General features: G+C 71.6%; 55 protein-coding genes, 2 rRNA genes, 1 pseudogene and 1 riboswitch (1 of these 59 cut by a window edge). Of the genes and pseudogenes, 35 read left to right on the forward strand and 23 right to left on the reverse strand.

The annotated features are described in order from the left end of the window. From ACGF2Y_RS10080 to ACGF2Y_RS10135, 12 genes are all read left to right on the forward strand, one after another. A 23S ribosomal RNA gene (locus ACGF2Y_RS10080) occupies nucleotides 1-72 on the forward strand; the annotation flags it as partial. A 79-nt stretch (nucleotides 73-151) separates the two neighbouring features. Then, nucleotides 152-268: ribosomal RNA gene (rrf, locus tag ACGF2Y_RS10085) — 5S ribosomal RNA — on the forward strand. A 158-nt stretch (nucleotides 269-426) separates the two neighbouring features. Next, nucleotides 427-1,035, forward strand: coding sequence for a CDP-alcohol phosphatidyltransferase family protein (locus ACGF2Y_RS10090; protein ID WP_392944773.1), 609 nt, complete (start codon nucleotides 427-429; stop codon nucleotides 1,033-1,035). A gap of 112 nt (nucleotides 1,036-1,147) precedes the next feature. Further along, nucleotides 1,148-3,643, forward strand: a complete 2,496-nt coding sequence (locus ACGF2Y_RS10095) for a sugar phosphate nucleotidyltransferase (RefSeq protein ID WP_392944775.1) — start codon at nucleotides 1,148-1,150, stop codon at nucleotides 3,641-3,643. A 95-nt stretch (nucleotides 3,644-3,738) separates the two neighbouring features. Then, complete coding sequence (locus tag ACGF2Y_RS10100; protein ID WP_392944777.1) at nucleotides 3,739-4,653, forward strand: DUF881 domain-containing protein; 915 nt, start codon at nucleotides 3,739-3,741, stop codon at nucleotides 4,651-4,653. Then, nucleotides 4,650-4,982 carry a small basic family protein gene (locus ACGF2Y_RS10105; protein ID WP_003970459.1) on the forward strand — a complete coding sequence of 111 codons (333 nt, stop codon included), beginning with the start codon at nucleotides 4,650-4,652 and terminating at the stop codon, nucleotides 4,980-4,982. The genes ACGF2Y_RS10100 and ACGF2Y_RS10105 overlap by 4 nt, the downstream gene beginning before the upstream one ends. A 5-nt stretch (nucleotides 4,983-4,987) precedes the next feature. Further along, nucleotides 4,988-5,800 (forward strand): DUF881 domain-containing protein, encoded by an 813-nt coding sequence (locus tag ACGF2Y_RS10110; RefSeq protein WP_392944779.1) that lies wholly within the window; start codon nucleotides 4,988-4,990, stop codon nucleotides 5,798-5,800. A gap of 190 nt (nucleotides 5,801-5,990) precedes the next feature. Next, nucleotides 5,991-6,770: an FHA domain-containing protein gene (locus ACGF2Y_RS10115; protein WP_392944781.1), complete on the forward strand. Its 780-nt coding sequence runs from the start codon at nucleotides 5,991-5,993 to the stop codon at nucleotides 6,768-6,770. Nucleotides 6,771-6,811: 41 nt separating this feature from the next. Next, on the forward strand, nucleotides 6,812-7,555 hold the full coding sequence (locus ACGF2Y_RS10120; RefSeq protein WP_392944783.1) for a MerR family transcriptional regulator: 744 nt from the start codon (nucleotides 6,812-6,814) through the stop codon (nucleotides 7,553-7,555). A gap of 53 nt (nucleotides 7,556-7,608) precedes the next feature. Then, nucleotides 7,609-8,082 carry a bifunctional nuclease family protein gene (locus ACGF2Y_RS10125; protein ID WP_033327106.1) on the forward strand — a complete coding sequence of 158 codons (474 nt, stop codon included), beginning with the start codon at nucleotides 7,609-7,611 and terminating at the stop codon, nucleotides 8,080-8,082. Nucleotides 8,083-8,250: 168 nt separating this feature from the next. Next, the gene (locus tag ACGF2Y_RS10130; RefSeq protein ID WP_392944786.1) at nucleotides 8,251-8,877 is read left to right on the forward strand and encodes a MerR family transcriptional regulator; all 627 of its coding nucleotides are present in this window, start codon (nucleotides 8,251-8,253) and stop codon (nucleotides 8,875-8,877) included. Between the two features lie 118 nt (nucleotides 8,878-8,995). Beyond that, complete coding sequence (locus ACGF2Y_RS10135) at nucleotides 8,996-10,450, forward strand: DNA polymerase IV (protein WP_392944788.1); 1,455 nt, start codon at nucleotides 8,996-8,998, stop codon at nucleotides 10,448-10,450. Here ACGF2Y_RS10135 and ACGF2Y_RS10140 read toward each other — a convergent pair. Then, the gene (locus tag ACGF2Y_RS10140) at nucleotides 10,372-10,743 is read right to left on the reverse strand and encodes a PRC-barrel domain-containing protein (RefSeq protein WP_392944790.1); all 372 of its coding nucleotides are present in this window, start codon (nucleotides 10,741-10,743) and stop codon (nucleotides 10,372-10,374) included. The genes ACGF2Y_RS10135 and ACGF2Y_RS10140 overlap by 79 nt on opposite strands. Nucleotides 10,744-10,876: 133 nt before the next feature. After that, nucleotides 10,877-10,974, forward strand: a riboswitch (glycine riboswitch). Between the two features lie 193 nt (nucleotides 10,975-11,167). On the opposite strand from ACGF2Y_RS10140, the gene gcvP reads away from it, so the two are divergent. After that, a complete protein-coding gene (gcvP, locus tag ACGF2Y_RS10145) occupies nucleotides 11,168-14,053 on the forward strand; it encodes an aminomethyl-transferring glycine dehydrogenase (protein ID WP_392944792.1) in 2,886 nt (961 codons plus the stop codon). A gap of 105 nt (nucleotides 14,054-14,158) precedes the next feature. Here the strand turns inward: gcvP and ACGF2Y_RS10150 are convergent, their stop codons facing one another. Together ACGF2Y_RS10150 and ACGF2Y_RS10155 are read right to left on the reverse strand one after the other, a co-directional pair. Next, nucleotides 14,159-14,365 (reverse strand): DUF5999 family protein, encoded by a 207-nt coding sequence (locus tag ACGF2Y_RS10150; RefSeq protein ID WP_392944794.1) that lies wholly within the window; start codon nucleotides 14,363-14,365, stop codon nucleotides 14,159-14,161. A 326-nt stretch (nucleotides 14,366-14,691) separates the two neighbouring features. After that, on the reverse strand, nucleotides 14,692-15,276 hold the full coding sequence (locus ACGF2Y_RS10155; protein WP_392944796.1) for a hypothetical protein: 585 nt from the start codon (nucleotides 15,274-15,276) through the stop codon (nucleotides 14,692-14,694). Nucleotides 15,277-15,769: 493 nt separating this feature from the next. Here ACGF2Y_RS10155 and ACGF2Y_RS10160 point away from each other — a divergent pair, with 493 nt between their 5' ends. Then, nucleotides 15,770-17,275: a glutamate--cysteine ligase gene (locus ACGF2Y_RS10160; protein ID WP_392944798.1), complete on the forward strand. Its 1,506-nt coding sequence runs from the start codon at nucleotides 15,770-15,772 to the stop codon at nucleotides 17,273-17,275. Between the two features lie 276 nt (nucleotides 17,276-17,551). On the opposite strand, the gene ACGF2Y_RS10165 is transcribed toward ACGF2Y_RS10160, so the two are convergent. Next, nucleotides 17,552-17,977 carry a hypothetical protein gene (locus ACGF2Y_RS10165; protein WP_392944800.1) on the reverse strand — a complete coding sequence of 142 codons (426 nt, stop codon included), beginning with the start codon at nucleotides 17,975-17,977 and terminating at the stop codon, nucleotides 17,552-17,554. A 368-nt stretch (nucleotides 17,978-18,345) separates the two neighbouring features. Here ACGF2Y_RS10165 and ACGF2Y_RS10170 point away from each other — a divergent pair, with 368 nt between their 5' ends. Continuing rightward, nucleotides 18,346-19,125 carry a CPBP family intramembrane glutamic endopeptidase gene (locus tag ACGF2Y_RS10170; protein ID WP_392945333.1) on the forward strand — a complete coding sequence of 260 codons (780 nt, stop codon included), beginning with the start codon at nucleotides 18,346-18,348 and terminating at the stop codon, nucleotides 19,123-19,125. 89 nt (nucleotides 19,126-19,214) lie between these two features. On the opposite strand, the gene ACGF2Y_RS10175 is transcribed toward ACGF2Y_RS10170, so the two are convergent. Continuing rightward, nucleotides 19,215-20,036 carry a PhzF family phenazine biosynthesis protein gene (locus ACGF2Y_RS10175; protein WP_392944802.1) on the reverse strand — a complete coding sequence of 274 codons (822 nt, stop codon included), beginning with the start codon at nucleotides 20,034-20,036 and terminating at the stop codon, nucleotides 19,215-19,217. A 137-nt stretch (nucleotides 20,037-20,173) separates the two neighbouring features. On the opposite strand from ACGF2Y_RS10175, the gene ACGF2Y_RS10180 reads away from it, so the two are divergent. Then, on the forward strand, nucleotides 20,174-20,452 hold the full coding sequence (locus ACGF2Y_RS10180; protein ID WP_392944804.1) for a hypothetical protein: 279 nt from the start codon (nucleotides 20,174-20,176) through the stop codon (nucleotides 20,450-20,452). 155 nt (nucleotides 20,453-20,607) lie between these two features. Here ACGF2Y_RS10180 and ACGF2Y_RS10185 read toward each other — a convergent pair whose 3' ends face one another. Beyond that, nucleotides 20,608-21,933 (reverse strand): MFS transporter, encoded by a 1,326-nt coding sequence (locus ACGF2Y_RS10185; protein WP_392944806.1) that lies wholly within the window; start codon nucleotides 21,931-21,933, stop codon nucleotides 20,608-20,610. A 509-nt stretch (nucleotides 21,934-22,442) separates the two neighbouring features. After that, nucleotides 22,443-22,838 carry a RidA family protein gene (locus ACGF2Y_RS10190; RefSeq protein ID WP_392945335.1) on the reverse strand — a complete coding sequence of 132 codons (396 nt, stop codon included), beginning with the start codon at nucleotides 22,836-22,838 and terminating at the stop codon, nucleotides 22,443-22,445. Nucleotides 22,839-22,972: 134 nt separating this feature from the next. Between ACGF2Y_RS10190 and ACGF2Y_RS10195 the strand changes: the two genes are divergently transcribed. After that, complete coding sequence (locus ACGF2Y_RS10195) at nucleotides 22,973-23,944, forward strand: helix-turn-helix transcriptional regulator (protein ID WP_392944808.1); 972 nt, start codon at nucleotides 22,973-22,975, stop codon at nucleotides 23,942-23,944. 97 nt (nucleotides 23,945-24,041) lie between these two features. Here ACGF2Y_RS10195 and ACGF2Y_RS10200 read toward each other — a convergent pair whose 3' ends face one another. Further along, a complete protein-coding gene (locus tag ACGF2Y_RS10200) occupies nucleotides 24,042-24,257 on the reverse strand; it encodes a DUF6243 family protein (RefSeq protein WP_392944810.1) in 216 nt (71 codons plus the stop codon). A 210-nt stretch (nucleotides 24,258-24,467) separates the two neighbouring features. On the opposite strand from ACGF2Y_RS10200, the pseudogene ACGF2Y_RS10205 reads away from it, so the two are divergent. After that, nucleotides 24,468-24,713: pseudogene (locus ACGF2Y_RS10205) on the forward strand (PadR family transcriptional regulator); the annotation flags it as partial. Between the two features lie 152 nt (nucleotides 24,714-24,865). Here ACGF2Y_RS10205 and ACGF2Y_RS10210 read toward each other — a convergent pair. Beyond that, nucleotides 24,866-25,297 (reverse strand): SRPBCC family protein, encoded by a 432-nt coding sequence (locus ACGF2Y_RS10210; RefSeq protein WP_392944812.1) that lies wholly within the window; start codon nucleotides 25,295-25,297, stop codon nucleotides 24,866-24,868. Between the two features lie 79 nt (nucleotides 25,298-25,376). Next, nucleotides 25,377-25,571 (reverse strand): hypothetical protein, encoded by a 195-nt coding sequence (locus tag ACGF2Y_RS10215; RefSeq protein WP_392944814.1) that lies wholly within the window; start codon nucleotides 25,569-25,571, stop codon nucleotides 25,377-25,379. Nucleotides 25,572-25,816: 245 nt separating this feature from the next. Between ACGF2Y_RS10215 and ACGF2Y_RS10220 the strand changes: the two genes are divergently transcribed. The 3 genes from ACGF2Y_RS10220 (at nucleotide 25,817) to ACGF2Y_RS10230 (ending at nucleotide 28,579) form a co-directional block, all read left to right on the forward strand. Beyond that, entirely contained in the window at nucleotides 25,817-26,359 is a 543-nt protein-coding gene (locus ACGF2Y_RS10220; protein WP_392944816.1) for a Clp protease N-terminal domain-containing protein, read from the forward strand. A 69-nt stretch (nucleotides 26,360-26,428) separates the two neighbouring features. After that, complete coding sequence (locus tag ACGF2Y_RS10225) at nucleotides 26,429-27,460, forward strand: DMT family transporter (RefSeq protein ID WP_392944818.1); 1,032 nt, start codon at nucleotides 26,429-26,431, stop codon at nucleotides 27,458-27,460. Between the two features lie 159 nt (nucleotides 27,461-27,619). Beyond that, nucleotides 27,620-28,579 carry a DMT family transporter gene (locus tag ACGF2Y_RS10230; protein WP_392944820.1) on the forward strand — a complete coding sequence of 320 codons (960 nt, stop codon included), beginning with the start codon at nucleotides 27,620-27,622 and terminating at the stop codon, nucleotides 28,577-28,579. 58 nt (nucleotides 28,580-28,637) lie between these two features. Here the strand turns inward: ACGF2Y_RS10230 and ACGF2Y_RS10235 are convergent, their stop codons facing one another. Then, complete coding sequence (locus tag ACGF2Y_RS10235) at nucleotides 28,638-29,333, reverse strand: pyridoxamine 5'-phosphate oxidase family protein (RefSeq protein WP_392944821.1); 696 nt, start codon at nucleotides 29,331-29,333, stop codon at nucleotides 28,638-28,640. Nucleotides 29,334-29,368: 35 nt separating this feature from the next. On the opposite strand from ACGF2Y_RS10235, the gene ACGF2Y_RS10240 reads away from it, so the two are divergent. Then, entirely contained in the window at nucleotides 29,369-30,700 is a 1,332-nt protein-coding gene (locus ACGF2Y_RS10240; RefSeq protein ID WP_392944823.1) for an aminotransferase class I/II-fold pyridoxal phosphate-dependent enzyme, read from the forward strand. A 60-nt stretch (nucleotides 30,701-30,760) separates the two neighbouring features. On the opposite strand, the gene ACGF2Y_RS10245 is transcribed toward ACGF2Y_RS10240, so the two are convergent. After that, nucleotides 30,761-31,882: a DMT family transporter gene (locus tag ACGF2Y_RS10245; RefSeq protein ID WP_392944825.1), complete on the reverse strand. Its 1,122-nt coding sequence runs from the start codon at nucleotides 31,880-31,882 to the stop codon at nucleotides 30,761-30,763. 74 nt (nucleotides 31,883-31,956) lie between these two features. Between ACGF2Y_RS10245 and ACGF2Y_RS10250 the strand changes: the two genes are divergently transcribed. Further along, a complete protein-coding gene (locus ACGF2Y_RS10250) occupies nucleotides 31,957-32,871 on the forward strand; it encodes a LysR family transcriptional regulator (RefSeq protein WP_392944827.1) in 915 nt (304 codons plus the stop codon). A 29-nt stretch (nucleotides 32,872-32,900) separates the two neighbouring features. On the opposite strand, the gene ACGF2Y_RS10255 is transcribed toward ACGF2Y_RS10250, so the two are convergent. After that, on the reverse strand, nucleotides 32,901-33,371 hold the full coding sequence (locus ACGF2Y_RS10255; RefSeq protein ID WP_392944829.1) for a pyridoxamine 5'-phosphate oxidase family protein: 471 nt from the start codon (nucleotides 33,369-33,371) through the stop codon (nucleotides 32,901-32,903). 209 nt (nucleotides 33,372-33,580) lie between these two features. Between ACGF2Y_RS10255 and ACGF2Y_RS10260 the strand changes: the two genes are divergently transcribed. Beyond that, on the forward strand, nucleotides 33,581-34,261 hold the full coding sequence (locus tag ACGF2Y_RS10260) for a cysteine hydrolase (RefSeq protein WP_392944831.1): 681 nt from the start codon (nucleotides 33,581-33,583) through the stop codon (nucleotides 34,259-34,261). Here the strand turns inward: ACGF2Y_RS10260 and ACGF2Y_RS10265 are convergent. Both ACGF2Y_RS10265 and ACGF2Y_RS10270 read right to left on the reverse strand, forming a co-directional pair. Further along, nucleotides 34,248-34,700, reverse strand: coding sequence for a Rieske (2Fe-2S) protein (locus ACGF2Y_RS10265; protein ID WP_392944832.1), 453 nt, complete (start codon nucleotides 34,698-34,700; stop codon nucleotides 34,248-34,250). The genes ACGF2Y_RS10260 and ACGF2Y_RS10265 overlap by 14 nt on opposite strands. A gap of 345 nt (nucleotides 34,701-35,045) precedes the next feature. Next, on the reverse strand, nucleotides 35,046-36,689 hold the full coding sequence (locus ACGF2Y_RS10270) for a hypothetical protein (RefSeq protein ID WP_392944834.1): 1,644 nt from the start codon (nucleotides 36,687-36,689) through the stop codon (nucleotides 35,046-35,048). 168 nt (nucleotides 36,690-36,857) lie between these two features. On the opposite strand from ACGF2Y_RS10270, the gene ACGF2Y_RS10275 reads away from it, so the two are divergent. Beyond that, nucleotides 36,858-37,184 (forward strand): hypothetical protein, encoded by a 327-nt coding sequence (locus ACGF2Y_RS10275; protein ID WP_392944836.1) that lies wholly within the window; start codon nucleotides 36,858-36,860, stop codon nucleotides 37,182-37,184. Nucleotides 37,185-37,300: 116 nt separating this feature from the next. Here ACGF2Y_RS10275 and ACGF2Y_RS10280 read toward each other — a convergent pair whose 3' ends face one another. The 3 genes from ACGF2Y_RS10280 to ACGF2Y_RS10290 form a co-directional block, all read right to left on the reverse strand. After that, nucleotides 37,301-38,782: a hypothetical protein gene (locus ACGF2Y_RS10280; protein WP_392944838.1), complete on the reverse strand. Its 1,482-nt coding sequence runs from the start codon at nucleotides 38,780-38,782 to the stop codon at nucleotides 37,301-37,303. Between the two features lie 289 nt (nucleotides 38,783-39,071). Continuing rightward, complete coding sequence (locus tag ACGF2Y_RS10285; RefSeq protein ID WP_392944839.1) at nucleotides 39,072-39,881, reverse strand: class I SAM-dependent methyltransferase; 810 nt, start codon at nucleotides 39,879-39,881, stop codon at nucleotides 39,072-39,074. Then, nucleotides 39,878-41,452, reverse strand: a complete 1,575-nt coding sequence (locus ACGF2Y_RS10290) for a radical SAM protein (RefSeq protein ID WP_392944841.1) — start codon at nucleotides 41,450-41,452, stop codon at nucleotides 39,878-39,880. Before ACGF2Y_RS10290 ends, ACGF2Y_RS10285 begins: the two co-directional genes overlap by 4 nt. A gap of 592 nt (nucleotides 41,453-42,044) precedes the next feature. On the opposite strand from ACGF2Y_RS10290, the gene ACGF2Y_RS10295 reads away from it, so the two are divergent. From ACGF2Y_RS10295 to ACGF2Y_RS10335, 9 genes are all read left to right on the forward strand, one after another. Next, the gene (locus ACGF2Y_RS10295) at nucleotides 42,045-42,155 is read left to right on the forward strand and encodes a carboxymuconolactone decarboxylase family protein (RefSeq protein WP_392944843.1); all 111 of its coding nucleotides are present in this window, start codon (nucleotides 42,045-42,047) and stop codon (nucleotides 42,153-42,155) included. A gap of 275 nt (nucleotides 42,156-42,430) precedes the next feature. After that, nucleotides 42,431-42,955 (forward strand): GNAT family N-acetyltransferase, encoded by a 525-nt coding sequence (locus ACGF2Y_RS10300; protein ID WP_392944845.1) that lies wholly within the window; start codon nucleotides 42,431-42,433, stop codon nucleotides 42,953-42,955. 273 nt (nucleotides 42,956-43,228) lie between these two features. After that, nucleotides 43,229-44,107: a HipA family kinase gene (locus ACGF2Y_RS10305; protein ID WP_392944847.1), complete on the forward strand. Its 879-nt coding sequence runs from the start codon at nucleotides 43,229-43,231 to the stop codon at nucleotides 44,105-44,107. Beyond that, nucleotides 44,104-44,487: a DUF3037 domain-containing protein gene (locus ACGF2Y_RS10310; RefSeq protein WP_392944849.1), complete on the forward strand. Its 384-nt coding sequence runs from the start codon at nucleotides 44,104-44,106 to the stop codon at nucleotides 44,485-44,487. The genes ACGF2Y_RS10305 and ACGF2Y_RS10310 overlap by 4 nt, the downstream gene beginning before the upstream one ends. Nucleotides 44,488-44,709: 222 nt before the next feature. Continuing rightward, nucleotides 44,710-45,471, forward strand: a complete 762-nt coding sequence (fabG, locus tag ACGF2Y_RS10315; RefSeq protein WP_392944851.1) for a 3-oxoacyl-ACP reductase FabG — start codon at nucleotides 44,710-44,712, stop codon at nucleotides 45,469-45,471. A gap of 20 nt (nucleotides 45,472-45,491) precedes the next feature. Beyond that, nucleotides 45,492-46,247 (forward strand): SDR family oxidoreductase, encoded by a 756-nt coding sequence (locus tag ACGF2Y_RS10320; RefSeq protein ID WP_392944853.1) that lies wholly within the window; start codon nucleotides 45,492-45,494, stop codon nucleotides 46,245-46,247. 118 nt (nucleotides 46,248-46,365) lie between these two features. Then, complete coding sequence (locus ACGF2Y_RS10325; protein WP_392944855.1) at nucleotides 46,366-47,946, forward strand: ABC transporter substrate-binding protein; 1,581 nt, start codon at nucleotides 46,366-46,368, stop codon at nucleotides 47,944-47,946. 90 nt (nucleotides 47,947-48,036) lie between these two features. Further along, nucleotides 48,037-48,720, forward strand: coding sequence for a uracil-DNA glycosylase (locus ACGF2Y_RS10330; protein WP_392944857.1), 684 nt, complete (start codon nucleotides 48,037-48,039; stop codon nucleotides 48,718-48,720). A gap of 97 nt (nucleotides 48,721-48,817) precedes the next feature. Beyond that, complete coding sequence (locus ACGF2Y_RS10335; protein WP_392944859.1) at nucleotides 48,818-49,399, forward strand: hypothetical protein; 582 nt, start codon at nucleotides 48,818-48,820, stop codon at nucleotides 49,397-49,399. A 29-nt stretch (nucleotides 49,400-49,428) separates the two neighbouring features. On the opposite strand, the gene ACGF2Y_RS10340 is transcribed toward ACGF2Y_RS10335, so the two are convergent. Then, entirely contained in the window at nucleotides 49,429-49,902 is a 474-nt protein-coding gene (locus tag ACGF2Y_RS10340; protein ID WP_392944861.1) for a hypothetical protein, read from the reverse strand. 327 nt (nucleotides 49,903-50,229) lie between these two features. On the opposite strand from ACGF2Y_RS10340, the gene ACGF2Y_RS10345 reads away from it, so the two are divergent. Then, the gene (locus tag ACGF2Y_RS10345; RefSeq protein ID WP_392944863.1) at nucleotides 50,230-51,138 is read left to right on the forward strand and encodes a Gfo/Idh/MocA family protein; all 909 of its coding nucleotides are present in this window, start codon (nucleotides 50,230-50,232) and stop codon (nucleotides 51,136-51,138) included. On the opposite strand, the gene lnt is transcribed toward ACGF2Y_RS10345, so the two are convergent. From lnt to ACGF2Y_RS10365, 4 genes are all read right to left on the reverse strand, one after another. Further along, entirely contained in the window at nucleotides 51,107-52,774 is a 1,668-nt protein-coding gene (gene lnt, locus ACGF2Y_RS10350) for an apolipoprotein N-acyltransferase (protein WP_392944865.1), read from the reverse strand. The genes ACGF2Y_RS10345 and lnt overlap by 32 nt on opposite strands. A 207-nt stretch (nucleotides 52,775-52,981) precedes the next feature. Then, on the reverse strand, nucleotides 52,982-53,494 hold the full coding sequence (locus tag ACGF2Y_RS10355; RefSeq protein WP_392944867.1) for a nuclear transport factor 2 family protein: 513 nt from the start codon (nucleotides 53,492-53,494) through the stop codon (nucleotides 52,982-52,984). A 102-nt stretch (nucleotides 53,495-53,596) separates the two neighbouring features. After that, a complete protein-coding gene (locus ACGF2Y_RS10360; RefSeq protein WP_392944869.1) occupies nucleotides 53,597-54,484 on the reverse strand; it encodes a universal stress protein in 888 nt (295 codons plus the stop codon). Nucleotides 54,485-54,611: 127 nt separating this feature from the next. After that, a protein-coding gene (locus ACGF2Y_RS10365; RefSeq protein ID WP_392944871.1) for a ferric reductase-like transmembrane domain-containing protein crosses the window boundary here: on the reverse strand, nucleotides 54,612-55,360 show its 3' portion. Its footprint extends 331 nt past the window's final position; 749 of the gene's 1,080 nt are visible here — the last part of the coding sequence; its start codon lies beyond the right edge, outside the window; its stop codon occupies nucleotides 54,612-54,614.

Consider the following 55,360-nt stretch of genomic DNA (forward strand, 5'->3'; position numbering starts at 1 on the left):
TTGATAGGCCAGATGTGGAAGCCCGGTAACGGGTGGAGCTGACTGGTACTAATAGGCCGAGGGCTTGTCCTCAGTTGCTCGCGTCCACTGTGTTGGTTCTGAAATAACGAACTGCCGTGTTTTCATCCGGTGTTGGTTAATTTCATAGTGTTTCGGTGGTCATTGCGTTAGGGAAACGCCCGGTTACATTCCGAACCCGGAAGCTAAGCCTTTCAGCGCCGATGGTACTGCAGGGGGGACCCTGTGGGAGAGTAGGACGCCGCCGAACAATTTTTCCGGGAAAGCCCCGCACCTTTTGGTGCGGGGCTTTTCTGCGTTCCCGGGCAATTGCATACTGACTTCGCTCCACCCCCGTGCGCCGGACGGGGGAACCTGAGGGTAGGGTCAGGGGGCATCATTGGCACGTTCTTCACAGGAGGCCCCCGGGTGGAGGTCCAGGAGACTCGGGTCCAGACGGACCGGGTCCTCACCATCCCCAACATCCTCAGCATGGCTCGCCTTGTCGGGGTACCGCTCTTCCTGTGGCTGATTCTTCGCCCCGTGTTCGGAGGGCCCAACAGCGACAACTGGGCGCTGCTGGTGCTGATGCTGAGCGGCATCAGCGACTACCTCGACGGGAAGCTCGCCCGCAAGTGGAACCAGATCAGCAGCCTCGGCCGGCTGCTGGACCCGGCGGCGGACCGCCTCTACATCCTTTCCACCCTGGTTGGCCTCACCTGGCGTGAGATCCTGCCCCTGTGGGTCACCGCGGCCCTTCTCGCCCGGGAGCTGATGCTTCTCGTGATGGTGGCCATCCTGCGACGCCATGGCTATCCGCCCCCGCAGGTCAACTTCCTCGGGAAGGCTGCAACGTTCAACCTGATGTACGCGTTCCCCTTGTTGCTGCTCAGCGACGGGAGTGGTTGGCTGGCCACACTGGCTGCCGTTTTCGGATGGGCGTTCGCAGGATGGGGTACAACGCTCTACTGGTGGGCAGGAATCCTCTACGTGGTTCAGGTCCGCCGGCTCGTGAAGGCGGGCGCAGTAGCCGATTGAGCTCGTTGATGCGGTGCCGCGCAGTGTGGCCGGTCCGCGGTAGATGTTCTGAATGATGCTCCGGCGGGCGAAATCGGCTAACCGTCGTCTCTTCTAGGAGGACGTTTCCGATATGAAGGCCGTCGTGATGGCTGGCGGCGAAGGCACACGTCTTCGTCCCATGACCTCGAGCATGCCCAAGCCGCTTCTGCCCGTGGCCAATAGGCCGATCATGGAGCACGTCCTGCGGCTGCTCAAGCGGCATGGGCTCAGTGAAACAGTAGTGACCGTCCAGTTCCTTGCCTCCCTCGTCAAAAATTATTTCGGGGACGGCGAGGAACTCGGGATGGAGCTCACCTATGCCAACGAGGAGAAGCCACTCGGCACCGCGGGCAGCGTGAAGAACGCCGAGGAGGCGTTGAAGGACGACACGTTCCTCGTTATTTCCGGTGATGCGCTCACCGACTTCGACCTCACCGACCTCATCGCGTTCCACAAGGAAAAGGGTGGCCTCGTCACGGTCTGTCTGACCAGGGTTCCCCATCCGCTGGAATTCGGGATCACCATCGTGGACGAGGACGGTCAGGTCGAACGGTTCCTGGAGAAGCCGACCTGGGGGCAGGTCTTCTCGGACACCGTGAACACGGGCATCTACGTCATGGAGCCCGAAGTCTTCGACTACGTCCAGGCGGATACCTCGGTCGACTGGTCCGGTGACGTCTTCCCTCAGCTGATGAAGGAGGGCAAGCCCATCTACGGCTATATCGCCGAGGGCTACTGGGAGGACGTCGGCACACACGAGAGCTACGTCAAGGCCCAGGCGGACGTCCTGGAGCGCAAGGTCGACGTGGAACTCGACGGCTTCGAGATCTCCCCCGGCGTGTGGGTCGCCGAAGGCGCGGAGGTCCACCCCGACGCCGTGCTGCGCGGGCCGCTGTACATCGGCGACTACGCCAAGGTCGAGGCGGGCGCCGAGATCCGCGAGCACACGGTGGTGGGGTCGAACGTCGTCGTCAAGACGGGCGCCTTCCTCCACCGGGCCGTGGTGCACGACAACGTCTACATCGGGCAGCACAGCAACCTCCGGGGCTGCGTGGTCGGCAAGAACACCGACATCATGCGTGCGGCCCGGATCGAGGACGGCGCCGTCATCGGAGACGAATGCCTGGTCGGCGAAGAGTCGATCATCCAGGGCAACGTGCGGGTGTACCCGTTCAAGACCATCGAGGCCGGCGCGTTCGTCAACACCTCGGTGATCTGGGAATCCCGAGGACAGGCCCACCTCTTCGGAGCGCGTGGGGTCTCCGGAATCCTGAACGTCGAGATCACGCCCGAACTGGCCGTGCGGCTGGCGGGCGCCTATGCCACGACCCTCAAGAAGGGCTCCACGGTCACGACCGCACGTGACCACTCCCGAGGCGCCCGTGCCCTCAAGCGGGCCGTCATCTCGGCCCTCCAGGCCAGCGCCATCGACGTCCGGGACCTGGAGAACGTGCCGCTGCCCGTGGCACGCCAGCAGACCGCCCGGGGCAGCGCCGGCGGCATCATGATCCGTACGTCGCCCGGGGTGCCCGACTCGGTGGACATCATGTTCATCGACGAGCGGGGCGCGGACCTCTCGCAGGCGCAGCAGCGCAAGCTCGACCGCGTCTACGCACGCCAGGAGTACCGCAGGGCCTTCCCCGGCGAGATCGGCGACCTGCACTTCCCGTCCAGCGTGTTCGATTCGTACACCGGATCCCTCCTGCGGAACGTCGACGTGGACGGCATCGCGGACTCCGGGCTCAAGGTCGTCGTCGACGCCTCCAACGGCAGCGCCGGGCTCGTCCTGCCCAGTCTGCTCGGGCGGCTCGGCGTGGACGCACTGACGATCAACCCCGGGCTCGACGAATCGCGGCCCACCGAAACCGCCGACACCCGGCGGGCCGGTCTGGTGCGGCTCGGGGAGATCGTGTCCTCCGCGCGGGCGGCCTTCGGGGTGCGGTTCGACCCGGTGGGCGAGCGGCTCTCCCTCGTCGACGAACTGGGCCGGATCATCGAGGACGACCGGGCCCTGCTGGTCCTCCTCGATCTCGTCGCCGCCGAGCGGCGCAGCGGTCGTGTGGCCCTGCCCGTGACGACCACGCGCGTCGCCGAGCAGGTGGCGGCCTACCACGGCACCCAGGTGGAGTGGACGACCACCTCGCCCGACGACCTGACCCGGGTGGGCCGTGAAGAGGACACCATCTTCGGAGGAGACGGGCGCGGAGGGTTCATCGTTCCCGAATTCAGCAGTGTCTTCGACGGGAGCGCCGCCTTCGTCCGTCTCATCGGGCTCGTCGCGCGCACCCAGCTCACCCTGAGCCAGATCGACGCCCGCATTCCCCGGGCGCATGTCCTGCGCCGCGACCTGGCGACGCCCTGGGCGGTCAAGGGACTCGTCATGCGCAGGGTCGTCGAGGCGGCCGGTGACCGCAGGGTGGACACCACCGACGGGGTCCGCGTGGTCGAGGCGGACGGGCGGTGGATCATGGTGCTGCCCGACCGGGCGGAGGCCGTCACCCATTTGTGGGCGGAAGGCCCGGACGACGCCTCCGCGCAGGCGCTGCTCGACGAGTGGGCCACGGTGGTGGACAGCGCGGGCGACTGATGCGATGACGGTGCGCCGCGACCTCCGGGCAGGGGCCGCGGCGCACCGGTGGGGCCATTCGGCGGCAGCCGTGATGACGTGCGACGATGTGCGGCATGTCGCAGCAGTCCCCCGATCGGAGCACAGCCTCGCCGCCCGCGCGTCCCGACGCCTCCATGTCGCTGCTGAACAACGTGATGGACCACAGCCTCGACGACGGATACGCGGAGGCCTCGGCGCGGCGCAAAGCCGACGGGAGCGCGGGGCTGCCCCGTACGCTCAAGTCGAAGCTCGGCCTGGCCGCCGGACTGGTGGTGGCCGCCCTCGTGGTCACCCTCGGCGCCGCCGAGGCGCGGATCTCGGCGCCGGTCCTGGCCAAGGAGCGCGAAGAGCTGATCGACCGCATCGACGCGGAGACGCAGGCCGCGGACACGCTGGAGTCGGATGTCGACGAGCTGCGTTCCGATGTGAGTGAACGCCAGCGCAAGGCTCTCGAGAAGCACGGCGGGGACCAGGGAGAGCTGGTGGCCCTGCTGGCCGGAGCGACCCCGGTCGAGGGCCCCGGCGTGAAGCTGGTCGTCGACGACGCGAAGAGCACCGACCAGGGCGGCGGCGGGCCACGCGAGTCGACGGGGTTCGCCGACACCGGGCGGGTGCGCGACCGGGACATGCAGCGTGTCGTCAACGGACTGTGGGAATCCGGGGCCGAGGCCATCGCCATCAACGGGCAAAGGCTGACGGCACTGTCGGCCATCCGGGCCGCCGGCGACGCCATACTGGTCGACAACAGGCCGCTCGTACCGCCGTACACGGTGCTCGCGGTGGGGGACGGGAAGAAGCTCGCGACCGCGTTCCAGGACAGCGCCGACGGACTGTACCTGCAGGCGCTCAAGGAGAGCTTCGACATCCGCACCAGCATCTCCGATCAGTCGAAGGTGCGGCTTCCGGCCGCGCCCAGCCTGATCGTCCGTACAGCAGAGCCGAAGGCCGCCGGCAGTGGTGCGGCAGACACAGGGAAGGGCACATCGTGATCGCCGTACTGGGCCTCGTCGTGGGAGTCGTGGTCGGACTGTTGGTCCGGCCCGAGGTGCCGGCGGTGGTCGAGCCCTACCTGCCGATCGCGGTGGTAGCCGCGCTCGACGCCGTCTTCGGAGGTCTGCGGGCCATGCTCGACGGCATCTTCGTCGACAAGGTCTTCGTGGTCTCCTTCCTCTCCAACGTCGTGGTGGCCGCGCTGATCGTCTTCCTCGGCGACAAACTCGGTGTCGGCGCTCAGCTCTCCACGGGTGTGGTGGTCGTGCTCGGCATCCGGATCTTCTCCAACGCCGCCGCGATCCGCCGGCACGTCTTCCGGGCTTGAGGCCGATGAACAACGACGAGAACCCCCGTAGCGAACAGCCCGGCGGCGGCGCGTCCGCCGTCCCGGACGCTCCCGTGCCGTCGCCCGCGGTCGAGGAGGTGTCCGGCCGGCAGCGGCTCAGGGCGGGGCTGTGGCCGCCCCGGCTGAGCCGGGCCCAACTCATCGTCGCCGTCCTGCTGTTCGGGCTCGGTCTCGGGCTCGCCATCCAGGTGCGGTCCACCAGCGACGACAGTGCGCTGCGCGGCGCCCGGCAGGAGGACCTGGTCCGCATCCTCGACGAGGTCGACGACCGGACCCAGCGTCTGGAGGACGAGAAGCAGCGCCTGGACGATCAGCGCGCCGAGCTGGAGAACAGCTCCGACCAGGCCGAGGAGGCCCGGAAGCAGACGCTGGAGAAGGAACGCCAGCTGGGCGTCCTCGCGGGCACCGTGGCGGCCGAGGGCCCCGGCATCACGCTGACGATCACCGACCCCTCGGAGGCGGTCGCGCCCGACATGCTGCTCGACGCCATCCAGGAACTGCGGGCGGCGGGGGCCGAGGCGATCGAGGTCAACGGTGTGCGGGTGGTGGCCAACACCTACTTCTCCGGGGACGCCGGGGACGTCCGGGTGGACGGCAAGAAGATCGAAGCGCCGTACGAGTTCGCGGTGATCGGCAAGCCGCAGGATCTGGAGCCCGCCCTCAACATCCCCGGCGGGGTGGTCCAGACGCTGGAGAAGGAGCAGGCCACGGTGCTCGTGGAGCGGTCCGACGACATCGTCGTGGACGCCTTGCGACCGGCGCAGCGGCCTGACTACGCTCGGTCGTCGCCCCCGTGAGCCGGACCGGCGTGATGGCCGGTGGACCGGGTCGGACGGTTGCGGGGGGTCGGCGCACCGGATTGGTGGTGCGTGGTGGAAACTGTCGGGTGGATACGGACGTTGTGAAGATGTCCGGGTCGGCAGGTGTGTTCAGTCAGGGTTCGTCCTGCCCCACGGGCGGGTCTATGTCGGTCAAGGGGAATCGCCCGTGAAGTTGTTTGCGAAGTTGTTCGGGAAGAGTGCACGCGAGGACAGCAACAGTGCTGCCCGCCACCGCGCGCCGCGCCACGGTCAGGGCGAGGAGCAGGAGACGGAGCGTCCGCTCTTCCGTGACGAGGTGTCCGGAGTCCCGGGTGGTGACGGCGTGTCGTCCGTTGACCCTGCCGGTGCCGGACGCATAGGTTTCGGCGAACCATCAGCCTCGAGTGCGGGTGGAGGGTTCACCCCGGAGGGCTCGTCGATGCCGGTCTGCACGAGGTGCGGTCACCGCAACGCGGAGGGCGGCAGGTTCTGTTCCAACTGCGGCGCGCCGCTGCGGGGCGGTGTTCCCGAGCGTCCCTCGGAGACGACGTCGACGATCTCCATCTCCGGTCTTGAGGCGTACGAGGCGGAGGCGACGGGCCAGACGGCTCTGCCCTCGCTCTCCCCGGAGGCCCAGGCCGCCGTCGACGCGCTGCCCGGCGGCTCGGCGCTGCTGGTCGTGCGGCGCGGCCCGAATTCCGGGAGCCGCTTCCTGCTCGACAGCGACCTGACCACGGCCGGCCGTCACCCGCAGAGCGACATCTTTCTCGATGACGTGACCGTGTCGCGGCGTCATGTGGAGTTCCGCAGGAGCCCGGACGGTAGCTTCACCGTGGGTGATGTCGGCAGCCTCAACGGCACCTACGTCAACCGTGAGCGCATCGACTCGGTCCAGCTGTCCAACGGCGACGAAGTCCAGATCGGAAAGTACCGCCTGGTCTTCTATGCGAGCCCGCGGGGCGTGTGACCGGCCCCGGACTCCGTCCGGGGGGACCCCCAGGAAGGCCCATGCTGCGAACACCGACAGGCGGTGCCGGCCACGGCACCGCCACCGCGCAAGCGCGCCCGATGAGCATCGGAACGGTGCTCGTCCAGCTGCGCGACGAGTTTCCCGAAGTCACCATCTCCAAGATCCGGTTCCTGGAGGCCGAGGGGCTCATCGAGCCGCAGCGCACTCCTTCCGGATACCGGAAGTTCGCTCCGCATGATGTGGAGCGCCTGGCGCAGGTGCTCCGCATGCAGCGGGACCACTATCTGCCACTGAAGGTCATCCGGGAGCATCTGGACGCGCTGGCCCGGGGTGAGCAGCCCGTCCTGCCCTCGCCCGGCGACCGGCGGGACCTCGCCGACGGAGTGTGGGAGGCCGGTCCCGGGGCGCCGACCGCCGCCCGGATCGGGCGTGCGGAGCTGCTCGCGGCGGCCGAGGTCGACGAGGACCGGCTGGCCGAGTGGGAGTCCTACGGGCTCATCGTCCCGGCCCCGGAGGGCGGCTACGACGCCGAGATGGTGACCGTCGCCAAGCTGGTGGCGGATCTGGGGCGCTTCGGTCTGGAGCCGCGTCATCTTCGCGCCATGCGGGCCTCCGCCGACCGGGAGGCGGGGCTGGTGGAGCAGCTCGTCGCGCCCCTGCGCCGGCACCGTAATCCGCAGACCAGAGCCCATGCCGAGGCCACCGCGAACGAGCTCGCCGAGCTCTCCGTACGGCTGCACGCGGCACTCGTGCAGAGCGCTCTGCGCAGCCGTCTGCACTGACCTCGGCGGAGCCCGACTACCCAAACATGGCGAGCACGTCCTAGGGTTGCTGTGTGAACGAGCTCGACGTTGTCGGTGTCCGGGTGGAAATGCCCTCCAACCAACCGATCGTTCTCCTGCGTGAAGTGGGAGGCGACCGGTACCTCCCCATTTGGATCGGTCCTGGGGAGGCGACCGCGATTGCCTTCGCCCAGCAGGGCATGGCTCCCGCCAGGCCGCTGACCCATGACCTGTTCAAGGATGTGCTCGAGGCCGTGGGCCAGGAACTCACCGAGGTCCGCATCACGGACCTCCGTGATGGGGTCTTCTACGCGGAGCTCGTCTTCGCCAGCGGAGTGGAGGTGAGCGCCCGGCCCTCCGACGCCATAGCGCTCGCTCTGCGGACCGGCACGCCGATCTACGGCAGTGACGGTGTGCTGGACGACGCGGGCATCGCGATCCCCGACGAGCAGGAGGACGAGGTGGAGAAGTTCCGCGAATTCCTCGACCAGATCTCTCCGGAGGACTTCGGTACGAACAGCCAGTGACCGTCCCGCAGGGGTGCCGTCAGCGCATCCGACAAGCCTTTCCCGGAAGCGAGACACGGGAAACCACCCTCAGGGTGATTATCACTCGGCGTGCCGAGTGTGGCGATCGTTGACGCACCCCGAGTGACTGCCTACCTTCGAGTGGGCAGGTCAAGGACGGAGGTCGGCGTGAGAAGCAGCGGCGACGGTACGGCGGCAGGTGGGCCGTATCCGCAGCACGGCAGTGGAGCCGACCACGCCATCAGGCAGCCGGTTCAACCGGCAGCGGTGGCAGCGGGCGGCGTGGCAGCGGCGAGCGGTGCCGGCGACATCGGCTATCGCGGACCGACGGCGTGCGCGGCGGCGGGGATCACCTACCGCCAGCTGGACTACTGGGCACGTACGGGACTGGTCGAGCCCAGTGTGCGCCCGGCCTGCGGGTCGGGGACCCAGCGTCTCTACAGTTTCCGGGACGTGGTCCTCCTCAAGATCGTCAAGCGGTTCCTGGACACCGGGGTCGCTCTGCAGAACATCCGCACCACGGTCCAGCATCTGCGGGCCCGCGGGTTCCAGGATCTTGAGCGCATGACGCTGATGAGCGACGGGGCCACGGTTTACGAGTGCTCCTCGCCCGACGAGGTCGTCAGCCTGCTCCAGGGCGGGCAGGGTGTCTTCGGGATCGCCGTCGGCGTGGTCTGGCGGGACGTGGACGCGGCGCTCTCGCAGCTGCACGGCGAGCGGGTCGACACCGGCGAGACGCTTGTCGGCCACAACCCCGCGGACGAGCTGGCCAGGCGCCGCAACCGCGCCGGCTGAGCGCTCCGGACGAACAGCACGGCGGGCAGCACGACGAACAGCGCGACGGGACGGTCCGGCAGCCCCAGGGGGGCGCCGGACCGTCCCGTTGTCAGTGCGGTAGGGCAGCATCGACGGTGTGAGACCCGCGCCCACGATCCTTCATCTGGACATGGACGCCTTCTACGCGTCGGCGGAGCAGGCGGCCAAGCCGAGCCTGCGCGGCAAGGCGGTCGTGGTGGGCGGTCTCGGCCCGCGCGGAGTGGTCGCCACCGCCTCGTACGAGGCCCGGCGGCTGGGCGTGCACTCGGCGATGCCCACCGCGCAGGCCCGGCGGCTCGCACCGAACGCGGCCTATCTGGTGCCCCGCTTCTCCCTGTACCGGACGGTGAGCGACCAGGTGATGGAGCTCCTGGGACGGCTGTCGCCCCTGGTGGAGCCGCTCAGCCTGGACGAGGCCTTCGTGGACCTGGAGGCCGGCGGGACGGCGGACGACTCGGCGTCGGCCCGCGCGACGGGGGAGGAGCTGCGGGCGGCCATCCGGGCGGTGACCGGTCTCAGCGGATCCGTCGGACTTGCCGGCTCCAAGATGCTCGCCAAGATCGCCTCCGAGGAGGCCAAGCCCGACGGGCTGCTCGTCATCGAGCCGGGCACCGAGCGCGAGCTGCTCGCCCCCATGTCCGTCCGCATCCTGCCGGGGGTCGGCCCGGCCACCGGGGACCATCTCAGACGCGCGGGGATGACCACCGTCCACGACCTGGCCGAGGCGGGCGAGGCGGAGCTCGTACGGCTGGTCGGCAAGGCCCACGGCCACGGGCTGTACCGGATGGCGCTGGGGCTCGACGACCGGCCGGTGGTCGCCGAGCGGGACGCCAAGTCCGTATCGGTGGAGGACACCTTCGACGTGGATCTGCACGACCGGGTGCGGGTGCGTGCCGAGGTGGAGCGGCTGGCCGTCCGGTGCGTGGAACGGCTGCGCGGCGCCGACCGGTCGGGCCGCACGGTGGTGCTGAAGGTGCGCCGCTACGACTTCTCCACGCTGACCCGCTCCGAGACCCTCAGAGGCCCCACGGACGACCCCACGGTGGTCCGTGAGGCGGCGGGGCGGCTGTTGGAGTCCGTCGACACCACGGGAGGCGTACGGCTCCTGGGGGTCGGCGTCACGGGTCTCGCCGACTACACCCAGGAGGACCTGTTCGCCCAGGCCGCCGACGCCCGGGAGCACGCACAGCGGACCCAGGAGCACCGGGCACCGGCGGTGGAGGGCGGCGAGGAGACCGCCCCGGAGCCCGAGTCGGACAGTGCGGAGCCGCTCGCAGCCCGGCGCTGGCCCGCCGGCCACGACGTGCACCACGAGGAGCACGGGCACGGCTGGGTGCAGGGAAGCGGCGTAGGCCGGGTCACCGTCCGGTTCGAGGAACCGTGGAGCGCACCCGGCCGGGTCCACACGTTCCGCGTCGACGATCCGCTGCTGCGGCCCGCCGACCCGCTGCCGCTCGTCCGCGAACCGGCCGGCTACTCCTCCTGGCCCGCCAGCCTGCCGAAGTCCCGGTCGGACCCCGGATCCCCCGGGGGCGCGGAGTCGAGCCCGTAATGGCGGTAGAGCTGCAGTTCCTGCTCGGGCGAGAGGTGCCGGCCGACGCCGAAGTCCGGCGCGCCCCTGATCAGCGCGCGGTCGAAGGGGACACGCAGCGCGTCGTCGACGAATTCGCTGGGCTCCAGCGGGACGAAGGCGTCCCTGCTGAACAGGCCGGTGCGGACGGCCGCCCACTCGGGTACGCCCGTCGCGTCGTCGAGATAGACCTCGTCCACCGTTCCGATCTTGGTGCCCTTGCGATCGAATGCCTTGCGGCCGATCAGGCTGCGCGGATCGATATCGGTCTGCACGGTGCCTCCCACTGGTCGCAACTGCTCGGGGTGGTCCCTGCTGCCCCACCAAGCACCACACAAGTGCAGATCCGTGGCGTCGGCCACTCGAGAGCTCCGGCGCACCGGCCGCTGGTAGGCTGGCAGTGGCTGCTGACCCCGTGCGGGAGAGTCCTCCGGTGCAGAATCCGGAGGCGCCGAAGGAGCAACTCCTCCCCGGAATCTCTCAGGCCCCCGTACCGCACGGACGAGGTCACTCTGGAAAGCAGGGCGGATCCGTGCGGGCGCAGGCCCGGGTGGACCCGACCCTCACCGACGGTGAAAGTCGGCACGCCTCCGGGCGGGCCGGTGAAGCTCTCAGGTTGAGATGACAGAGGGGGAGGCCGTCCGGGCACCCGCGCCGTGGTGCCCCTCGCAGGTCGTGACAGACCAGGAGGCCTCCACCATGACCCCCCGTCGCACTCCGCTCTCCCAGCTGGAGCAGGGCATTCCGTTCGAGCAGCGCCACATAGGGCCCGACGCCGGAGCCCAGGCGAAGATGCTCGCCCAGGTCGGCTACGGCTCCCTCGACGAGCTCACCGCCGCCGCGGTGCCCGACGTGATCAAGAGCGCGGAGGCCCTGAACCTTCCCTCGGCGCGCACCGAGGCCGAGGTCCTGGCCGAGCTCCGGTCGCTGGCCGACCGCAACCAGGTGCTCGCCCCGATGATCGGCCTCGGCTACTACGGCACCTTCACGCCGCCGGTCATCCTGCGCAACGTCATGGAGAACCCCGCGTGGTACACGGCCTACACGCCGTACCAGCCGGAGATCTCCCAGGGCCGCCTGGAGGCCCTGCTGAACTTCCAGACGATGGTCGCCGAGCTGACCGGGCTGCCCACCTCGGGCGCCTCCCTGCTCGACGAGGGCACCGCGGCCGCCGAGGCGATGGCGCTCGCCCGGCGCGTCGGCAAGGTGAAGAAGGGCGTCTTCCTGGTCGACGCCGACACCCTGCCGCAGACCGTCGCGGTGATCGAGACCCGTGCCGAGCCCACCGGCGTCGAGGTCGTCGTCGCCGACCTCAGCAACGGCATCCCCGCCGAGATCGCCGAGCGCGGCGTCTTCGGCGTGCTGCTCCAGTACCCGGGCGCCTCCGGTGCCGTGCGCGCCATCGAGCCCCTCATCGAGCAGGCCCACGAGCTCGGCGCGATCGTCACCGTCGCCGCCGACCTGCTGGCCCTCACGCTGCTCACCTCGCCCGGCGCGCTCGGCGCCGACATCGCGGTCGGCACCACCCAGCGCTTCGGCGTCCCGATGGGCTTCGGCGGCCCGCACGCCGGCTTCATGGCGGTCCGCGAGAAGTTCGCCCGCTCCCTGCCCGGCCGCCTCGTCGGTGTCTCCGTCGACGCCGACGGCAACAAGGCCTACCGCCTGGCCCTCCAGACCCGTGAGCAGCACATCCGCCGCGAGAAGGCCACCAGCAACATCTGCACCGCGCAGGTCCTGCTCGCCGTCATGGCCGGGATGTACGCGGTCTACCACGGCCCCGAGGGGCTGCGGACGATCGCCCGGCGCACGCACCGCTTCGCCGCGATCCTGGCCGACGGTCTGCGCACCGCCGGCGTCGACGTCGTGCACGGCGCGTTCTTCGACACCCTGACCGTGCGCGTCCCGGGCAAGGCCGCGGACGTCGTCGTGGACGCCCGGGAGCGCGGGGTCAACCTCCGCCTCGTCGACGCGGACCACGTCTCCGTCGCCTGCGACGAGACCACCACCCGGGCGCAGATCGCCGCCGTCTGGGCCGCCTTCGGAGCCGAGGGCGACATCGAGGCGCTGGACGCCACGGCGGCCGACGCGCTGCCCGGGGCGCTGCTGCGCTCCGACGACATCCTGACCCATCCGGTCTTCCACCAGCACCGCTCCGAGACCGCGATGCTGCGCTACCTGCGCAAGCTCGCCGACCGGGACTACGCGCTGGACCGCGGCATGATCCCGCTCGGCTCCTGCACCATGAAGCTGAACGCGACCGCCGAGATGGAGTCGGTCACCTGGCCCGAGTTCGGCGCGCTGCACCCCTTCGCCCCGGCCGAGCAGGCGCAGGGCTTCCTCACTCTCATCCGTGAGCTGGAGGAGCGCCTCGCCGAGGTCACGGGTTACGACGCCGTCTCCATCCAGCCCAACGCCGGTTCGCAGGGCGAGTTCGCGGGTCTGCTGGCCGTCCGGGCGTACCACCGTGCGAACGGCGACGACCAGCGCACCGTCTGTCTCATCCCGTCCTCCGCGCACGGCACCAACGCCGCCAGCGCCGTCATGGCGGGCATGAAGGTCGTCGTGGTGAAGACCGCCGACGACGGTGAGGTCGACATCGCGGACCTGCGGGCCAAGATCGAGCAGTACCGCGACGAGCTGGCCGTGCTCATGATCACTTACCCGTCCACGCACGGGGTGTTCGAGGAGCACGTCGCCGACATCTGCGGCGAGGTGCACGACGCGGGCGGCCAGGTCTACGTCGACGGCGCCAACCTCAACGCGCTGGTCGGGCTCGCCAAGCCCGGCAAGTTCGGCGGCGACGTCTCGCACCTGAACCTGCACAAGACCTTCTGCATCCCGCACGGCGGCGGCGGCCCCGGCGTCGGCCCGGTCGGCGTCCGCGCACACCTCGCCCCGTACCTCCCCAACCACCCCCTCCAGCCCGCCGCGGGCCCGGAGACCGGGGTCGGCCCGATCTCGGCCGCCCCGTGGGGCTCGGCGGGCATTCTGCCGATCTCGTGGGCGTACGTCCGTCTGATGGGCGGCGAGGGCCTCAAGCGGGCCACGCAGGTCGCCGTGCTGGCCGCGAACTACATCGCCAAGCGCCTTGAGCCGCACTTCCCGATCCTCTACAACGGCCCGGCCGGTCTGGTCGCGCACGAGTGCATCGTGGACCTGCGCCCGATCTCCAAGGCGACCGGCGTCTCCATCGACGATGTGGCCAAGCGCCTGATCGACTACGGCTTCCACTCGCCGACCATGTCGTTCCCGGTGGCCGGCACGCTGATGATCGAGCCGACGGAGAGCGAGGACCTCGCGGAGCTCGACCGGTTCTGCGACACCATGATCGCGATCCGGGCCGAGATCGAGAAGGTCGCCTCGGGGGAGTGGAGCGAGGACGACAACCCGCTGTCCAACGCCCCGCACACCGCGGCCGCGCTCGGCGGCGACTGGGAGCACGGCTACAGCCGCGAGGAGGCCGTCTTCCCGGCCGGGGTGTCCGCCGCGGACAAGTACTGGCCGCCGGTGCGCCGGATCGACGGGGCCTTCGGCGACCGGAACCTGGTCTGCTCCTGCCCCCCGCTGGACGCGTACGACGACTGAAGCCGCCTGTCGTAGGGCGTGCGCCGTGAGCGGCGGCGTACGCCGGACATGCGTCGGGGCCGGTGCGGAGATCTCTCCGGGCCGGCCCCTGTTTCGTACGACCGCTCAGGCGGCCTTCACCACACGGCCCGCTGCCGGCGGCCGGTGCGGGGCGATGATCTCCCCGTCGGGCAGCAGCTCGCCGGTGTCCTCGAAGAGCAGGACGCCGTTGCACAGGAGGCTCCAGCCCTGTTCGGGGTGGTGGGCCGTCAGGCGGGCTGCCTCCCGGTCGGGCGAATCGGCGGTGGGGCAGGGCGGTTGGTGCTGGCACATGGATGGGTTCTTTCGCTGCGTCGAGTCGAGTGTCCTGCGGCTGGATGAGGTGCTCATGGCCGCCCCCGTATCAGTCGGTCCGGTCCCAGTGTTGCCCTACGGGGAAGATTCCGCAGGGATTTCGCTGCAGCACCCGTACTCCTCCCATGACGCATCACCCGGGCGGACGGTTCACCGCAACTGCACTGTCCCTTTGGGTGGTTCGGGGTGGCCGGATAGGGCTAGTCCGAGTGGGCAGCACACCGCCCCCGCAGCGACCCCGTCCGCCGCCCGGCGTGCGGGCGGATCAGGGGCGCTGCGGGGGCGGTGTGCCGGGGCGGCGCCGGTCAGGCCGAGCTGAGGAGCGGCCCGGGGGCCACGCGCAGCGAGATGACGGGCAGCAGATCGGCGACCCGGTACGGGCGGTGGGCGGCGATGCCCGGCGGGGCCGGCGCCAGGGGCACCAGGACGTCCGCCGGCGCGAGCACCCCGCCGGCCGGGTCGGCCTCGGTGTCGCCGTGCAGCCAGAGGGTGAGCATGTACAGCTCCGGGATGGACAGCAGCCGTGCCTGGCAGGCGGTGGCCGATGCCTCCGCCTGCCGGACGGCCAGCTCGGTCGAGGCGAGGTAGGGCCCCTCGAAGAAGTGCGAGAACGTCCAGCCGTCGGGGGTGAGCACCGTGTCCGCCGCGGCGATCGCGCGGTCCTCGCTCCGGATCAGGAAACGCCAGGCCGCGAGGCGTGTCAGAGGCGCTCGCCGGGCGGGAGTGATCCGGTCCAGCACATGGACGGGAAGCGGTAGTTCGGGGCTCAGCGGTCCCTGGACGGACCGGAGAGCGGACGTTCTGGCCTCGCGGACGGCGGTGGGAGAACCGAGGGCCGCGAGAACGCTGCGCAGGGCGGGTGCGGGAGCCGAGGGGACATGCAGCGGCATAGTGGGTCGCCTCTCACTTCGGAGACACGGTGGAGCTTGGGCGGGTGCAGACGGCGCTGTCGGCATGCGGACATGCGGGGCCGGAGACGGCCGGTGACGGGCGAGTCGTATCAATTCTCTGCCTCGTTGAGCAGAGTTTATATGACGCACGCTCACACAGTGTTTCCGCTAGCAGCCGGGGATATGTCGTACAAGGCGCCATCCGGCCTTCGAATCGCGGTATTCCTGGTGATTTGAACTCTGGTTTCCTGCCTCGACCTGGCATCCTTCCGGCGGTGCGGTCGGCCGAAACTCGTCGGTGTTTCCGCCACGCATGCTCCGGCCGAAAATGCGGGGAGCCGCATGCCGCGGGAATGTGCCCCCGGTCTCCTTCAACCAGACTATCGGGTATCGGAGGCCCGTGGGGGCGTTACGGATCACTCTCGCTGGGCATTATCGATCGTGATGCGAGCGGCCTGGGCCGCGGGCCGCCCACTGGAGGAGGGACCCCTCGATGGGGGAGAAGGTCGTGGCGGTTGCCGTTGACCTGTCCGATCGACAGGTGTACCGCGCCAAGCTCAACCAGTGCCTGGAGGCTCTGGGCAGACTTCTGGCGGAGCGGAGGTTCGACCGTCCGCGGAACCTGATGGGGCTGGAGATAGAGCTGAATCTCGCGGGTTCCGACGGGATGCCCCGGATGATGAATCAGGAAGTGCTCCAGCGCATCGCGAGCCGGGATTTCCAGACCGAACTGGGGATGTTCAATCTCGAAGTGAATATCGTCCCGCACCGCCTCGGCGGCCGGGTATTCGATCAGCTCTCGGAGGAGTTGCGGACCGGCCTCGCCTATGCGCACCGCAAGGCGGGGGAGGTGGACGCGGGGATCGTGATGATCGGAATCCTGCCCACCCTGGGGGAGCGCGACGTGGTGTCCGCGAATCTCTCGGACGTGGACCGTTACACCTTGCTCAACGATCAAATGGCGGCGGCCCGGGGGGAGGATTTCGCCCTGGATATCGAAGGCGTCGAGCGATTGGTCTGTACCTCGCCCTCGATCGCTCCGGAATCGGCCTGTACCTCGGTCCAGCTGCACCTCCAGGTGACGCCGGCCCGGTTCGCCGACGTGTGGAACGCCGCCCAGGCGGTCACCGGCGTACAGATCGCGCTGGGCGCCAACGCCCCCTTCCTCTTCGGCAAGGAGCTGTGGCGGGAGTCCCGGCCGCCGCTGTTCCAGCAGGCCACCGACGTACGGCCGCCGGAACTGGTGAACCAGGGCGTGCGCCCCCGGACCTGGTTCGGGGAGCGCTGGATCGGCTCCGCCCACGAGCTCTTCGAGGAGAACCTGCGCTACTTCCCGCCGCTGCTGCCGATCTGCGACGACGAGGACCCCCTGAAAGTGCTGGCGGAGGGCGGGGTGCCCGAGCTGGCCGAGCTGGTGCTGCACAACGGCACCGTCTACCGCTGGAACCGCCCGGTGTACGGGATCGCCGACGGCGTTCCCCATCTTCGGGTGGAGAACCGGGTGCTGCCCGCCGGGCCGACGGTCACCGATGTGATCGCCAATGCCGCGTTCTACTACGGGCTCGTACGGGCGCTCGCCGAGGAGTCCCGGCCGGTGTGGAGCAGGCTGCCGTTCGCGGCCGCCGAGGAGAATTTCACCGAGGCCTGCCGGCACGGCATCGAGGCCGAACTGCTCTGGCCCCGGCCGGGCCGCTCCGGCCAACTGGCCAGGATCCCCGCCGTGCGGCTGGTACTGGAGGAACTGCTGCCGCTGGCGGCCGCGGGTCTGGACGCCTGGCACATCGAGCCCGCGGACCGGGACCGCTATCTCGGGGTGATCGAGGAGCGCTGCAAGCGGCGCGTCAACGGGGCCTCCTGGCAGGTGGCCACCTACCGCCGCGCCCTGGACGCCGGACTCGGGCGGAACGCGGCACTCGCGGCGACCACCCGCCGCTACGCCGAGCTGATGCACGCCGGGGAGCCGGTCCACACCTGGCCGGTGGGCTTCCCGGCCCCCTGAGGGCCGCCGCCGCGCCGGGCGCCGGTGACGGGTCCGGCTCCCGGGCCGGTCACCGGCGCCCCGCGACGCACGAGGGCAGTGACGGGTCCGGTTCCGGGCGGTCACCGGCGTCCGGCGACGCACGACGGCGGTGGCGGTGGCGGGTCCGGTTCCGGACCGGTCACCGGCGTCCGGCGCGGCCGGTTATCCGTACCTGTCACTCCTGTGCGGCGCGCCCGTTGTGTCCCGCTGCCATGACGGACTGCAGGATCACCGCCTGGATCTCCGCCGGGTCGCTCACCTCGTAGCCGCCGCACCGCCCGGCACCGGCCGCAGGCCCGCGAACGCGGCCGTGGGCCTCTCCCGGTGGGTCCCGCCGCCCGTGGCCGGGTCGCCGAGCCGCTTCGTCGGCATGGGCCGCCGGTGGTCCTTCTCGCCGTCCAGCGTGGTGGCGAACTCCCACAGCCCGATCTCGTCGTTCGGGGGGAACCGGCCCAGCGCCCGTGAGGCGGACGGCACCTCGGCCAGGGCCACCGGCGAGGAGGCCACCGAATCGGACGGGGAGACGGGAATGCCCTCGCCCAGCCCCTCTGCCGCCCCCGACGGCACCCTCTCCGGCCACAGGTCGGAATCGGGCAGCCAGACCTGGAAGTCGGGATCCGCGCCCCCGGCGGCGAGGGCTTCGGCGACCTTGTGCGCATCGCGGGCCAGCACCTCCACCACGAGGCAGTGACCGCCCGCCCCGGCCGCGTCCGTGCGGGCCTGCTCGGCTGTCGAGCGTACGGCGGGGGGCGATGTCGAGGACCAGCAGGGTGGCGATGGCGACCGTACGACGCCGGCGCCGGGGGCTCGGGAGGGCCCGGCCTCCTTCCGCCGCGTGGCTGTCGGGCAAGCTATGACGTCCCACGTCGGTGGTGCCCCTCCTTGAGGTGAAACAAGGAGAAGGGGGACCACACCATCAGCGATGGCGGTCGTCCCCCGGCCTGTCACGCATGATCTTCGTGCCTGCGTTCGAGACCCTGGCGGGACGCTGCGTGGGACGAGACGCGATTGCAGAACTGAAGGCAGGTGTACAGGTGGAGACCGGGCGCGTGGCTGATTCTTATCCCCAAGAGGTCGTGTCGCAAAGGATCCTGCGGTCCGAGGTGGTGCTGGTCCTGGCGCTCTCTCTGGGTGCCAGCGCGGTGTCTTCCCTCATCAGTTTTGTCGGATCACTGACGAAACCGGGAGGGTTGAGGGATCAGGCGGCGAACCTCAACGGTTCCTATGCTCCGGACCGTCCATGGCTTGATCTGTCATGGCAAATGTTCGGGATCGCAACGGCGCTGGTCCCGGTCGCGCTGGTGGCGCACCTGCTGATCCGGGAGGGAACGGGCCTGCGGGCCATCGGCTTCGACCGGGCCGAGCCCTGGTTCGACCTCGGCCGGGGAACCCTGGTCGCGGCCGGCATCGGCAGCGCCGGCCTGGCGTTCTACCTCTCGGCCCATGCCGCCGGATTCAGTCTGACGGTCGTTCCGGAGTCCCTGCCCGAGGTCTGGTGGAAATTCCCCGTACTGATCCTCTCGGCGATCCAGAACTCCGTGGTGGAGGAGGTCATCGTCGTCGGGTATCTGCTGCGCAGACTCGGGCAGTTGGGCTGGACACCGATGGCCGCCCTGGTGGCCAGCTCCGTACTGCGCGGGTCGTACCACCTGTATCAGGGGATCGGCGGCTTCATCGGCAACGTGGTGATGGGCGTCGTCTTCGTGCTGCTCTACCGGCGCTGGGGCAGGGTGGGTCCGCTGGTCGTCGCGCACGCGCTCCTGGACATCGGCGCGTTCGTCGGATACGCACTGCTCGCGGGCCGGGTCGACTGGCTGCCGACGCTCTGAGCGCGGTGCCGTGGGTGGTGGACGCGCGCTGGCGGGCCCCGGTCGGAGCGCGGCACCGTGGGTGGTGGACGCGCCCTGGCGGGCCCCGGTCAGAGCGCGGTGAGCAGTTCGCCGTCGATCACCGTGACCGCCGTGCCGGTCAGCAGCGTGCGCTCGCCGCGCAGCGCTGTGCGGACCAGCCCCGAACGGGCGGACGCCTGGAGGCCGGTGAGATCATCGCGGCCGAGCCGGGCCGACCAGAAGGGGGCCAGCGCGGTGTGGGCGCTGCCGGTGACCGGGTCCTCGTCGATGCCGACGCCCGGGAAGAAGCCGCGCGAGACGTAGTCGTAGCCCCGGTCGGGGTCCTCGGCCGCGGCGGTGGCGATGACGCCGCGCCGGGAATGGGCCACCAGCGCGGCGAAGTCCGGGGCGAGCGCCCGTACGGTCGCCTCGTCGCGGAGCTCGACGAGCAGGTCACCGATGTGCTCGCCGGTGTCGTGCACGGAGACGGGGTCCGCCCCGAGCGCGTCGGCGAGACCGTACGGCACCGGCTCCTCGGTCAGCGGAGAGGTCGGGAAGTCGAGAGTGAGCGTGCCGTCCGGGTGGGCGGTCGAGCTCAGGATCCCGCAGCGCGCGGCGAACCGCACCGGGCCCGTGGCCAGGCCCGTGGTGTGCAGGACGTGGGCGGTGGCGAGCGTCGCGTGCCCGCACATGTCCACCTCGGTGACCGGGGTGAACCAGCGCAGCGCCCAGTCGGCCGTGCCGCCCGGCGGCAGCGGGTGGGCGAAGGCCGTCTCGGAGAGGTTGACCTCGGCGGCGATCTGCTGAAGGCGTTCGGCGGCCGGGAAGCTGCCGCCCTCCAGCAGGAGCACGCCGGCGGGGTTTCCGGCGAAGGGGCGGGCGGTGAACGCGTCGACGATGCGAATCCTCATGGGGCGACCGTAGAGCGCCCGCGCGGAGACGGGCCAAGGCCAATTCCGGGTGTCTGGCCCGGTCGGGCTGCTGGTCTGTCGGTTTACCCGTCTGCCGGTCTGCCGGTCTGCCCGTTTGCCGGTCTGCCTGTCTGCCGTTGCTCCTCGGGCGGCGGACGTCCGAGGACTTCCGTGGCTATGGGCCGCTGCGGACCGATGACGTCACGGGCATCACCGCCTGTCCCGACCGGGTGGCCGAATACGTCGTCTCCGGCGCCCTCACCGACCCCGGGCGGCAGAACTCGGCGGCGCTGAAGGGCGACCCCGTCGAGGAGGTCCGCCGGCTCAAGGCCGAGGAGGGCGGCAAGGACATCGTTCTCACCGGCGGCATCACCCCGGCCCCCACGCTGATCGCGGCCGGGCCGGCCGATGAGTAACCGCCTCTTCGTCGACCCGGCCGTCCAGGGCCGCGGCCGACGTCTCTTCCCCGACGGTCACGAGGTCCCCCGGCTGCGGCTCCTGGAGCCGAGGGCGTTCCAGAGAGGTTTCACGCCGCAGCGGTACGGCCCGGCCCGGCGTCGGTCATCCCGGCTCACGTCATTCCGTCGGCCGCTGTTCCTCCTGCGGGGCCCGGAAGCACCCGCCCCAGGCGGGCGAGCGGGGACGCGGCCATCACGAGCGGGGACAGCATCATGCCCGCTGCCGCCACCAGGAGGCCGGCGCGCAGACCCCACTCCTGCGCGAGGAAGCCGCCGAGCAGCGAGCCGAACGGGGTGAACCCCATACCGACGAACGTGATCGTCGCGGCCGCACGCCCCTGCATCCCGTCCGGTGTGACGGCCTGCCGCACCGACATGACCGTGACGTTCACCAACTGGCTGAAGGTCCCGAACACGAAGTTGACGGCAAGGAGCGCGAGGACCGTCACGGCCGAGGAACCGTGCAGTGCCGGTACGCACAGCAGCGCCCCGTTGCCGAGCACCGCCGCCGACACGAGCACCACGCCGTGGCCGAACCGCCCCGGCAGCCGTGCGGCCAGGACCGAGCCCAGGAGCGCGCCCGGTCCGGTCGCCGCGAGAGCGAGGCCGACGGTGGCGCCCGCCAGATGCAGTTCGCGCGGAAGAAAGAGCAGGTAGACGGTCATCGTGGCCGCGAAGGAGAACTGGAAGGCGGCCGAGGCGAGGCACACGGCCCGCAGCCAGGCGTTCCCGGCGACGAAGCGCAGGCCGTCGTGGATCCGGTGCCGGACCCGAGAGGTGCGCTCGGGCCGCTCGGGGCGGTGCGGGTGCCCGGGGCGTTCCGCGTGCTCCGGAACCGGCGCCATGCCCTCCGGTCCGGGCTCGGCTCGGCGGATCCGCCGCAGTGACACGAACGACACCGCGAAGAACAGCGCGCCGGAGGCGATGGCGAGCGGCGCCAGCAGCAGTGACACCGACGCACCACCGAGCGCTGGGCCGCCGATCTGCGCCGCGGACCGGCTGCCTTCCAGCGCGCTGTTGCCCCGCACGAGCTGATCGCGGCGCACCATCCGTACGAAGGAGGCCTGATACGCCACGTCGAAGAGCACGGACAGAGCCCCCACGGTGAACGCGACCACGAACAGCGTGGGCAGGCCGAGCAGTCCGAGGAGACCGGCCACGGCCGCCGCGCCCAGTGCCACGGCGCGGGCGGCGTCGGTGAGCACCATCACCGTGCGGGCCCGCCACCGGTCCACCCACGCACCGGCGAGGAGCGAGAGCAGCAGGATCGGCGCCTGCCCCACGGCGCGGAGGACGCCCAACCGGTCCGCGCCCGCGTCGAGGGCCAGGACGGCGTAGAGCGGCAGAACCACGAGCATCGTGTGTTCACCGAGCTGGGAGGCGGTCTGGCCCAACCAGAGCCTGCGGAAGTCGGCGTCCCGCCACAGGAGCGAAGGCACGGCCCGCCCGGGACCCGGACTGCCGGAGGAAGGAGGAGCCGGACCGTCGGAGGAACGAGGAGAGGGAGAAGGAGGAGAGGGAGGGGGCTGCACAGAAACCCTCTGGGGTCGCCGGGAACGGGAACCGCCGTCCGGCGCGCGAAAGCGCACCCGGGCATCGGGCGGGTAAGGGCTCGCTGTGCCGCGACCTCAGGGGCAGCACGCGATGACGGGCCGGTCTCGGCCTACGACGTCAGCGCGCGCTCGGACGACCGGGCATGTGTCTCTCCGCTCCTGGTGGGTCATTCGTCGCCCGGAACGCTAGCGCCCGGCGGGCGGGGGCGAAAGGCGATTATCGGGACTCCGGGCGGCTCGGGGCGTTCGGGCAGTTCAGGGTATTCGGGCGTCCTCGCCGGTGACCTGTCCCGGCGAGGACGCCGTGATCCGCAGCGCCGGAAAACGCCACCTCCCCCTGTCCCGCTCACGCCGGGTCGACCGGCACGAGCGGTACAGGCGGTCTGGAGGTCGCATCACGCGACGGCGGTGCCCTCGAGCTCGACCAACTGGCCGGGGACCGCCAGTCGCGTCACCCCGAGCATGGTGCTGGCCGGCGCCACCCCGGCCGCGCCCAGCCGACCCGCCAGCGCGTCGTAGTGCTGGAAGAGCAGATCGACGTCGGTCGTGTAGACGTTGAGGCGGACCAGGTTCGCGAGGGACATGCCGGCCTCGCCGAGCACGGCCTCCAGGTTGTCGACGCTCAGCGTCAACTGCGCCGCCATGTCGCCGTCGTGCTGGGGCCTGCCGTCGACGCTCATCGCGGTCTGCCCCGAGATGTACAGGGTCCGTACCTGCCCGGAGACGACTTCACCCTGGTTGAACCCCAGGTCCACCGACCACGGCACCGGGTTGACGGCTGTTCGTTCCACTGCCACTTCAGCTCCATTCGATTCATGGGAGTACGTACGCCCATCCGCTCGGCGGCCACCGCTTCGGCGTCGTGCTGAGGAGCCTCCCAATGAATGACGACACCCTTGGTCATGTATTTCGCTACCGTTCGCGCATGCGCGCCGACCGATTGGTCTCGCTGGTCCTGCTGCTGCGTCAGCGTGGTCGGCTGTCCGCGGCCACGCTGGCCTGTGAGCTGGAGGTGTCCACCCGTACCGTGCTGCGCGACATCGAGGCGCTGTCCGCCGCCGGGGTCCCGGTCTACGCCGAACGCGGCCGGCACGGCGGATTCGCGCTGCTGCCCGGTTTCCGGACCGAGCTCACCGGGCTGAACCACGACGAGGCCCTCGCCCTGCTGGCCGCCGGATCAGGGCGCGGGGATCAGGTGTTCGGCCTCGGATCCGCGCTCGCCTCGGCCATGCGGAAAGTGGTCGACGCGCTGCCCGAAAGCAGCCAGGCCACCGCGAGCGACGGGGCCCGGCGGTTTCTCGTCGACCCGGAGACCGACCTGCTCCCGCGCCGGGCCGTCGCCGACGAGGTGCCAGGCGCCACCATGACCGAGGTCCGCCGCGCCGTGCTCGCCGGACACAAGCTGCGCATCCACTACGCGGCCACGGGCCAGGCGCCGCAGTGGCGCACGGTGGACCCGATCGGCCTGGTCACCGTACGGAACCGGGGCTATCTCCTGGCGACGAGAGCCGGCGCGGACCGCACCTACCGGCTGTCGCGTGTGCTGGCCGCCGAGGAGCTTCCCGAAACGGCACAGCGGCCGGACCGGGTCGATCTGGACCGGATCTGGCGGGAACGTTCCGCGCGGTTCCTCTCCGACGACCACCTCACCGTGCTGGTGCGGGTGAACCCGGCACGGCGGGAGGAGCTGCTGGACACCGTGCTGACCGTCCGCGCGGAAGACCCCGACGGGGACCACTGGCCGCGGCTGGAGGTCACCTTCCAGGACGCACGGCACGCCGAATGGGCGCTGTGGCAGCTCGGCACGGACCTGGAGGCCCTGGCCCCGAAGTCCCTGCGCAGCGCCCTGCGCGACCGCGCCGCCACGATCGCGGCCCGCTACGGGGACGCGCCCTGAGAGCTGCCCGGCCGGGCAGGGGACCGCAGCAGGGCCCGGACCGCGCGTCGCGGTCCGGGCCCTGCTGCGTGCTGTGCCGCCCTGCTGCTGCGGCGCGTCAGCTCTGTGCGGTGTCGTCGCCCGCCTGTACGGCGCTCTCGGCCGCGCCTGCCTTCTCGCGCATCTTGCGCACCAGCTCCGCCTTCTGGTCGGCCGCACTCCGGCGGTCGAGGTTGCGGTGCGGGCCGTTGTTCTGCCGTTCGGCGCGGGACAGCTTCTTGCGCTGGCCGCCGCCCTGGCCCACGGGGTTGTTGATGTTCTTGCTCACGGTCACGGGTTCTCCTGGTAATGATGTGGAGTGATCTACGGATTCATCGGTGGGGGACGGGCGGCGACGTCGAAGGACGTCAGCGGCGGCCCATCACGCTCTCACGCGTAGATCGGCGTCTGGAATGACAAAGACGTTACCCGGTTCCGCCGGTCCCGCACACCAACCCTTCCGTCGTCCTGCCGTCGGTGATGGTGGCCCTGTCAATGCCATCCGAAGCTGTTCACGCTCACCGACTCCGGACGGAACGAGGCCGAGACCGGCCCCGAGGCTCCGTGGGAGGAGGCCGGGCGCGGTGTGGACTGGGAAGGCGTCAACGAGATCCGACAGACCGGATTCGGTCTGATGGGGGCGTTCGGGCAGGTCTGGAAGACCGGCTCGGCCGATCAGCGGCAGAAGGCGCTGACGGTCATCAACGACGCGCGCAAGAAGCTCTACCTGATCCTCGCCGACGAGCACTGAGTCGCGCGTGAGGCGAGCTGTGCGTGAGGCGAGCCGTGCGGGAAGCCGGGCGTGTGGGAGAGGCCGGACATGTGAGAAAGGCCCCTAGGAACCGCCCGCCCCGCCCCGCCGCGATTCCGCGGGGCCTTCGCGTACCGTGCGGCCGGGCGCGATCAGGGGGTGACGAGCCCGCCGAGCTTGCGCAGTGACTCCTGGAGCGCCGCCGTCGCGGAGTCCTTGAGCTTGCCGCCCATCAGGGAGACCGCCGCGCCGGTGAACTCCCCGTCGATGCGCATCGTCGTGGCGTCGCCCTCCGGGGTCAGGGAGTACCGCATGGTCAGGCTGACCCCCATCGGGCCCTTGCCCCGGGTCGCCAGCAGGCGGCCCTTCTCCAGTTCGTCGACCGTCCAGGTCACCTCGGCCGGGAAGCCCATGAGTTTCATGTTCTCCTCGTAGGTGGCCGCGAGCTCCAGCTCGGCCGGGCCGCCCCGGGGGAAGCCGGCGTGGGTGGCGTTCCACTCCCCGTACGACGAGAAGTCCGTCAGGAGGTCCCAGACCTTCTCGGCGGGCGCCTCGACGCGTGCCTCGGCGCTGACTTCAGCCATGCGACCACCCCTGGTTCGTCCGGTCCTGGTGCCGCGGAACGTAGTGGCAGCCGCGCCAACCTTCAATACTGATGAACCGTCAGATTTGTTGGGGCTGCTGGTTCCGCCAGATCACCGCGGCGTCGAAGCGGTCCGACGCGCGCGGGTGGGGTCCCTCGTCGTGGCAGTGGAAGGCCGTCCAGAAGAGATCGGCGGGCAGGGCGTCATCGGGTGCGTACACGCGGTAGACGTACTGCAGCCCGTCCTTGGCGAGCAGGGCGACCATCCAGAACACCCGTTCTTCCCCTCCCGTCCCCGCCGTGTGTGCTGTGGCGTGAGGGACGTGCGCGCGGGGGCCGGCGGTTGCCCCGGGGGCGTGCGATGCAAGGCGGCGCGCGCCCCGAGCCGACATGGTTGTGCCCCTCGGCACGATCTCATCCGCAAGGATGACGGACCGCTCCGGCGTCCCCAACTTCGGTGGGATGCCCAATGGGTCGCTCCGGGGATGCCTTCGGGTCGCCGGACTGATGGGGTAGAGGTGTGCAAAACCGGACGCCGCGCATGCCTGAACAGCTCGCACCGAACCACGACGGACCCGATGCCCGCTTCACCGCGGAACTGGCATCGGTGCTGACGGGTGCGCGCAGGCGTGCGCTGCGCGACGGGGACCGGCAGATCGACACCGCCCACCTCCTGCACTCGCTGATCGAGACGGATCCCGAAGTCCGCGAGGTCTTCGACGGCGGGCCGCAGCCGGCCAGGGTGCTCGGCTATCTCGTCCAGCGCAGCATCGGCTACGGGCTCCGCTGGCAGGGTTCCGTCGAGGACTCCGGCGCCGTTCCGGTGGTGCGCCCCCCGGCCGTCGACGGCTGGTCGCCCTCGGCCCTCGCCGCGATGGAGGGCGCGCTGTACCGTGCGGCGTCGCGCGGCGAAGCGCGCGCCTGCGGTCTCGATCTGCTCGCCGCGCTGGCGTCCGACACCGATTCCCGTGCCGCGGAGGTGCTCTCCCGAGGGGGCGTGGACGCGCGGCGGCTGGCGGACCGGGTGGCCGCGCTCAGGGCCGGGGCGGCACGGCAGGGGTAAGTCCGCGGGTGCCGTCTCGACAGGTGTCATGGGGATGACGGTGCTGTCGACTCCTGCCATGATGTGCCGATGCACGCGTCTTCGGGGTTTCAGGGCAGAAGCGCCGGGCTGGGCCTCGCCCTGGTCTCGGCCTGTGCGTTCGGCGGTTCGGGAGTGGCGGCCAAGCCGCTGATCGAGGCGGGGCTCGACCCGCTGCACGTGGTCTGGCTGCGGGTCGCGGGCGCCGCGGTCATCATGCTCCCGGTCGCCTGGCGCCACCGGAACCTCGTACGGGAACGGCCCGCCCTGCTCGCCGGGTTCGGCCTGTTCGCGGTGGCCGGGGTCCAGGCCTTCTACTTCGCCTCGATCTCCCGTATCCCGGTCGGCGTGGCGCTCCTGGTGGAATACCTGGCGCCCGCTCTGGTCCTCGGCTGGGTCCGCTTCGTGCAGCGCAGGCCCGTCACCCGGGCCGCCGCGGTCGGCGTGGTGCTGGCGGTCGGCGGCCTCGCGTGCGTCGTCGAGGTATGGGCCGGGCTCAGGTTCGACCTGATCGGCTTGCTGCTCGCCCTCGGCGCCGCCTGCTGCCAGGTGGGCTACTTCGTCCTCTCCGACCATGGCGGGCAGGACGGCCGGGGCGGCGGGGGCAAGCACGTCGAGCCTCCGCATCCCGTCGGCGTCATCGCGTACGGACTGATCGTCGGCGCGGCCGTCCTCACCGTCGTCGCCCGCCCCTGGGGCATGGACTGGTCACTGCTCGGCGGCAGTGCGGGCATGAACGGCCACGAGGTACCCGCCTGGCTGCTGCTCGGCTGGATCGTGCTGCTCGCCACCGTGCTCGCGTACGTCACCGGGGTCGTCTCGGTCCGGCTGCTCTCGCCCCAGGTGGCCGGGGTCGTCGCCTGCCTCGAAGCGGTCATCGCGACCGGGCTGGCCTGGGTGCTCCTCGGCGAGCACCTCTCCGCACCGCAGCTCATCGGCGGGTTCACCGTCCTGACCGGTGCGTTCATCGCCCAGTCCGCCGCGCCGAAGCCCCCGTCGGGTCCCGTGGCCGCCGGCGCCGGCGCCGGCGCGGTGACCGAGGCCGTCGAGGGCGAGTTGTCCAGCGGCCGTGCCCCGCATTAGTGTGCCGACCATGCATCTGACTGTGCTGCCGCCGCCTGCCGCCTAGCGCGGGCGGCCACTCCTGACGAAGACCGGGCTCGGGCAGTCCCCGAGCGGTTCGTCGCTGCCCGCGTGCGGAGCCGAGCGACCCACCACCCTGTCCTCCTCTGGAGAAGTCACATGTCCATCCCTGCTGTTTCCGCGCTGCCCGTCGGGCGGAGCATGCTGTATCTCGTCGTCGCCGGAGTCGCCTGGGGCACCGCCGGCGCGGCCGCGTCCCTGATCTTCCGGGTCAGCGATCTCGGCCCCCTCGCCCTGTCCTTCTGGCGCTGCGCCGGCGGCCTGGTCCTGCTCGCCGGGGTGCTCACCCTGCGGCCCCGCCGGGCACCCCGGGGGCTCGAACCCCGGCGTCGCCGACTGCTCCGGATCCTCGCCACCGGCGTCGGTCTCACCGTGTTCCAGAGCGCGTACTTCGCGGCCGTCGAGGTCACCGGCCTCGCCGTCGGCACCGTCGTCACGCTCGGCGCCGGGCCCGTCCTGATCGCCCTCGGGGCACGCCTGCTGCTGGGCGAGCGTCTCGGCCGGGGCGGCCTGGCCGCCGTGACCGGCGCGCTGACCGGGCTCGCCGTCCTGGTCCTGGGCGGCGAGGGCGGTGACGTCGTGCCGGCCGGGGTGCTGCTGGCGCTGCTGTCCGCCTCCGGGTACGCGGCGATCACGCTGCTCACCCGGTGGCTCGGGCGGGACGGCGGTGGCGGTGACGCGCTGACCACCAGCGCCTGGGCGTTCGGCATCGGAGCGGTGGGCCTGCTGCCCATGGCCCTGGCCGAGGGGCTGATGCCGCACACCGCCGAGACCGGGCAGGTGCTGTGGCTGCTGGTCTATGTGGCGGCGGTCCCCACGGCGCTCGCCTACGCGCTGTACTTCGCCGGAGCGGCCGCTGTCCGGTCGGCCACCGTCTCCGTGATCATGCTCCTGGAGCCGGTGAGCGCGGCGGTCATCGCGGTGACCGTCCTGCGGGAGCGGCTGACGGCGGCCACGGTTCTCGGCACGCTGCTCCTGCTGACCGCCGTGGCCGGACTGGCCCTCGCGGAGACACGCGGTGCGGCGGCCGCCCGCCGGAAGGAGGCCCTGGCGGTGTGACGGGCCCGGCGTGGGAGGGACCCCGGTGTCGCGGCAGCCATGGCTGCCGCGACCTCCGTCAGAGCGTGGACAGGTAGTCCGGTACGCCGATGGCCGGATCCAGGTCGTCCGCGGGGACCGGCGCCGCGTAGCCCCGGGTGAGCGGCACGATGCCGGTCCAGTGGGGGAGGGCGCTGTCCTCGGGCTCGTCGTTGGGCCCGCCGGTGCGGACCTTCGCGGACACCTCGTTCAGGTCCAGCCGGATCACCGCCGTCGCGGCGAGCTCCTTGGCGTCGGCCGGCCGCGAGTCCTGGGAGCGGCCGGGCGCGACCTGGTCCACGATCGCGTCCAGGGCGAGCCGCCGCTCCTCGGGGTCGGTCACCGTCACGGCCGTGCCGTGCACCACCACCGAGCGGTAGTTCATCGAGTGGTGGAAGGCGGACCTGGCCAGCACGAGGGCGTCGACATGCGTGACCGTCAGACAGACCGGCAGCCCCGGGTCCGCGCTCCTCGCCGACCGCAGCGGTCGCGAGCCCGTCGAACCGTGGACGTACAGCCGCTCTCCAATCCGGCCGAAGAGGGTCGGCAGGACGACCGGGGCGCCGTCGCGCACGAAGCCCAGGTGACAGAGGTATGCCTCGTCGAGGATCGAGTGGACCAGCTCGCGGTCGTAGGAGGCGCGCTCCTTGGACCGGGTGGGGACCGTGCGACCGGTGGGAAGGTAGGGGGCGGCGACGCCGGAGCCCGTGCCGTCGGGCGTTGCGGGGTGCTGCATTGCGTACTCCATTGCGCTAGTGCATAATCATGTTTGTGCTAGGAGAGTATCGGATCAGTGGGCGGCGTGCATCGGAAATCGCTGCCAGTGTGGAGCGCGGGGTCGGTTCCGGAGACCTCCCGCCGGGTCATCTGCTGCCCCCCATGCGGGAGTTGGCGGCGCGCCTGGAGGTCAATCCCCATACGGTGGCGGCCGCCTACCGGACGCTGCGCGAGCGCGGGGTGATCGAGACAGCGGGCCGCCGGGGGAGCCGGGTGCGTCCCGCCCCGGCCAGCACGTCGCGCGGATCCCTGCGGATCGAGGCGCCCCCGGGCGTCCGGGACCTCGGCGAGGGCAATCCCGATCCGGAGCTGCTGCCCGACCTCGGGCCGGCGCTCGCCGCGGCCGCCGCCGCCGACGCGGAGAGCCGCGGTCTGTACGGGCAGGCCCCGGTGGTCGCGGAGTTCGCCGCGTACGCCCGCGCCGCGCTGGACGCCGACGGGGTCCCCGCCGGGCCGGTCGCCGTGACGTCCGGTGCCCTGGACGCGATCGAAAGGGTCCTCGTGGCGCACCTCAGGCCGGGCGACGCGGTGGCGGTGGAGGACCCCGGCTGGGGCAGCGTGCTCGACCTCGTACCGGCGCTCGGGCTGCGCGCCGTGCCGGTCGGCGTGGACGATTCCGGTCCGCTGCCCGCCGATGTGGAGCGGGCGCTGCGGGCCGGGGCGCGGGCCCTCGTCGTCACCGACCGGGCGCAGAATCCGACCGGCGCGTCCCTGGACGCGCCGCGCGCCCGGGAGCTGCGCGCGGTCCTCGCCCGGCATCCGGACGTGCTGCTGATCGAGGACGACCACGGGTACGCCATCGTCGATCTGCCGCTGCATCCGCTGGCCGGGGTGACGGCCCACTGGGCGTTCATCCGCTCGGCGGCCAAGGCGTACGGCCCGGATCTGCGGGTCGCCACGCTCACCGGGGACGCCGTCACGGTCGACCGGGTGGCGGGGCGGCAGCGGCTCGGGTCCGGCTGGGTCAGCCGGCTGCTCCAGCGTGCCGTGCTCCAGCTGTGGACCTCGGGCGCGGTCGACGCCCCTGCGGTCGCTCGGTCCTACGGTGACCGCAGGGACGCGCTCATCCGCGCGCTGGCGGAGCGCGGCGTGCGGGCCCGGGGTCGCAGCGGGATGAACGTGTGGGTGCCCGTGAGCGACGAGACCGGGGCCGTCACCCGGCTGTTCCACGCGGGCTGGGCCGCGGCCCCGGGCGCCCGTTTCCGGCTGGACACGCCCCAGGGGGTGCGGATCACCGTATCCCCGCTGGCCGCGGCGGACATCGTTCCCCTGGCGGACGCGGTGGCCGCCGCCGCGGGCCCGGCACGGCCGGTCAGCTACGGCTGAGGCGAGCGCGCCCGCGTCCGGGGGCACGCCTTCGGGCGGGGCCGCCCGGAGGGGCGCGGGTCAGGGCGCGGCGGGGGTCCGTTGCCCTGGGCGGCCGGGGGCGGTGGCGGCCGATTGCCCTGCGGCTCCGGGGGAGGTGGCCGGGCGTCCAGCGGGCTCCACGGCCGCGGACTGTGGAGCGGTGGCGGCCGGACGCCTCGCCGCCTTCGGTGCGGTGGCGGCGGCCGGGCGGGTGCGGCTCTGGGTGAGGGCCGCGCCGACGAGGACGACCAGCGCCCCGACCGGGGTGTTCCAGCTCAGCTGTTCGCCCAGCAGCGCGACGCCCGCCGCCGTCGCGATCACCGGGATGAAGTACGTGACCATCTGGGCCGTCGTCGGGCCGACCTCCTGGACCAGGCCGTACTGGAGCAGCACCGCGAGGCCCGTGCCCAGCGCGCCCAGGGCGAGGACCGAGAGTGTCGGGAGCAGGGGGAAGGAGGTGGGCGCCGAGGTGAACAGGGGTGTCACCACGGCCAGTTGCAACGTACCGAGGAAGAGCTGGCTGCCCGTCAGCGCCAGCGTCGACGAACCGGTGCCGGCCAGGGTGCGGCGGACGTAGATCCAGCCGACCGGATAGCAGAACGAGGCGAGCAGCGCCATGGCCGTACCCGGAAGGTCCAGGCCGGAGAAGCCCTGCCAGGCGCCCAGCACCGTGAGGACGCCGAGGAAACCGACACCCAGACCGGCCACCCGGCGGCGGGTCGGGCGGTCCTCGGACAGGGCGACCACCGAGAGCGCCATGCCCCACAGCGGCGAGGTCGCGTTGCAGATGCCGGCCAGTGTCGAGGGGATCGTCAGCTCGGCATAGGCGAAGAGCGAGAACGGCAGCGCGTTGAGGAGCAGCGCCGCGACCGTGAGATGCCCCCAGGTCCGGGCCGAACGCGGCAGCCGTTGTCGGCGCACCGCCATGGCGGCTACCAGCACCGCCGTACCGGCCAGCAGTCGGCCGAAGGTGACCTGGAACGGGGCGTAGCCCTCGGTTCCGACCTTGATCAGCAGAAAGCTGAACCCCCAGATGAGCGAGAGCGCCGCGAACCGGATCCGCCAGTCGAGAGCGGGGCGCCGGGCGGGTGCCGAGGGTGGGGCGGGCGGGGGAGGCACTGATGCCGGGGCCGTGGCCCTCGGTTCGCGGGGAGCGCTCATGAGGTCCACCTTGACCAAGATGACGTCGTAGAACAAGCGAATGTTTCTGCGGTCTATCGCGTAGCATTGCTTATATGTTGAACTTGGAGCGGCTGCGCACCCTGGATGCCCTCGCACGGCACGGCTCAGTGAGCGGGGCGGCCGACGGGCTGCACGTCACGACATCGGCGGTCTCGCAGCAGATGGCCAAGCTGGAGCGCGAGGTGGGGCAGCGGCTGCTCGCCAGGAACGGCCGGGGCGTCCGCCTCACCGATGCCGGCCGACTGCTCGCGGACCATGCCGCGCGGATCCTGTCGCAGGTGGAGCTCGCCCAGTCCGACATCGAGGCGCAACGGGGCGAGGTCGTCGGCGAGGTGAGGATCTGCGCCTTCCCGACCGCGGCCCGCGGACTGTTCCCGGCGACGCTGACCTCCCTGCGCGCCGACCACCCCGACCTCACCGTCCGCACCAGGGAGCTGGAGCCCGAGCAGGGGCTGCGCGCGGTGCTCCGCGGAGACGTCGACCTGGCTGTCGTGCTCGACTGGAGCAACAAGCGGCTGCCCGTGCCCGGTGGGCTGACCAAGGCCGAACTCCTCGACGACGCCCCGGACATCGCCATGCCGGCCGGACATCCGCTCGCGGACCGCGACGAAGTGGAGCTGGAGGACTTCGCGGACGACCCGTGGGTGTCCTGGCCCGAGGGCGAATTCTGTTACGAGTGGCTGATGTTCACCCTGCGCTCCCGGGGTATCGAGCCGCGCATCGCCCACCTGGCCGGTGAGCACCATACGCAACTCGCGCTGATCGCCGCCGGGTTCGGCGTCTGCGTGGCTCCCCGGCTGGGGCGCGGGCCGGTTCCCGAGGGGGTGCGCCTGGTGCCTGTGCGGCAGACCATGCGGCGGCACGTCCACGCGGTCTGGCGCACCGACGCGGACCGCCGCCCGTCGGTCCGCGCCGCGGTGGAGGCGCTGCGGGCGGCGGCCGCGGGCGTCGCGGCCGGCGCGGGGTGAGTAGCGGACCGGTGGCTGCGGTGCCGGGATCAGGTGAGACCGGCGAGCTTGCGGAAGTCCCAGGAGGTGATCGTCTCCGGGGTGAGCCGCAGCCAGGCGTGCCGTCCGTCGTGGGGCATCTGCGTGCCGCCGAAGTACTTCACGGGGAACAGCCGCTCCGGCTGCGCGAGTTCGGGGCAGGGCTCGCCCGTGCGGGGCGCCTCGCCGACGAACTCCGCCCGGCCGGTGAGCTCCACGCCGCGCAGTTCCTCGTACCCCTCGCCGTCGTCCACGACCACGGCGATCCTGGTGTCCTCGCGCAGCTGGGACCAGCGCAGGCTGCGGGTGATGGAGTACAGCCAGAGTGAGCCGCCGTCCCAGACGAACCACAGCGCGCCGATGTGCGGAGCGCCGTCGGAGCCGAGCGTGGCGACCCGGCAGGTGCGCTGTTCGCCGAGGTAGGCGTCCCGCTCCTGGGGCGTCATCATGATCCGGCGGCCTCGTCGCTGGGTGTCGGTCATGGTCGTCCTCTCCTGGGATCTGACTGGGTGTCAGAAATCATGGACGCTCTTCCGTCATGACGCAATGGCCGCTACTCTCGCGCGCCCGGTCTCCGCGGAAGTCCGTCCGCGGAGACCGCGGAGACCGGGCACGGCAGTCCGTCCGCAGAAGTCCGTCCGCCGAAGGCCGCCCACTCGGGTGGCGGCCGCAAGGAAAGGCAGGAGCGTCCGTGCCGTCGAGGGAATCACAGGAGCGGCTCACCGCGTTGCTCGACCCCGCCACCACCGTCCTGCTGACCGTCGAGTGCCAGCAGGGCGTCGTGGGGCCGGACAGCGCCCTGCCCGAACTCGCCGCCGCCGCCCGCTCGTCGGGCGCGCTGGCCAACATCGCCCGGCTCGTCGCCGCCGCCCACGAGAGCGGTGTCCAGGTGATGCACGCGGTCGCCGAGAGCCGGCCGGACGGGCGTGGCGGCAACCACAACGCCCGGCTCTTCCGCGCTGCCGCCGGGCTGCCCGTCCAGCAGCACACCGGCAGCACCGCCGTCCGGGTGGCGCCCCCCATCGAGGTGGCCGACGAGGACCTCGTCGTCCGCCGGCTGCACGGACTCTCGCCCCTGGCCGGCACCGGCGCCGACCCGCTGCTGCGCAACCTCGGCTGCCGCACGCTGGTCGTCACCGGCGTATCGGCCAACATCGCCATCCCCAACGCCGTCTTCGACGCGGTCAACCTCGGCTACACGGCCGTCGTCCCGGCCGACGCCATCGCGGGGGTGCCCGCCGAGTACACCCCTGCCATGGTCCGTAACACGCTCGCCCTGGTCGCCACCGTCACCACCACGGACGCGCTCCTCGGCAGCTGGAAGCGACCGCGCAGGCAGCGGGCGGGGCGGGGAGCGGCTACGCCAGCCTGATCGAATCACCCTCGACCGTGATCTCCCGGGCGGGCAGCGGCTGGGTGGCGGGCCCGCCGGTCGGGCTGCCCGTGGCGGCGTCGAAGGTGGAGTTGTGACAGGGGCAGGTGATCGTGCCGTCCGAGACATCCTTGACCGCGCAGCCCTGATGGGTGCACGTGGACGAGAACGCCTTGAACTCGCCCGGCCGCGGCTGGGTCACCACGACCTTCTGCGCGGCGAAGACCACCCCGCCGCCCTCCGGAATGTCGGCGGCCGCGGCGAGCACCTCACCGCCCTTGGCCTCGCCCCCGCTGCTGGGCTGCTCGACCGTCTCCGAGCCTCCCGGGCTGTCCGATCCGCCGCACGCGGTGAGGGCGGCAGCCGCCCCGGCCGCTCCCACCGCTGTGACGACCGTGCGGCGTCCGAGGAGGATCCGGCGCTGCTGCGTTGCGCTCATCGCGGCATTCCCTTCGTCGGTGTCCCGGACCCGGCGGTGTCCTGTCGGTGTCCCGGACCTCGTCTTCGATGACTTCGATCAGGAGTACGTGTCGCGGCGCGCCGATGTTCAGGCCGGGACGCCGCAGTTCTGCTGCCCTCGGCCGCCGGGGCCCCGATGTCGGAGAAGCCGGCTCCGGTACGGCGCTTCCGTACCGCGGGAGCGGCCGGGCACGGGAACCCTCCCCATGGCCGGCTCCGGCACGCCCGGGGAGCCTTGGGAACAACGTACGGAGGTAGCTGCCCCGCAGACCCGCCGATGCCTTTACCTTGTCGGCGGGCCACGACGGCAGACCGTCACACGGCGTCAGTCCACGTCGAGCAGAACTCCCTCGTAGGCGAGCCACTGGGCGAAGGCGTGCAGCCCGCGGCCCATTCCCGTCGCGGGCGCCCAGCCCGGAACCCGGGGGGCGTCGGCCGGGACGCGCCACCGCGCTGCGCCGTCCGGCGCCACCTGTACCGGTACGGGGCGCACGGAGTCGCGCACGGCTTGGGCCAGCTCCAGAGCCGTGCAGGGCTTCTCGGGCGTGACCACCAGATGCCGGTGGTCCGGCCGGCCGCGCAGGACGGACTCGATCGCGTCGGCGAGGTCGTGGACGTAGACGGGGTGGACCTCGGCGTCGGGGCCGCCCTCGACGGTGACGGGGCGGCTGCGCAGCGCGTCCCACACCATGCGGCCGATCGGGGTGCGGTGCGAGCAGCCGGGGCCGTAGACCTCCCCGACGTCCAGCGTGTACGGGGTGGGGGCGTTCCGCGGACGGACGGTCACCTTCGCCCCGGCGCGGTGCAGTCGCGTCAGGTCGATCACGGCGTCGCCACGCACGCCTCGGTCGGCCAGCCTGCGTACGAGATGCTCACCGAGCGGACTCGCCGCCCCGCGCCAGACGAGGCCGCCCTGCCGTCGAGCAGGTGGGCGGCGCTCGGAGGCGGCCGCACGCCCGGCCGACAGTGCCCGCCGAGCCACCTCGGCCAGCGGTTCACGGCGCTGCGCGATGTGCTCCTGCGTGCTGGTGTTGCTGATGCCGCCGGGGCCGATCGTCGCGACGGCCTCCGCGTACGCCTTCGATGTCACGGGCGGCTCGGGCAGTTCGGCGCGGGCCGCTTCGTACCCCATGGTGAGGGCCGTGAGCCAGGTGCCCCTGACGTCCGGCTCGACCGGGCCGTGGCCGGGCGGGCGCAGGAGAGCGGCCGGCAGCCCCGCCCCTTTGAGGTACTGCTCCGCGTCCAGGTGCAGCCAGCGTTCGGGTCCCGGGCCCGGAACCCGGACCGCGCAGCGTGCGGCACCGTACTTGAAGAACGGGAGCACCGTCAGTCCGTCGAGGGCCGGTCCCTCCTCCCCGGCGCGGTCGCCCGGCAGGAAGCAGACCGAGCGGCGCGGTCCGCGGAAGGCGTTGCCCGAGATCGAGCCGCGGTCCTCGTGCTCCGCGAGGTTGGGAACCGCGACATAGCGCGGTACTCCCCGGGCCCGGAGGTAGCGGTGCATCAGGATGTCGTCGGGCCAGCCGCCGAGGCGTTGCCTGCCGTACGCGACGAAGCCCTCGGCGACCGGGCGCGGCAGCACGATGGCCACGCAGGGGAAGTACTCGTTGACGGCGCCGACCCAGCGGGCGCCGGCCAGCGCGCCGAACCGCACGGCCGCCCCGTTGCGGGAGTCCCAGAGCGCGAACAGGGCGAGCGCCGCGTCGGGACGCTCCTCGATCGCGCCCCGGACCCGCTCGAAGAAGGATTCGGACAACCTCATGTCGTCCTGTACCACCAACTGGTGCGTGGCCCCTTCCTCGATCGCCGACCACGCGGTGAGCGCGGTGCGCAGGACCGAGGGGGTGCCGGTGGGGTCGGGGTCCATGACGACCCTCAGCAGTCCGGAAGGCGCGCTCAGGGCCAGCTCCTCGGCTGCCTCACGGCGCCTGGGATGCGTCATGACCACCGCACTGAGTCGTTGACGTGCCATACGTCCTCCCTCGATCCGGAACCGCCGCTCCCCGCCGGGCATCCGTGACGGAACCCTTGCCCAGCAGCCGGATCCGGACAGTACGGAGGGTGCCGACAGCCCGCAAGAGTGCCGAAATGGCCCTCTGGCAGACGAGCGGACACCGCGCGGCGCGCCGGGCTCCCGACGGTGCTGGTGCCGGTCCGGCCCACCTGGAAGGACCGCTATCCGCTGGTCCCGATCGAGCGGTACGCGGCGTGGACCCGGGACGACGCCACCCCGTTCGACCCGTGGATCCGGACCCAGGTGGGCGCGGGCGGCACGGTCGCGGCGGCGTCCGCGCGGTCCTCCCGGATCACCGGCACGGTCCTTGAGTGGGAACGCTGGACGGGCCTCGCCCTTCCGGAGGACGGCGAGTACGTCTTCCCCGGCGGACCCGCCCCGCTCCGCGTGGACCGGGCGCGGGACGTGGCCGTGTACTGGGAGCCGGGAGTGTGGATCACGCACCGGGCCTGAGTGCCGTCCCGCCGGGAATGGCGGGACAGCACTCGGTCAAGACGTTCTCCCCCGCGTGGATGGGGAGGGGACGGCCCTCAGCCGAGCCGTTCCCCCGCGTGGATGGGGGACAGCCCTCAGCCGAGACGTTCCCCCGCGTGGATGGCGGTCCACGCGAACGCGGCCATGGTCCGGACCTCGTCCGGACCCGCCTCCGGGCGGCGTTCCGGCGGGAGTCCGGCGAGCCCGGCGGTGGCGACGGCGGAACGCCGCAGCCGGTCGAGCGCGTCGAGGGGTATCTCCTCCAGTGCCGGGCCGAGGCGGCGGGAGGCGTGGGCCGCCTGCCGGCCGAGCAGCAAGCAATGGGTCCACAGTTCCTCCGCGAACGCGCCGCCGAAGGCTCGGGCCACCTCCGCCGCGAGCCCCAGCGGCAGGTGGGCCTCCCGCGCGGCGAGCACGGTTTCCTCCGTGAGACCGGTCGAGGGCAGGGCATCGCGCCAGCGGTGGTGGCCGCGGCCGCCGTCGGGACCGTGCTCCTGTCCGACGAGCCGGACGTAGCCCTCCCCGTACCGCATGTACGGGATCCAGCCCGGCTCCTCCAGGACGCGACCCCGGCTCAGCAGAGGGGCCGCGTCGGCGGCGGAGGTGGGGCAGGCGGCGCGGCGGATGCCCTGAGCGGCGTGGCCGTTGATACTGCTGGTGCCTATGTGCTCGACGATGTTCGGTACGGCGAGCAGGCTCATCCGGCCGCGTTGGCGGAAGAAGACGGAGAGCCGCTCGTCGTCATGGCGTTCGGCACTCTCCCGGGCGTCCTCCCGGAAGCCGGCGGCCGTCCCGGCCGGAAGGCAGACACCCAAGGACGGCGTGAACTCGTCCGGGACCGCCCGGACCCAGGAGGCGCCCGCGAGGGCGGCCAGCCGGGCGGCGGCGCCGTTGCGCGCGTGCCAGTTGGTGTAGAACACCAGCGCCTCGTCGGGGAACCGGGCGACGGCTTGGGCGACGATCTCCAGGAGCTCGCCCGGAGCGTCGACGTCGTCCTGGACGACGAGATGGTGGCTGGCCCCCGGGGCGACGGCCGACCACGCGACGAGGGCGGTGCGCAGCGCGGAGGGCGGGCCCTCCGGGTCCGGGTCGATCGCGAGGCCGTCGAGCCGTAGCCGGGCAGCGAGGTGCTGGGCCTGGGCGAGACGTACCGGATGGGTCATCACGGACGAGCTGACAAGAAGACTGGTCGCATCGGGCACGCTTCGCTCCTCAGCAGAGGTGGTCGCCGGCCATGGTCGCAAGGCATGGGCGAACGGGGCAGGGCGCACCGCGAGATTGGCCGGATCAGCGGCGGTGGTGGGTGCCCCAGTGGGAACGAGCGAGAGGTTCGCCCTCGGTGGAGTACCGCACGGCGCGATGGTGGCGGGGGCGGGGGAGTCTTCGCCGTCCGTGTCCGGGGCCCGGCGACGGCGAAGGAGCAGTGCGGCGGCGGTGAGCCAGCACAGACCGAGGACGACATCGGCATACACGGCGACCGCGAGCGGCAGGGTGGCGGCGCCGTGCACGGCGGTCACCGCGAGGGCCGAGAGGGCAACCCCGGTGGCGAGCAGCAGGTACCGCAACGTTCGCCGCACCGCGAACACCTCTCGTCCGTTGTTCCGCTTCCGAGAAGTGAACGGCAGACCAACGCGTTCTGTGACGGATCGTTCCAGTCATATTGATTCAGCCATGTCGCCCCGCTCGGCCCGCCGCCCGCCAGCCCGCCGGCCCGCCCGGCACGCCAGCCCCGGCCCGCCCCCGCCTCGCTCGGTACCCCGGCGCCGTGCGATGCACCGCGCCCGGGGCCGCGCGCTGATCCGCCAGGAACAGCGGGACAGCCCCGAGGCGCGCGAGGAGCCCTCCGGCGCGCGAGGAGGCCTTCGGTCAGACGCTCCGGGGGTCCTTTTCCGCGATCACCAAGCCGTACCCCAACACGCCGTCCTCCACCGCCCTGCGGGCCGCCTCCAGGACGGCGGGAGCCGCCGTGAGATCCACGCCGGCCTGGGCGAGGCCGGCCGCGGCGGTGATGCGCAGCAGGTCCAGTCGGGCTTCGATCTGGTCGATCATCCGCCGCATCGCGCCGTCGTGGCGCTCGGTACGGAGCGTGCGCAGGCCCGCGCGCTCCAGGATCTCGGTGTAGTCCTGGAGCGGCCGGGCGTCGGCGACGCAGGCGATGCGGGCGCCGAGGCCGGTGAGTTCGGGCGGCAGCCGGGTGGGGTCGATGGTGACATCGGTGATGCCGAGGCGCCCCCCGGACCGGAGAACGCGGGCGAACTCGGCCGCCGCGCGCGTCTTGTCCGGGAAGGTGCACAGCGCGCACTCGCACACCACGGCATCGAAGACACCATCCGGGTACGGCAGGGATTCGGCGTCCCCGGTGGTGAACCGCGCCCGGTCGGCGAGACCGGCCGCCTGGGCGGCGCCCTGGGCGAGGGCGGTGTTGGCCCGCGCGTAGTCGACCCCGTCGACGTCGGCGCCGTAGGCGTCGGCCAGCAGCAGGGCGGTGGTGCCGCGACCGGAGGCGACGTCCAGGGCCCGCGCCCCGGGGCTCAGGCCGAGGCGGTCGGCGAGGCGGCGGGTCAGGGCGGTGCCGCCGGGATGGTACGACTCCCCGAGGAGCAGGGCGACGACGTCGAAGGAGTACGCGGCGGCGCAGCACGCCTTGAGTTCTTCACCGGTGGGCGGCTGGGTCATGACGGGAGTTTCCCTTCCGCGTCGGGAGTGTGCGCGGTCTTCGAGCCGTACGGTGTTGTCGTCAGGCGGTCGGCGAGCGGCAGGGCGTTCGGCGCGACCGGGGCGACAGGGACGCCGGACATATCGGCGCGGACCTGTTCTCGGTAGCCGACGGAGTTGTAGGCGCAGAAGGGGATGAGGCGTCCGTCAGGGGTGATCTCCTCGACGCAGCACTTCATCAGCTGTTTGACGTTGAGGGTGTAGGGATCCTGGAAGTCCTGCACGACGATCATGAACGCCTTGTCGTCGAGGTTCTTCACCGCTTCGGGCAGGTCGATGCCGCAGGCATCCGCGCAGTCCAGGGCCTCGGCGGTCGCCCGCAGCTTCTCCTCGGTGGTGGCGGTGCCCATGAACGCGGAGGCCGACCACAGCTTCTCCAGGGCCCCGCGGATCCCGGTGTCGGGCATGACCCGGTTGGTGACGTAGTCGAGGTGGTCCTCGACGTCGAGCAGCCGGGGGATGGGGACGACGGTGCGATGGCCCGGTTCGCCGTCCACCAGCAGGTAGGTGATGGAGCGGCAGGTCGGAAAGCAGCACGGTACGGGGAAGAAGTCCCCCTTCCGGAACCAGTCCGGGCGTTGGCTGTTGATGAGGCGGATGACGTCGGGGTTGGTGAGCCGGTTCAGCGGGTCGAACTCGACGTGCCGGCCGGAGTGGGTGACCGGCTGGAAGGCCACCGAGCGGACGGCGGGGTGGTCGATGCCGTACTCGATGATCGCCCCGAGCTCGTGCTCGTTCAGCCCGCGCTCGACGGCGGCGACGAGGGTGACGGTCAGTCCTGCCTCGGCGCAGTTGTCCAGGGCACGCTGCTTGAACGTGCGCAGGTCCCGGCCCCGGATCTCCCTGTGCGTGCGCTCGTCGAAGCCGTCGAACTGGAGGTAGACGTTCACCGACCGGCCCGGCTTCCGGTTGCGTCTGCCGAGTTCGGCGACGAACTTCTGGTCGGTGGCCAGGCGGATGCCGTTGGTGTTGAGGTTGACGTTCCTGATCGGGCGTATCTGGGCGAGGTCGATGAAGTCGAGGATGTGCCGATGGATGGTGGGCTCTCCGCCGGAGAACATCACCACCTCCGCCTCCCCCTCGGATTCCACGAAGGCGTCGAGCATGGTCGCGCACTGCTCGGTGGTGATGGAGTAGCCGTCCGGCTGGTGTCCGGAGTCGGCGAAGCAGATGGGGCAGTCCAGGTTGCAGCCGGTGTTGACCTCGATGATGCCCAGACACGCGTGCTGCTTGTGCTCCGGGCACAGCCCGCAGTCGCTGGGGCAGCCGTCCTTCACCTCGGTCTGGAAGGTCAGCGGGATGGTGCCGGGCTTGTTGAAGCGGGCCGAGGACAGGTACTCCTCGGCGTCCCCGTAGACCAGCGCCTCGAACTCTCCGTGCTCCCGGCACCGCTTACGCAGGTACACCTTGTTCTCGCGGATGTTGACCTGGGCGTCGACGGGTGTCTTGCACATGGGGCAGATGGACTTGGTGAACTCCACGAACACCTCGTCGCGGTCCGCCTTGCGCCGTGGCGCGGGTTCCTGGGGCACGCGGAACTCCTCCATGAACGGGCCTGCTTTCACTCACCGGGCGTCGTCACGATCAGGGATGTCGCCCGGCTACGGCGCGGGCGGGCCGGGGCGGACGGGCAGCGGTCCTCCGGGCCCGGCGCACCCAGCCGCGGTCGGCCATGGTGAGACCGCGCGGGTACGGCCCGCGCGAGCAGCACCCTCCACACCCCGGAGACAGCCGTGGCACGGTCGCGGCACTGCCGGTGACCAGCCCGTACGCGGACGGGATCTGCGGCATGTGCCCGAGGGAGGCAAACCGGGCGACGCCCATCGCCGTGGACCCCGTCCCGAGCACGATCCTCACCACCATGGTCCGACCGTAGGCTCTGAGGGAGGCCGAGAACCGTAAGCGCGCTCACCGATCCGCCGGCTCCGCTCCCGGCACGCTCGAAGAGCGAAGCGGATCGAGCCGCCGCGCGAGCACGCGTCCCCCCGGGGGATTCTGGAGGCGCCAGGTGCAGGCCGGCCGTCTCCCGGCCGGCCTCGCCGACAGACCCTCAAGGACGTTGGCGTGATCGGTGCGGCCACGGTGCTGCGCGCCGGCGGTCTGCCGCCCGAGTGACGTGACGCGGTGGGCTCGGAGACGAAGTGCCGTTACTGCACGCTCTTCCACACCGAGGCCGCGAAGCTGTTCGGGGCCACGGACGAGGAGATCCAGGAAGCGGTCCACTACGCGTGCTGAGCGACTACGACACCCAGGCACGCCGACTGCATGGAACGCCCGCTCCTGACGGGCAATGAGCCGAGCGACGTCCACACTGTTGCGGTGAGGCGGGCAGCGGGCGGTGATGCCGCGGAGCGAGACGCGGTGAGTCCTTCAGCAGGTCATCGGTCTTCACGCTTCACCTGGAGGGCGGTGGCGAGGGCGTCCAACTCTGCTTCTACATACTGACGTTGGGTGTCCTTTCCCCATGCGCGCAGCCGATCCCCCGGGATCGAGCAGTTAGCCTGCCGTCCATGGAGACAATTCTGTACGGCGCCGAGGTGACCCTCCGTCCCGCCGTTCCCTCGGATGTTCCGGCGCTGACCGCCATCCGGGCGAAGCCCGAGGTGTACGCACGCTGGCGCGGCGACGCGGACCTTGCCGCGGAGATCGCCGGCGACCTCCGCGATCCCGGGGTCAGCCTGCTGGTCATTGAGCTGGACGGCCGCACGGTCGGTGGCATCCAGTGGGGCGAGGAGACCGATCCGGACTACCGGCACGCGAACATCGACCTCTACCTGGACCCGGCGACGCACGGACGGGGCCTGGGCACCGACGCCGTCCGCACCCTGGCCCGGCACCTCATCACCGACCACCGCTTCCACCGCCTGGTGATCGATCCGGCGGCGGACAACGCCGCCGCCATCCGCTGCTACACCAAGGCCGGCTTCCGCCCGGTCGGCATCATGCGCGACTACGAACGCGGACCGGACGGCAGCTGGCACGACGGGCTCCTGATGGACCTGCTGGCCGACGAGCTGACCGCCTACGGTCACTGACCCCTACCGACTCCACCCAGTCCGGCGCGACAGCTCGGTGGCTCGGGCACTCCTCGCCGGCGATCACCCTCGGTTACTATGCTCACTTCGTGCCGGAAGCCGGCAGCAAGGGGCGCGGCACCATCGACGGTCTGCTGGGGGAGCGGGGAGAGCGGCCCGCGAGTCGACACTCCCCAGATTCTCCCCAGCGCCCTTGATCGCCGATTCGCGCCCCAACGCCCCGGAGGAGTCGTCCGTGGATTGTAGGGCTGAAGAGATGGGTGGCCTGGGAAAGTGTTGGAAGAAGTCGTAGCAACCCGCTATGTCACGCCTTTGCGTGAGGGTGGCTCGCTCCCGGGCATCGTCGAAGCCGATGATCTCGGTACGTACGTCATGAAGTTCACCGGAGCGGGGCAGGGCCGCAAGACGCTCGTCGCCGAGATCATCTGCGGGGAACTCGGCCGTCGGCTGGGGCTGCGGGTGCCCGAGCTGGTGACCATCGAGCTCGACCCGGTCATCGGACTGGCCGAGCCCGACGAGGAGGTGCAGGAGCTGCTCCGCGCGAGCGGCGGACTCAACCTCGGGATGGACTACCTGCCGGGCTCGCTCGGGTTCGACCCGCTGGCCTACGAGGTCGGGGCCGCCGAGGCCGGGCGGATCGTCTGGTTCGACGCGTTGATCAACAACGTGGATCGCTCCTGGCGCAACCCCAACCTGCTCGTCTGGCACGGCGACCTCTGGCTCATCGACCACGGCGCGACCATGATCTGGCACCACAACTGGCCGGGCGCCCAGGCCTCCGCCGCCAAGCCGTACAACGCCTCGGACCACGTCCTGGCCCCCTTCGCGCCGGACATCACGGCTGCCGCCGCCGAACTCGCCCCGCTGGTCACCGAGGAACTGCTCACCGAAGTGGCCGCCGAGGTGCCGGACGTCTGGCTGGCCGACGAGCCCGGCTTCGGGTCCGCCGAGGAGGTGCGCCGGGCCTACATCGCACCGCTGCTCGGGCGCGCCGCCGACATCCACGAGCGGATCACGCTGGACGTGCCGGCCGCGCCCCGGCCCTCCCGGGCCCCGGGCTGGCTCACCGAGCGGCTGCCACCACGGCCGAAACCGTCCGGCGACGACCGGGCCGCGGCAGCCGTCCGTACCGGCGAGGAGGGCGGCCGATGACGCGGCGCGATGTCTTCGAGTACGCGCTCCTGCGCGTCGTGCCCCGGGTCGAGCGCGGGGAGTGCTTCAACGCCGGGGTGCTCGTCTACTGCCGGGCGCACTCGTTCGTCGCCGCCCGTACGCACCTGGACGAGGCGAAGCTGAGGGCGCTGGACCCGGGGGCCGACGTCGTCGGCGTGCGGGCCGCCCTGCGCGCCGTCGAGGGGGTCTGCGGCGGCGGCGAGGGGGCCGGTCAGGCGGCGGGCGACGACGCCGGACGGCGGTTCCGCTGGCTGATCGCCCCGCGCTCCACGGTCGTCCAGCCCGGCACCGTGCACAGCGGCCTGACCACCGACCCGGCCGGCGAGGTGGAACGGCTGCTCGACCTCCTCGTGCGCTGATCCGCGCCCCGGCGGGACCATGACGGCACAGCGGCGGGCGCGCTCCCGCCCGGTGTGACGTGCGGCCCGCCGGGGTGTGCGCCGTTGACACCGGGTGCCAGTGCTTCTAGCGTCTCGTCTGCTGAAGGTACTAAGCGGTTGCTCAGTGATCGGGAGTCTTTCTGTCAGGGAAGCGTCCCGACGTTCCGCTGAGCCGCGATCCAAGGGCGAGGAGAACCAAGCATGTCCACCACCGAGCAGCGCGTCGCCATCGTGACGGGAGCGGCGCGGGGCATCGGCGCCGCCACCGCCGTACGTCTCGCGGCCGAGGGCCGCTCCGTCGCCGTACTCGATCTCGACGAGGCGGCCTGCAAGGACACGGTCGAGAAGATCACCGCCGCCGGGGGCACCGCGCTCGCCGTCGGCTGCGACGTGTCGGACGCCGGTCAGGTGGAAGCCGCCGTCGCGCGGGTCGCCGCCGAGCTGGGCGCGCCGACGATCCTCGTGAACAACGCGGGCGTGCTCCGCGACAACCTGCTGTTCAAGATGAGCGAGTCCGACTGGGACCTCGTGATGAACGTGCACCTCAAGGGCGCGTTCCTGATGGCGAAGGCCGTCCAGGCCCACATGGTCGAGGCGAAGTTCGGCCGGATCGTCTCGCTGTCCTCCTCCTCGGCCCTCGGCAACCGGGGCCAGGCCAACTACTCCGCGGTCAAGGCGGGGCTCCAGGGCCTCACCAAGACGCTCGCCAAGGAGCTCGGCAAGTTCGGCGTCACGGCCAACGCCGTCGCGCCCGGCTTCATCGTCACCGAGATGACCGCGCAGACGGCCGCGCGCGTCGGCATGGGCTTCGAGGAGTTCCAGGCGGCGGCCGCCACCCAGATCCCCGTCCAGCGCGTCGGCCGTCCCGAGGACGTCGCGAACGCCATCGCCTTCTTCACGGGCGACGCCGCGGGCTTCGTCTCCGGCCAGGTCATGTACGTGGCCGGCGGCCCCCTCAACTGATCCGAAGGGCAGCGGACATCATGACGGTGCAGGACAGCGGGAAAGTCGCCCTCATCACGGGCGCGAGCCGGGGCATCGGCTACGGGATCGCCGAGGCGTTCGTCGCCCGCGGCGACCGGGTGGTCATCACCGGCCGGGGCGAGGACGCCCTGAAGGAAGCCGTGGAGCGGCTCGGCTCCGACCGGGTGATCGGCATCGCGGGCAAGGCGCACGACGAGGCGCACCAGGCCGCGGCGGTCGAGCGCACGATGGAGGCGTTCGGCCGGGTCGACTACCTGGTGAACAACGCCGGGACGAATCCGGTCTTCGGTGCCATCGCGGAGCTCGACCTGAACGTCGCCCGCAAGGTCTACGAGACCAATGTGATCTCGGCGCTGGGCTTCGCCCAGCAGACCTGGAAGGCCTGGCAGAAGGAGAACGGCGGGGCGATCGTGAACATCGCCTCGGTCGCCGGGGTCTCCGCCTCGCCCTTCATCGGCGCGTACGGCATGAGCAAGGCGGCGATGGTCAACCTGACCCTCCAGCTGGCGCACGAGTTCGCCCCGGCCGTCCGGGTCAACGCCATCGCCCCGGCCGTGGTCAAGACCCGGTTCGCCGAAGCCCTCTACGAGGGCCGCGAAGCGGAGGCGGCCGCCGCCTACCCGCTGGGACGGCTCGGCGTACCCGAGGACATCGGGGGCGCGGCGGCCTTCCTGACCTCGGCGCAGTCCGACTGGATCACCGGACAGACCCTCGTGGTCGACGGCGGAATTTTCCTCAACGCCGGCGTGGGCTGAGAGCGGCCTGAGCCGTTTTGGGCCTGATTGAGTCAAGCGCCCCTCCGGGCCAGCGGATTGACCCGGTGGGGCGCTGCGGTATGGTCTGCCGACCCATGGCTGATCGAGGAGCGTGCACGTGTTCTACCGGGCCAGTCTGCAGGCTGCTGCAGCCCTAGCTTCCCTTTCTCTGCTGGCCGGATGCGGTCTCCTTTCCGACAGCGGATCGGAAACGGACCAGAAGATAACCGTCGGGACGACCAGCTCCCCGTCCACACTCGATCCGGCGGCTGCCTGGGACGGTTCCTGGGAACTGATGCGGAACGTTTACCAGACCCTGGTGAGCTTCCCCACCGGCAGCACGAGCCCGGAGCCGGACGCGGCGGAATCCTGCCAGTTCACCGACGCCACGAGCATGGCGTACCGGTGCACGCTCAAGAAGAACCTCACGTTCTCCAACGGCGAGAAGCTCGACGCCGAGGCCGTGAAGTACTCCATCGACCGTGTCGTGGACATCCACTTCAAGGGCGGCCCGGCCGGGATGCTCGGCTCGCTGGACCGGATCGAGACCAAGGGCGACGACACCGTCGTCTTCCACCTGAACAAGCCCGACGCCACGTTCCCGTTCATCCTGGCCACGCCCGCCATGTCGCTCGTCGCCCCCGGCGACTACCGCAAGGACAAGATCCGCGACGACGGCAAGGTCACCGGTTCCGGCCCGTACCTCCTGGAGTCCTACGACGCGCGGTCGACCGCCGAGCTGAAGAAGAACCCGGACTACAAGGGCTTCGCCGACCGGAAGAACAACGCGGTCACCATCCGGTACTTCGAGCAGTCCGCCGACATGGTGAGCGCGCTCAAGGCGAAGGAGATCGACGCCACCTACCGGGGTCTGACCGCCGAGGAGGTCGTCGACCTGGAGGACAACAAGGCCGACAACGCCGGCCTCCAGATCGTCGAGAGCACCGGCGCGGACATCCGCTTCCTGGTCTTCAACCCGAAGGACCCGGCCGCCGCGAACCCCGCCGTCCGCAAGGCCATCGCCCATGTCGTGGACCGTGACGCCCTGGTCGCCAAGGTCTACCGGGGAACGGCCGAGCCCCTCTACTCCATGATCCCCAAGGGCATCGCCGGACACGCCACGAGCTTCTTCGACGTCTTCGGCAACCCGGACGTCAAGAAGGCGAAGGAGATCCTCACCGGGGCCGGTATCACCGAGCCCGTGAAGATGAGCTTCTGGTACACCACCGACCGCTACGGCTCCTCCACGGAGTCCGAGTTCAAGGAGCTCAAGCGGCAGCTGGAGGACTCCGGACTCTTCGAGATCAAGCTGCGGGGCGAGCCCTGGCAGAAGTTCCAGGAAGGCTTCAACAAGGGCGAGTACCCGGTCTTCGGCCGCGGCTGGTTCCCGGACTTCCCGGACCCCGACAACTTCGTCGCCCCCTTCGTGGGCAAGGAGAGCGTCACGGGCACCCCGTACATCAACAAGGAGATCACCCAGCAGCTGATCCCCGCCTCGCGGCAGGAGAGCGACCGGGGCGCGGTCAGCAAGCAGTTCGAGCGGGCCCAGGAGATCCTTGTCGACGACGTCCGTCTGCTGCCGCTGTGGCAGGGCAAGCTGTACGTCGCCGCGGGCGAGGACATCGGCGGCGGCGAGCGGGCGCTCGACCCCCAGACCGTCATGCAGTTGTGGGAGCTGTACCGCAAGGCCAGCTGGTAGACGCTGCACGGAAGGGCTCGGGGGCCCGTTGTCAGTGGCGCCCGGTAGGTTCTGGGATCAAGAACCTGTTGCTCACCGGAGGTTGTGGACGTGACCGATATCGACCTGCTGCCCGATTCCTGGCGCGCCGTCCTCGGCGAAGAACTCCAGAAGCCGTACGTCAAGGAACTGGCGGACTTCGTCGAGGAGGAGCGGGCCAGGGGGCCCGTGTATCCGCCGCGCGAGCAGGTCTTCGCCGCCCTGGACGCCACGCCGTACGAGAAGGTGAAGGTCCTCGTCCTCGGCCAGGACCCGTATCACGGCGAGGGCCAGGGGCACGGGCTCTGCTTCTCCGTGCGCCCCGGTGTCAGGACGCCGCCGTCGCTGCGCAACATCTACAAGGAGATGCAGCAGGAGCTCAGCCTGCCGATCCCGGACAACGGCTATCTGATGCCCTGGGCCGAGCAGGGCGTCCTCCTGCTCAACGCCGTGCTCACCGTGCGGGGCGGCGAGGCCAACTCCCACAAGGGCAAGGGCTGGGAGAAGATCACCGACGCGGTGATCCGGGCCGTCGCCGACCGGCCCGACCCGGCGGTCTTCGTGCTCTGGGGCAACTACGCGCAGAAGAAGCTGCCCCTGATCGACCAGGAGCGCCATGTGGTGGTGAAGGGCGCGCACCCCTCGCCGCTGTCCGCCAAGAAGTTCTTCGGGTCCCGCCCCTTCACCCAGATCAATGAGGCCGTGGCCGCCCAGGGGCACCAGCCGATCGACTGGCGGATCCCCGACCTCGGCTGACGGGCTCCGACGCCCGTGTCCGACCGGTTATACGGAAGCCCCGGCGTTAGCGTCGGAGACACGGGCAACCGGCTGGACGGGCGACGAGGAGACCGCAGTGGTGGAGCAGCAGGAGGCGTCCGAGGACGCCGTCATGACCAGGATCGGCCAGGCGATCATGCTGCTCCACGGAGGTGACCGGGAGGAGGCCCGCAACCGCTTCGGCGCGCTCTGGTCGGAGCTGGGTGCGGACGGCGACGCCCTGCACCGCTGCACCCTGGCGCACTACATGGCCGACACCCAGGACGACCCCGGCGACGAGCTGGCCTGGGACCTGCGTGCCCTGACGGCCGCCGAGGGACTGAGAGCCGCCGAGGGGCCGGACGAGGCCGGGAGACCGGGCGATGCCGATGGGCCCGGTGCCACTGAGGGGCCGGGTGGCGCTGAAGGGCCCGGTGCCGACGAGGGGCCGGGTGGCGTGTGGGCGGTGGAACGCCCGGACACCGCGGCTGTCCGGGCGTTCTACCCCTCGCTGCACCTCAACCTCGCGGCGGACTACCTCAAGCTCCAGCGCCCCGACTCGGCCCGCATCCATCTCCGGCGGGCGCGGGCCGCGGCCGAATCGCTCGCGGACGACGGGTACGGGGGTGGGGTGCGGGCCGCGATCGAACGGCTGGAGCTCCGCATGCGGGAGCAGTGACCGCCGTACGGCTCCGCGAGTTTCCCGCGTCAGCGGCCGTACGCCTCCTCGCAGATGCGGGCCTCCGGGCTCCCCGAGGGCCAGCCGCCGTACCCCCGGCCGAGCGCGCAGACGTCCGCCCCGCCACCGGGGACGCGCGGCAGGGCGGGCACGGTGACGGACGGGACGTCCGGGACCCGGTGAGGCGTCCGGGGCTCCGGCGGGCCCGCGCGCTCCTGCGGACGGGCGGCCCCCGCCGGTCGGTTGCGCCGGGCCGGCGCGGAGGATCCGGCGGCCGGGGGAGCGGGGGAGGAGGGCCGGGCGGCCGGCGGGCTCGGATCCGGTACGACCTCCAGTGCCTCACGGGCGGGCGGCTGCACAATCTGCGGGGCCACCTCCTGGACCGGCCCGGTGGCCCCCGGACGCGGGGAGGAAACGGCCCCGGGCTCAACCGAGACGCAGCCGGAGACAGCCGTGACCGCTAACCCGACCAGGAGTTTCGCGGTGATTCTGGTTCTCTGCACCCGGTAACTCTGCGGTGCGGCCCGGCCCCCGGGGGCCGGGTGGGCCGGGAATGGCCCGCACGAGTGACCCGGTCAGCGGTGCGCACCGAACCGGGAACCCGACCGGCCGCCGGTCCTTCGGCGCGGTGTCCCACCGTTTCTGTCAGCGCGCCGGTGCGTCGGGGGCTTCCGGAAGAGATCACGGCGGCCACCTTCACTCATGATCATGTCCCTGGCCAGGGGTTTCACGAGCGGATCCGGAGAGCCGGGCCGATGGCGGCGGCGACGTATGCTGCCGGGGCGCGAACAGCCGCGCACAGCGGCGTGGCACGGCGACAGGGAGACCTCGTGAAGATCGGTTGCATCGGGCTCGGCGACATCGCGCAGAAGGCGTACCTGCCGGTGCTCACCGCCGTACCGGGGGTCGAACCGCATCTGCAGACCCGCACCCCCGCCACGCTCCACGCGGTCGGCGACGCCCACCGCATCCCGGCCGACGGCCGTCACACGACCCTCGACTCCCTCCTCTCCGAAGGGCTGGACGCGGCCTTCGTGCACGCCCCGACCGCCGTGCACCCACAGATCGTGGAACGCCTCCTCGAAGCCGGCGTCGCCACCTATGTCGACAAGCCGATCGCCTACGAGTTCGCCGAATCCGAACGGCTGGTCAGCCTCGCCGAGGAACGCGGCGTCAGCCTCGCCGTCGGCTTCAACCGCCGCTTCGCCCCGGGGTACTCGCAGTGCGCGGACCACCCGCGCGAGCTGATCCTCATGCAGAAGAACCGGATCGGGCTGCCCGAGGACCCCCGGTCGATGATCCTCGACGACTTCATCCACGTCGTCGACACACTGCGCTTCCTGGCCCCGGGCACCATCGACCACACCACGGTGCGGGCCCGGATCGTGGACGGCCTGATGCACCACGTGGTGCTCCAGCTCTCCGGCGACGGATTCACCGCGATCGGCATGATGAACCGGCTGAACGGGTCGACCGAGGAGATCCTCGAAGTCTCCGGCCAGGACACCAAGCGACAGGTCCGCAACCTCGCGGACATCATCGACCACAAGGGCCAGCCCAGTGTGCGGCGGCGCGGCGACTGGGTCCCCGTGGCCCGGCAGCGTGGCATCGAAGCCTGCGTGCACGCCTTCCTCGACGCCGTGCGCCGGGGCGAGACGCTCAGCGCCCGGGACGCCCTGGCGACCCATGAGCTGTGCGAGCGGGTGGTCAGGGAGGCCCTGGAGCAGGCCGCCTCCTGAGGGCCCGCAGCCCCTCCACGGCGCACAGCGCGGCCAGCGCCGCGAGCGCCCCGTACACCGGCCAGTCGCCGAACCGGCCGTAGAGCGTGCTCCCGCGCGCCAGCGGCAGGTCGAACACCTCCGCCGCGCTCGCGTCGGTGCCGAGCGGGCGGCCCACCAGCTCCCCCCGGGGCCCGTACGCCGCACTGATCCCGGTGAGCGTCGAGTGGACCATCGGGCGGCCGTTCTCGGCCGCCCGCAGCGCCCCCAGCGACGCGTGCTGGGCGGGGGCCCAGCTGTCCTGGAACGTCGAGGTGGCGGACTGGGCGACGAGTACCTGCGCACCGTCGCGCACCAGCCTGCGGCTCATGTCGGGGAACGCCGACTCGAAGCAGACCAGCGGGCCGACCCGCAGCCCCCGCGCCCCGTCCGGCAGGGTCATCACCACCTGACGGTCACCGCGCAGCCGGTCCTCGTCCGCCGCCCTGCCCACGAAGGTCGCCCACCCCAGCAGGGAGCGGGCCGGGACGTACTCGCCGAACGGGACCAGCCGCATCTTGTCGTAGCGGTCCCCGGTCGGCCCGTCAGGACCCACCAGCACCGCCGACTTGTAGATCCCCGACCGCCCCGAGCCGTCCGACTGCCGGGCGTCCACATTGACCAGCAGATCCGCGCCGACCCGGCGGGACAGCTCCGCCAGCCGCCGCGCGGTCTCCGGGTTCTGCCACGCACCCGCCCCGATGCTGCTCTCGCCCCACACCACCAGGTCCACGCCCCGGCCCTCCAGCGAACGGGTCAGCTCCTCGCCCCGGTCGAAGCGGCGCGCGACACTTTCCGGCCCTTCCACGACGCCCGGCTGCACGACGGCGATCCTGACCCTGCCGGTGTCCTCCGGCCGGGGAGCCCAGGCCGACATCGCCGCGACGGACAGGGCGCACACCACCAGCAGGATCCCGGCGGTCGTACGGGCCACGCGGCCGGCGATCAGCAGGGCCGCGCCGGTGTTCACCGCGAGCAACAACAGGCTCACCAGCCACACCCCGCCCACCGAGGCGACCCGCAGGGCAGGGGCGACCTCCCACTGACTCGCCCCGAGAAGCCCCCAGGGTCCGCCGAGCCCCTCCCAGGACCGCACCAGCTCGATCATCAGCCATCCGGAGGGCACGACGACCACGGCGGCCGCGGCACGCGGCGCGGAAGGAGACCCGCCGAGCAGCCGGGACACCAGCAGCCCCCAGGGTGCCCAGAGCAGCCCGAGCAGGGCGGCCAGCAGCAGGATGAAGACGTGGAGGCTCGGCACCAGCCAGTGGTGCACGGCGATGACGAAGCCGATTCCGCCGATCCAGCCGTCCAGCGCCGCCCGGCGGGGCGAGTGCGCCGTGCGGATGAGCAACAGCCAGGGGACCAGCGCCACGTAGGCCAACCACCAGAGACCGGGCGCGGGAAAGGCGAGCGCGGGCAGCGCCCCGGCGAGCAGCGCCACCGCGCCCCGCGCCCAGGGGGGCGGGAGCGGCCCCGCGCCGGCGGAGTCCGGGCCGCCGGCCGCCGGCCCCTCCCCGGAGGCGTTCTCCTCGGTGGCGCTCTCCCGGGAGGGGCCGTTGCCGGAGACGCCGGCCGCGTTCCGGCCGACCGGGAGACGCCAGCCCCGGATTCGCATACCGTGCCCTCCTCGGTCGTGGGCGGGCGGGCGGTCGCCGTCACCGCGTCGATCCCTGGACACCCGTCTGGATGCCCGGTCTGGATGCCCGCCTGGATACCCAGTGTGGGGGAGGTGATCCCCGCCGGACACAGGACGCGGCCGGGCGGGGGCACGACGGACCGCCCGGCCGCCGTCCGGGCGACGAGGGCGGTGTGACGACAGGCCCTACGCGCCCGGCGTCCGGCGCCACTTCTCGTGGACGGTGACCGTACGGATCAGCCAGCCCGGTTCGGCGCGGTGCAGCTCGAAGGTGTAGCGGCCGCCGGTCACGAAGTCGGGCGTGGCACCCCCGGTCCGCCCGGAACGGGCCTCCCCGGGTACGTCCGTTTCCGGGCCGCTCGACGCCTTCCGGTCCAGGCACATCGGGTTGAGGTAGTCGGCCAGCACCTCGGCACGGTCGCCCGTGTAGCCGCCCAGGTCCTCCAGGTCGATCCGGCGGTTGACGATCAGGTGCTGGCGTACGGGGAAGAGGCGCATCGTCTCCTCGAGCCACTGGGCGATCTCGCCGGCCGGGCCCTCCGCGCCGCCGGCGCCCCGGTAGTCCGCGCGGCCGTCCGGGGTGAACAGGGCGCCGTAGTCCGACCAGGCCCCGTCGTCGACGGCCACCGCGTACCCGGTGATCACCGCATCGATGGCAAGCCGGTCCATTACGGTCGCGAGTGCCACACGCTGTGTCATCGGCCAAGTCTCGGTCAAACCGCCCGCCAGGCCAAGGGGCCTGCGCCGACGGGCGCGTGGGGCGACCCGGCCGGGCGTAGCGAACGGGCGTGGGGAGAAGGCTCAGCAGGGAACGACGGCGACCGGTCCCAGCGCGTGCGTGACCGTCGTCTGCGCCACCGGGGACAGTCCGAGCCCGAGCGACTCGCCGCCCCTGCGACGGCCGACCACCGTCAGGGCGGCCGTCGCCGACGCGGTCACCAGGGTGCGCGCGGCGGATCCGTTGACCGGCTCCTGGACGATCTCGACCTGCGGGTACTTCTCGCGCCGGCCCGAGGTCAGCTCGGCCAGGGTCCGGGCGGCCGAGCCCGCCGCCTCCTCCCGGTCCAGGACGGGGCCGCCCGCGAGCATGGAGGAGAACATCGTCCAGCCGTGCACGACCCGCAGCCGGGCGCCCGGCCGGGAGGCCGCGGTGGCGAAGGCGAACTCCAGGACCGCCTGGCTGCTCTCGTCGGCGGCCACCCCCGCCACGATGTCGGTGAAGGCACCGGTGCCCCCGGCCCGGCCGTCGTCCTCGGCCCGGTCGTCGTCCCCCTCCGGGCGGTCGTCCCGCACGACGACGACGGGACAGCTCGCCATCGACGCGGTGGCGAGGCTGTTGGAACCGATCATCAGCGAGCGGAAGCCGCCGAGTCCGCGCGATCCGACCACGATCATCGACGCGTCCCGGCCCAGTGAGACCAGGGCCGCCGACGGGAAGTCCAGCGGGGCCAGCGTCGAGGGCCGCAGCTCCGGAGCGATGAGCGCGCTCCGGCGTACGCACTCGGCCAGGAGCGTCTCTGCCTCGTGCCGCCCGGTCTCCTCGTCGACCTGCCGGGTGACCGGGCGGACGTGGACGATCAGCAGGGGCAGCCCGCGCCGCACGGCTTCGTGGGTGGCCCAGTCGAGCGCCTGCCGGCTGTGCGTGGAGCCGTCGACGGCAGCGATCACGGGAAGATCGTCGGTGGTCATGCCTCCGAGCGTACCGCCGCCGGGCGGACGGCCTCCCGGCGTGGTGGCGGCCGGTCTCACCCGGATGGCGGCGGGCCGTCCCCCGGCGTGGTGGAGAGCTGCCCACTCTGGTGGTGGCGGCCCGCTGTCAGTCGTGGTTGTGGGTGGAGGAGGTGTCCTCCGGGGGTGCGCTGCGCCCGCCGTCGCTGCCGCCGGCCACGACGGCGACCAGGGCTGCCAGGACCGCCGCCACCGCGAGCCGGCCGCCCAGCCGCAGGACCCACCCCGTGCGCGCCCCGGTGGTCGCGCCGGGCCGGCCGGGCAGCTTCTCGGAGCGGCGGGCGGGCCGCATCAGACGCAGGAGCAGCAGCGCGGCGATCGGGAGCTGGAGGAGCCAGACGCTGGTGCGGAACCAGCCGTCGTACCAGACGTTGGTCCCGTACAGCAGGGTGTGCCAGACGCTGAGGACGTAGACGACGATCACGCAACGGTGCAGGACCCGCCAGGTCCTGGGGCCGATGCGGTGGCGTACGTAGAAGAGCAGGCCGAGCGGGATCGCGAGGTACAGGGCCGCCTGGCCGATGGGCATGGCGATCCGTCCGGTCCCCGAGTCGTAGCCGCCGGGGACGAGGGCCTCCACGAAGGCGGTGGCCAGCGCGGAGTTCCAGGGCGCCGTGTCGTGCCGGACCAGTTCGGCCCCGAACAACAGGGCGTGGGCCACGATCAGGGCGATGGTGTTGAGGCTCGTGGTGCGGTGCAGGCGTTCCAGCCGGGGGCCCGACAGCGGCAGGCGGCGTGGCCGAGGTCCGGACAGCATCAGCCCGAGGACGACGGTCCCCCAGGCCCAGAGCAGGGCGGACCAGCCGAACGCCTGGCTGAGGAAGTACATCCAGAATC

The organism is Streptomyces sp. NPDC048142 (assembly GCF_043202835.1).
In the GTDB taxonomy this organism is placed as follows: Bacteria; Actinomycetota; Actinomycetes; order Streptomycetales; family Streptomycetaceae; genus Streptomyces.

What these genes read in the sequence shown, in the direction of transcription:
- ACGF2Y_RS10235 (WP_392944821.1), bottom strand. Translation starts at nt 29,333, where the DNA reads ATGCAGCACCCCGCAACGCCCGACGGCACGGGCTCCGGCGTCGCCGCC.
- ACGF2Y_RS10245 (WP_392944825.1), bottom strand. Translation starts at nt 31,882, where the DNA reads ATGAGCGCTCCCCGCGAACCGAGGGCCACGGCCCCGGCATCAGTGCCT.
- ACGF2Y_RS10360 (WP_392944869.1), bottom strand. Translation starts at nt 54,484, where the DNA reads ATGACCACCGACGATCTTCCCGTGATCGCTGCCGTCGACGGCTCCACG.
- ACGF2Y_RS10255 (WP_392944829.1), bottom strand. Translation starts at nt 33,371, where the DNA reads ATGACCGACACCCAGCGACGAGGCCGCCGGATCATGATGACGCCCCAG.
- ACGF2Y_RS10355 (WP_392944867.1), bottom strand. Translation starts at nt 53,494, where the DNA reads ATGACACAGCGTGTGGCACTCGCGACCGTAATGGACCGGCTTGCCATC.
- ACGF2Y_RS10230 (WP_392944820.1), top strand. Translation starts at nt 27,620, where the DNA reads ATGTCCATCCCTGCTGTTTCCGCGCTGCCCGTCGGGCGGAGCATGCTG.
- gcvP (WP_392944792.1), top strand. Translation starts at nt 11,168, where the DNA reads ATGACCCCCCGTCGCACTCCGCTCTCCCAGCTGGAGCAGGGCATTCCG.
- ACGF2Y_RS10265 (WP_392944832.1), bottom strand. Translation starts at nt 34,700, where the DNA reads ATGAGCGCAACGCAGCAGCGCCGGATCCTCCTCGGACGCCGCACGGTC.
- ACGF2Y_RS10120 (WP_392944783.1), top strand. Translation starts at nt 6,812, where the DNA reads ATGCTGCGAACACCGACAGGCGGTGCCGGCCACGGCACCGCCACCGCG.
- ACGF2Y_RS10175 (WP_392944802.1), bottom strand. Translation starts at nt 20,036, where the DNA reads ATGAGGATTCGCATCGTCGACGCGTTCACCGCCCGCCCCTTCGCCGGA.
- ACGF2Y_RS10195 (WP_392944808.1), top strand. Translation starts at nt 22,973, where the DNA reads ATGCGCGCCGACCGATTGGTCTCGCTGGTCCTGCTGCTGCGTCAGCGT.
- ACGF2Y_RS10270 (WP_392944834.1), bottom strand. Translation starts at nt 36,689, where the DNA reads ATGGCACGTCAACGACTCAGTGCGGTGGTCATGACGCATCCCAGGCGC.
- ACGF2Y_RS10160 (WP_392944798.1), top strand. Translation starts at nt 15,770, where the DNA reads ATGGGGGAGAAGGTCGTGGCGGTTGCCGTTGACCTGTCCGATCGACAG.
- ACGF2Y_RS10095 (WP_392944775.1), top strand. Translation starts at nt 1,148, where the DNA reads ATGAAGGCCGTCGTGATGGCTGGCGGCGAAGGCACACGTCTTCGTCCC.
- ACGF2Y_RS10300 (WP_392944845.1), top strand. Translation starts at nt 42,431, where the DNA reads ATGGAGACAATTCTGTACGGCGCCGAGGTGACCCTCCGTCCCGCCGTT.
- ACGF2Y_RS10210 (WP_392944812.1), bottom strand. Translation starts at nt 25,297, where the DNA reads ATGGCTGAAGTCAGCGCCGAGGCACGCGTCGAGGCGCCCGCCGAGAAG.
- ACGF2Y_RS10320 (WP_392944853.1), top strand. Translation starts at nt 45,492, where the DNA reads ATGACGGTGCAGGACAGCGGGAAAGTCGCCCTCATCACGGGCGCGAGC.
- fabG (WP_392944851.1), top strand. Translation starts at nt 44,710, where the DNA reads ATGTCCACCACCGAGCAGCGCGTCGCCATCGTGACGGGAGCGGCGCGG.
- ACGF2Y_RS10110 (WP_392944779.1), top strand. Translation starts at nt 4,988, where the DNA reads ATGAACAACGACGAGAACCCCCGTAGCGAACAGCCCGGCGGCGGCGCG.
- ACGF2Y_RS10250 (WP_392944827.1), top strand. Translation starts at nt 31,957, where the DNA reads ATGTTGAACTTGGAGCGGCTGCGCACCCTGGATGCCCTCGCACGGCAC.
- ACGF2Y_RS10310 (WP_392944849.1), top strand. Translation starts at nt 44,104, where the DNA reads ATGACGCGGCGCGATGTCTTCGAGTACGCGCTCCTGCGCGTCGTGCCC.
- ACGF2Y_RS10225 (WP_392944818.1), top strand. Translation starts at nt 26,429, where the DNA reads ATGCACGCGTCTTCGGGGTTTCAGGGCAGAAGCGCCGGGCTGGGCCTC.
- lnt (WP_392944865.1), bottom strand. Translation starts at nt 52,774, where the DNA reads ATGCGAATCCGGGGCTGGCGTCTCCCGGTCGGCCGGAACGCGGCCGGC.
- ACGF2Y_RS10150 (WP_392944794.1), bottom strand. Translation starts at nt 14,365, where the DNA reads ATGTGCCAGCACCAACCGCCCTGCCCCACCGCCGATTCGCCCGACCGG.
- ACGF2Y_RS10285 (WP_392944839.1), bottom strand. Translation starts at nt 39,881, where the DNA reads ATGACCCAGCCGCCCACCGGTGAAGAACTCAAGGCGTGCTGCGCCGCC.
- ACGF2Y_RS10155 (WP_392944796.1), bottom strand. Translation starts at nt 15,276, where the DNA reads ATGCCGCTGCATGTCCCCTCGGCTCCCGCACCCGCCCTGCGCAGCGTT.
- ACGF2Y_RS10100 (WP_392944777.1), top strand. Translation starts at nt 3,739, where the DNA reads ATGTCGCAGCAGTCCCCCGATCGGAGCACAGCCTCGCCGCCCGCGCGT.